Origin of the sequence: Streptomyces sp. NPDC007346, from assembly GCF_040703535.1 — a bacterium.
GTDB lineage: Bacteria > Actinomycetota > Actinomycetes > Streptomycetales > Streptomycetaceae > Streptomyces.
In genome coordinates, this window is sequence record NZ_JBEYKR010000060.1 from 1 (window position 1) to 40,968 (window position 40,968).

The following is a 40,968-nucleotide window of genomic DNA, read 5'->3' on the forward strand; positions in this document are numbered from 1 at the left end:
CGGCGAGTTCGGCCTGCTTCAGACCGGCGTCGGCGCCGTGCACGCAGAGCCCTCCGTGGCCGCCGCCCGGGTAGGGGTCGTGCATCCAGGCGGTCATGCGCGGAGCCCCCGTACCCCGGCGAGAAGAACGCTGGTGTAGCTTCCGGTAGGCCCCGCTCACCCGCAGAAAGGCCTTCCCGTGGTGCGAGTCTCCCGAGCGCGGAGAGCCGTCGTCGCGGTGGCGGCCTCCGCCCTGACTGCCGGTGTTCTGGTCTCGTGCGGGGCGGACTACCCCGGCGACGGCGTCACCTCCCCGCCGCACGCCGGGAACGCGGCCTGCAAGCAGATCGCCGACCGCTACCCGGACCGCCTCGGCGGCCAGGAGCTGACGTTCACCGACCGCCCCGGTGTCGCGGTCTGGGGCGACAACACGATCGTGCTGCGCTGCGGTGTCGAGCTGCCCGTGCCGACCATCGACCCGTGCGCGACCGTCGACGGCGTGGACTGGGTCTTCCGCGAGGACCGCTCGAAGGACGGCGGGAAGGTGGTCGCCACCTACGGCCGCGACCCGGCCGTGGAGGCCGTGGTCTCCGACGACGTCGCCGCCGTGGACGACGTACTGGTCGACCTGTCCGCACTGGTCAAGCCCGTGAAGACGTACACGCAGTGCATCAACATGGATGACGTGCCGCCGCCCCCGTCGCCCTCCGGGTGAGGCCCTGCCTCTCGACCGGGGCGATCTCTCCTCCGTACGTGCCCGCCGTCCCCGGACGCTGAGGCGGTACGACACAGACGGCAACCGCTACTCACCGTAGTCGCGGGAGTCCGTGACGGAAAAGCCCCGAGCCTGCCCACGGCTCATGCATCCGCACCGGAGAACACCAAGCTCCCCAGCAGAGGAAAATTCACGTCACCCGAAGCTGTAATAGGTGACCGCGACACAAATAACGAGCATGCCCGTCGCGTTGAGGAACAGGTTGCGGCCGAGGTCCCGTGCCCGGACGTGCATGAAGATCGCCACCAGGAAGTAAAGGATGAGCGCGCACGCGCTGAGCGCCCCCAGCCAAGGCACCCAGATTCCGGCGATCAGTCCCGCGGCGGCGGCGAACTTGACGATGGGCGTGACCCACCACCACTCCCGGGGGAAGTTCACATCCTCGAAGCACTTACGCACGAACTGAACGGGCCGGATACAGAGAATCCCGTCGCCGAACTGAATCAGAGCCAGGACGATCACGGGCCATACGGGGTCCGGGAGGGCTGTCATCGTCTGCCTTTCCTAGCCGGTCCACGCCGCAACCAGCGCCTGAACGTTCGCGTCGAACTCTGCTTCAGCCGCCTTCTAGGCCTCCCGGCCCGGGAGTTGCGCCGATCATCGTACACACCCACATGAGGACGCCACGGGCATATCCTCCAGCAAATCAAGAACCAATTACCGCTGACGAATCGCCGTCAAGCGATAAGCCCGGAGAAGGACGCCTCATTCATAAGGCTGTTGACACTCCACTGGACGGCAAGGGGCCATCCACAACCGTACAACTGCATGCATACGACCTTCACAGTTCATGGCACCTGAGCACCATTCCCCTGGTTCCCCAGATCCCCCAGGTTCCCCAGGTTCCCCAGTGAGCGGACCCCTCTCGGCGTCGCGCCGCGAAAGGTTCCATTACGTCAATCGCACCGGCATTCCGTGCGACCACCTGCCGCCCGACTTCCCGCCGTACAGGGCCGTCCACGCCCCCCTCCGGGCCGACGGCCGCTGCGGCCCCACAGCGGCCCGCAGCGGTGGCCGGACGCGGGGCCGTTGCCGGGCCCCTCCGGCAGAGGGCGGTCCCGGACCGCACCAACGGGAGGTGCCGGGGGCAGCCGGGGGAGGAGGAGGCCCGAGCAAACACCGGAGCCAGGAGCCTCCCCGCTCCCCGTAGACACCGCTACGCCCGCCGGTGAGCACGAAAACCCCCCTGAACCCGCGTTTCCGCAGGTCAGGGGGGTTTCTGAGAGTGGAGCCTAGGAGATTCGAACTCCTGACATCTGCCTTGCAAAGGCAGCGCTCTACCAACTGAGCTAAGGCCCCGAAGAAACAGCAAACGAGGGCAGCGCCGAACACGTCCGTGCCACGGCAACCGTCGCAGACCAGAGTACCGGGTGCTCCCCGGAATCTTGCAAAAGGATAGGGACTCCCGGTGGGCGACCACTCTCCGTAGGATGCTCGACGAGGTTCGCAGCAGCGAAGCCGCAGCGAAGGGGAGACGCAATGGACGCAGCGCAGCAAGAGGCGACGGCAAGAGCCAGAGAGCTTCAGCGCAGTTGGTACGGGGAGCCGCTGGGGGCGCTCTTCCGTCGGCTGATCGATGACCTCGGCCTGAACCAGGCACGACTCGCCGCGGTTCTCGGGCTGTCCGCTCCCATGCTCTCCCAGCTGATGAGCGGCCAGCGGGCCAAGATCGGGAACCCGGCGGTCGTCCAGCGCGTCCAGGCACTTCAGGAGCTGTCGAGCCAGGTCGCGGACGGCAGCGTCAGCGCGGGCGAGGCCACCGACCGGATGGAGGAGATCAAGAAGTCGCAGGGCGGGTCGGTCCTGACCGGCACCGGCCAGACCACCTCGACCGGCGGAGCCCCCACCGTCCGCCGTGTGGTGCGCGAGATCCAGTCCCTGCTGAGGTCGGTCTCGGCGGCCGGCGACATCATCGATGCCGCCGACGCCCTCGCCCCGACCCACCCGGAGCTGGCAGAGTTCCTCCGGGTGTACGGAGCGGGCCGCACCGCGGACGCGGTCGCGCACTACGAGGGACATCAGAGCTAGCGGCTCGGGATCACGACAGCACGACGACGGAACCAGGGCCTCGCACACAGCCGGGGTCCCTGGTCCCCGCAGGGGGCCGCGGCGACGAACAGGAACTGGGAGCGGGCACAGCGCAATGGGTGAGGTCTTCGCTGGTCGGTACGAGCTGATCGATCCGATCGGACGTGGTGGGGTCGGCGCCGTCTGGCGGGCCTGGGACCACCGGCGCCGCAGGTACGTGGCGGCCAAGGTCCTGCAGCAGAGCGACGCGCACACGCTGCTGCGCTTCGTGCGCGAGCAGGCGCTGCGGATCGAGCACCCGCATGTCCTGGCCCCGGCCAGCTGGGCCGCCGACGACGACAAGGTCCTGTTCACCATGGACCTGGTGAGCGGCGGTTCGCTCGCCCATGTCATAGGCGACTACGGGCCGTTGCCGCCCCGCTTCGTCTGCCTGCTCCTGGACCAGCTGCTCTCCGGCCTCTCCACGGTGCACGCCGAAGGGGTGGTGCACCGCGACATCAAGCCGGCCAACATCCTCATGGAGGCGACCGGTACGGGCCGCCCGCATCTGCGCCTCTCCGACTTCGGCATCTCGATGCGCAAGGGCGAGCCCCGGCTGACCGAGACCAACTACGTGGTCGGCACGCCCGGTTACTTCGCCCCCGAGCAGATGATGGGCGCCGAGCCCGACTTCCCCGCGGACCTCTTCGCGGTCGGCCTGGTCGCCCTCTACCTCCTCCAGGGCCAGAAGCCCGACTCCCAGGCGCTCGTGGAGCACTTCGCCGCCCACGGCACCCCCAGCGCCCCCAACGGCATCCCCGAGCCGCTCTGGCAGGTGCTCGCCGGGCTGCTCCAGCCGGACCCGCAGGCCCGGTTCCGTACGGCGACGGGTGCGCGCAAGGCCCTGACCGCGGCGGTCGAGATGCTGCCCGAGCCGGGTCCGGACGACGACCCGGTGGAGGTCTTCGACCAGATCGGGCCGCTGCCCGCGGGGTTCGGCCCCGACGGCCCCGTAAAGGCACCTCAGAGCCCCCACAGCCCTCAGAGCCCTCAGAGCCCTCAGAGCCCTCAAGCGTCCCAGGCGCCCCAGGATCCTCAGGGGCCCTCTGAGCCTCAGCTCTCCCAGGCCCCTCAGCCGCCCGTCCCGTCGCCGCCGCCCGTCTCCATGTCGGAGACCGGCAGCTTCCACCTGGCGCCCCCGCCCCAGCAGCCACACCCCCAGGCCCAGCACCAGCCCCCGCTCCACCAGCCCCAGCCCGCCGCCCCCTCCCCGTACGCCCTCGGCGCCCCGGACCTCTCCCAGGCGCCGACCTCCGGCGTACCCCACGAGGCATCGGCCACCCGGCCCTACACCGCCCAGCAGCAGCACCAGGCACCCCACCAGCCACACCAGCAGCAGCCCTTCGCGGCCCACGCCTCCCACGCTCCGGCGCACGCCTCCGCCTCCGCGCACGCCGCCTCCGTCCCCGCCGCCGCCTCCGCTCCCGTACGGCAGACGCGGCCGGGACCGCCCCCGAAGGTGGCGGTCCCGGTGCTGGTGGTGGCGCTGATCTGCTTCGCGGTCGGTATCTGGGCACTCACCCAGATGTGACGGCACCCAGAGGTGACGTCACCCAGATGTGACGGCACTCAGAGGTGACAGCACCCAGAGGTGACGGTCGGCCGGCTGGTCACCAGCCCTGCTGCGGCGGCCCCCCGTACGGCGGCTGCTGCTGGTGGTCCGGGGCAGGCCCGGCGGCGGCCGCGCGGCGGCGGGCCAGCAGCGTCCAGGCGCCGAGGCCGAGCACCAGCACGGCGCCCGCCCCGAGCGACCCGGCCGCGACGACCCGCATCGTCGCGCTCTTCGCGGCCTTCGGAGCGCTGTCCCCGCTCTTGGCCAGCTCCTTGTCCTTGCCGGTCACCGCGAAGATCCCGGGGTCGCCCTCGTACGGCGACTCACCGGCCTCGTTCTTCACCTGGACCGTCGTCGTCAGCGCGATCGGGCCCTCGCCGTAGGCCTCGGCGACCTTCGGGCTGAGGGTCACCGACAGGTAGTACCAGCCGGCGAAGCGCATGGAGCTGACCTGGGAGCTGAAGTCGTACCGGTTGCGGTACTCCACCGGCGGCAGCGGCCGCAGCGCCGTGCTCGCGGACTTGCCGGAGTACGACAGGGACGTCTCCGTGATGTGCCCCTGGGCCGGGTTCGACAGCGACAGGGTGAGCGCGTTGCCGATGAAGTCGTTCTCGTCACCCGTGGTGTTGCTGAGCACGGCGGAGGCGTAGATCTGCTGTCCCCAGTCCACCGGCACCCGGTAGAAGCGGGTCTGGCCCGGGGCGATGGCGTCGATCCACTCGCCGGTCTCCAGGCTGGTGGCGTCGTAGTAACCGCTGCCGCCCGTACGCTTCTTCGCCTCGACGGCCGGCGGGCCGGGCGTGGCGGAGGGCCAGTCCTTCGGCGCGGTGGTCCCGGCGGGCCCGCCGCTGCGCAGCGCGGGCTCCCGCACGAAGCGCAGCTCCAGCTCCCAGGCCTCGGGGCTGGAGGTGGGCTCGCTCTGGCGCTCGACCAGGACGTCGTACTTCCCGGCCCCCTGGCAGCTGGTGCCGATGCCCTTGCCGATGGTCCGGTGGGCGTACGCCGCGATCGGCCGGGGGGCCTCGCCCGAGCCGAAGTTCGTCCGGCTCGAGCTGCACCGGGAGTCGTTGAGGTCCCGGATGCTGATGGTGATCCCGTCCCCGTACGCCACCGAGCCGTCGAGCTTGGGCACCGCGACCGCCGAGACATAGGCATCGGTGGTGGTGTCGAGATCCACCCGGTAGTAGAGCTTCTCGCCCGGCTTGATGGAGCTGCGGTACACCGCCCCCGGCTCCAGGATCGACGCCTCGGCGTTGAGCTCGGCGCCCTGCACCTTCTTCGCGTCGGGATCGAAGGCGTACGCCGGCGGGCCGGCCGCGTGCGCCTGTCCCGGCAGCGCCGCCACCGCGCACATCGCGGCGAGTGCCGCCAGCACCGCCCGGCCTCTGTTGCGCTGCCTCTTCACGCGCTTCCCCTCGTCGTCCGCATGGCCGCCCTGCGACGGCTGCGTACGAAGAGGGCTCCCCCGGCCACGCTCACCAGGGCGCCCGCTCCGGCAGCGACCGCAATGCCGGTCCATCCTGCCCCGCCCGCACCACTGCTGTCTCCGGCCGCAGTCGAATTGCCCTTGTTGTCCACGTTCTCGCCCTCTCCGGCGGGGCCGCTGCCCGTGCCGCCACCCGACTTCGCGGCCCGTACGGGAGCGCCGTGCTCCGGCCCGGCCAGCTCGTCGCCGAGGACGGCGACCCGCAGCACCACCCCGATCCGCGGGTTCTCGGCGATCTCGGCGGCCCGTGCGCCCAGCGTCACCGTCAGGTAGAAGTCTCCGCCGGCGTGGACCGGGCGGACGGTGGGGCGGGTCTCGTACCGGTTGGTCCACGCGACGGGGACGGAGCCCATCCTGATCGCCGCGGGGCGCCCGCTGTACGTGACGTTCGGCGTGAACTCGCCGCCCGCGCCGCCGACCGGGAAGCGGGCGGGGGTGAACAGCTGCGTGGAGCCGTAGGAGTACGTCCTCGTGGCCCGCTCGATCGTGGGCTCGTTGGCGAACTCGACGTCGTAGCGCACCTGCTGGCCCCAGCCCGCCGGGACCTTGTACCAGAGGGTCTGCGAGGGCAGGACCGTGTCCCTCCACACGCCCTGGCCGATCCGGGTCGCGTCGTTGAACCCGGTGCCGCCCCGGACGGCCTTCGGGCTGTCGGCGGGCAGCGGCGCCGCCTTGCCGCCCGCGCCGTACTCCGGCGCCGACTGGGCGGGGGTGACACCCTCGGGGAGCGGCGCCTCGGCCCCGTACAGCAGCTCCAGCGGCCAGCGCGCTCCGTCCGAGCCCTTGCGGCTCTTCCGCTCCACCACCAGCAGGTAGTCCCCCGCCCGGTCGCACCGGCGCGTCCCCTCGACGGACGGGATACGGGCGACGGCCGAGGTCAGCGGGGTGGCCCCCTCCTTCTGCCGGAAGCGCTCGGTGCTCGCCTCGCAGCTCGGGCCGTCGGCGGCGACGATCCGGGTGCGCAGGGCGTCGGAGGTGTCGACGGCCGCGCCGGGCTGCGGGACGGCGGTGGCGGCGAAGTTCACCGTCGACACGGAGTCGAGGCCGACCGCGTAGTACCGCGTCTCGCCCGGACCGATGGCGTCCAGGTACTGGCCGGGGCGCAGGGCCGGGGCCTTCGCCGCGCTCTCCCCACCGGTCACCCGCTCGCCCGCGAACCGGTAGCCGTCGACCGAGAGTTGGGCGGCCCGCTGGAGCTGCCGGGCCAGCGCGGCGGCGTCGGGGGCGTCGTGGTAACGGCCGTTGCCGGCCGCCGCGATGCACTCCAACTGCTCGCGGGCGGCGCCCTTCACCTGAAAGCCGACCGTGTCGATACGGAGTCCGGCGCCGGCCTTCGTGAGCTCTTCGGCTACCTGACAGGGCGGTGGCGTACCGCAGTTGTCCTCGCCGTCCGAGATCAGCAGGACCGTCCGCGTACCGATCGCGTCGCCGGCGGGCTCGGGCAGATCCTGGGCGGCCTTCCGCAACGACAGGCCGATGGGCGTGTCCCCCATGGGCCGGACCCCGGCCACGGCCCGCTTCACGGCGTCCCGGTCGAGCGCCTCGACGGGCCGTACGAGCCGGGTGTCGGTGCAGCCGCCCGCCCGGTCGGCGCCGTAGACCCGGAGGCCGGTGGGGTAGCCGTCGGGCAGTGCGTCGACCACGGCCCCGACGGCACTGCGGGCGCTCTCCATACGGGTCCGCCCGGCCCCGTCGTCGTCGGCCATCGAGCCGGAGGAGTCGAGCACCATGACCAGGCTGCCGGCGCCGTTCCCCTGATCGGCGGGGGCGGCGGGTACGGCCGCCGCCTGCCCGGCGGGTGCGGCCGACGCGGGCAGCGCCCCGGCCACCAGGGCGAGGAACGCCCCGCCGATCCACGCCCCCGCTGTCGCGGTACGGCGGTGGTCCCGTCCCATCACCCGTTGCCCCATCACCCGTTGCCCCCTCGGCCATGAAGCCCCGGACCCCCTCAGCTTCTTTGCTTCAGCAAGCTACTGATTTGCTCAGGCGAACTCAAGGGCGGGGCGTCACGGTCCGGCAACATCGGGGGAACAGCACGGAACAGAGCCTGAAGGCACGAAGCATCCGGACTCAGGGCAGAGAGCCTGCGGGCAGAGAGCCTGCGGGCACGAAGCATCCGGGCGCAGGGCTCCGGATCTGAGCCCACGAGCTCTGGCTCCGGTCCCGGGCCCCGGTCCCGGGCCCCGGTCCCTGGTCGCTGAGCGGCCAAGGCCCCGGACAGCACGAAGCCCCGGCCGCTCAGCGACCGGGGCCCGTAACAGACTGTGCCGTCTCACACACCCGAACCTGCGGGCACGGAGTCGGTCGCCTCCGTCCACAGATCCTGCTCGGCGCGATCCGCCTGGATCTGGCGGTACACGAGGAGCCCGCCGATGGCGGCCAGTGCGACCAGGAGAAGCTTCTTCACCGCGCGACCTCGTCTTTCCTTGGAATAGGGGCCTTCTGCCGCCGACTATACACACCGGCCGATACCGATCGGTGACCTGCCTGGGACCCAAAAGCGGCCCGTCGCGGCACCCCGACGAGGCCCGCACCGACCCTCGTAACGCCTCCTGGGCGGCCTGTCAGGCCCGGTTGCACCATACGAGTGGTGTTCATCTGAAGATCGGCGCAGCGCGGGCGTCGCTCCCCGGAAAAGCGGCCGGGATCCACATGATCGGAGAAGTCAGCAACCGGACCACCCGAAAGCGAGGGGCCATGAGCACCTTCCAGCCCAAGAGCATCTGGACCGCCTTCATCACCGCCTTCTTCGCCCTGCTGGCGTCGCTGGGCCTCGCCACCGCCACGGCGAGCACCGCGAACGCCACGAACGCCGCCGCGCAGCCGAGCGCCACGCCCCAGAAGCACACGGCGACCACCGCGGCAACCCCGCTCGCTCCCTCGGTCCGATGGACCCTTCCGCGTGACCGGGCCCTGCCGCCCACGATGAAGCAGCGCATCCGGGCCGAGGCCCACGGCTCCTCCCCGGCCACCCGCCACCTGTCGGCCGACCCGACGGCCGCCACCCGCACCACCGACCCCCACCGCACAGCCCCGGAAGGCGACTCCCCGGTGCCACCCCCCTGATCCCGCCACCACCGCACTCCGGGGCCCCTGGTCCGGTTCACACCGGCCGGGGGCTTTTCCATGCGCCCAGGGCCTGCACCGTACGAACCTGAACCGGTCCCGTACGAGCCGCGCCCGATCCCGTACGAGAAGAGGCCAAGCCCGTACGAGAAGAGACCGGTCCCGTACGAGAAGAGCCACCGCCGTACACCGCCGCCGCCCCCACACAGCCACCCACATGCGCCGCCTCATCCGGCACCTACACCGCCGGCCCCAGGCTCCAGGCCCCCACAGGCTCAGCCCCGCCTCACCCCGCCCCCTCCAACGCGAAGACCCCCAGTCATTGCTGACTGGGGGTCTTCGTTCTGTGGGGCTAACAGGATTTGAACCTGTGGCCTCATCCTTATCAGGGATGCGCTCTAACCAACTGAGCTATAGCCCCGCCGCGCTCTCGCGCTGACTTCTGAAGATTAGCGCACGTCGGGGCCAGTCCCAAAATCGATACCCGGCGCGCTACTCGTCCTCGGCCAGCGTGAGCTCGACGCCGCCCACGAAGCCCGCCGACAGGTTGTAGATGAAGGCGCCCAGCGTCGCCAGCGCGGTGGCCAGAACCACGTCGATCACGGCGATGACCGAGGTGAAGATGAGCACCCGCGGCAGCGACAGGAACGACTGCAGATCGAAGCCGTTGCTCTCGTTCGAGCCGGTGGCCTCGCTGATCGTGCCGCCCACGGTGGTGAAGACACCCATGGCGTCCATCACCATCCACAGGATCGCCGCCGCCACCACCGTGCAGATGCCCAGCGCGATCGACAGCAGGAAGCTGACCTTCATCACCGACCACGGGTCGGCCTTGGCCACCCGCAGTCGGGCCTTGCGGGTACGCGGAGTGGTCCGCGCCCCCGTACGCGGCTTACGCGTCGCCTGGGCGCCGCCCACGCTCTGCGCGCCGCCCAGAGTGCCCCCGCCCTGCCCAGGGTGCTGCTGGCCGCCCTGGGTGCCGCCCGCAGGCGACGGGTACGCCTGGGGCGGGTGGTACGGCCCCGACGGCCCCGGTGCGGGCTCACGCTCGCCGGGCAGCGGCCCGGTCGCGTAACCCTCGTACTGGGGCTGAGGCCCTCGTGTGTCCGTCACAGTGCCCCCTTGGGAGTCCGTGGCAGGGCCACGGGCACCGTTCGCTCCTGCTCCGGAAGCGGCCGAACCGGCGCCCGTGGCTCCACTCACGCTCTACTCCTCGTGCTCCCCGGTCGAGGGCTCCGTGCCCTCGACAGTGCCCTCTACCACGCTCTCGGCGTGGGCCTCGGCCGTCTCGCCGTCGGCGTCATCGGTCCCATCGACCTCTTCCGCCTCACGACCGGCCTCGGCATTGCGCGCGATGCCGACGACGGCATCCCGCTTGCCCAGATTGATCAGTTGGACGCCCATGGTGTCACGGCCCGTCTCCCTGACTTCATTGACTCGCGTACGAATCACACCACCGCCGAGCGTGATGGCGAGGATCTCGTCCGTCTCCTCCACCACCAGCGCACCGACGAGCGAGCCCCGGTCCTCGACGATCTTGGCAGCCTTGATACCCAGACCGCCACGACCCTGGACGCGGTACTCGTCGACGGGGGTCCGCTTGGCGTACCCGCCGTCGGTGGCAGTGAACACGAACGTACCGGGCCGGACGACATTCATCGAGAGCAGTTCGTCTCCCTCACGGAAACTCATGCCCTTGACGCCCGAGGTGGCACGGCCCATCGGGCGCAGCGCGTCGTCCGTCGCGGTGAACCGGATCGACTGCGCCTTCTTGCTGATGAGCAGCAGATCGTCCTCGGCCGACACCAGCTCGGCGCCGATCAGCTCGTCGTCGCTCCCGTCCGGCATCTCGCGCAGGTTGATCGCGATGACACCGCCCGAGCGCGGCGAGTCGTAGTCCTTGAGCGCGGTCTTCTTCACGAGACCGCCCTTCGTCGCCAGGATCAGGTACGGCACGGCCTCGTAGTCGCGGATCGCGAGGATCTGGGCGATCTTCTCGTCCGGCTGGAAGGCCAGCAGGTTGGCGACGTGCTGACCGCGCGCGTCCCGGCCGGCGTCGGGGAGCTCGTACGCCTTCGCCCGGTAGACGCGGCCCTTGTTCGTGAAGAACAGCAGCCAGTGGTGGGTCGTCGACACGAAGAAGTGGTCGACGATGTCGTCTTCCCTCAGCTTCGTCCCGCGCACACCCTTGCCGCCGCGCTTCTGCGAGCGGTAGTCGTCCGTCTTCGTGCGCTTCACATAGCCGCTGCGGGAGATCGTGACGACGATGTCCTCCTCGGCGATCAGGTCCTCGATGGACATGTCACCGTCGAAGGGCACCAGCTTGGAGCGCCGGTCGTCGCCGAATTTCTCGACGATCGCCGCCAGCTCCTCGCTCACGATGGAGCGCTGCTTGGCGGGCGAGGCGAGGATCTCGTTGTACTCGTTGATCTTCGCCTGGAGCTCGTCGTGCTCGGCGGTGATCTTCTGGTGCTCCAGCGCGGCCAGCCGGCGCAGCTGCATCTCCAGGATCGCGTTCGCCTGGAGCTCGTCGATCTCCAGCAGGCCCATCAGGCCCTCACGCGCGATCTCCACCGTGTTGGAGCGCCGGATGAGGGCGATGACCTCGTCGATGGCGTTCAGGGCCTTCAGCAGGCCGCGCAGGATGTGCGCCCGCTCCTCGGCCTTGCGCAGCCGGAACTTCGTCCGCCGGACGATGACCTCGATCTGGTGCGTCACCCAGTGGCGGATGAACGCGTCGATCGACAGCGTGCGCGGCACCCCGTCGACGAGGGCCAGCATGTTGGCGCCGAAGTTCGACTGGAGGTCGGTGTGCTTGTACAGGTTGTTCAGGACGACCTTGGCGACCGCGTCGCGCTTGAGCACGACGACCAGGCGCTGCCCCGTACGCGAGGACGTCTCGTCCCGCACGTCCGCGATCCCGCCGACCTTGCCGTCCTTGACCAGGTCGGCGATCTTCTGGGCGAGGTTGTCGGGGTTGGTCTGGTACGGAAGCTCCGTGACGACCAGGCACTGGCGGCCCTGGATCTCCTCGACCGCGACGACCGCGCGCATCGTGATGGAGCCGCGCCCGGTGCGGTACGCCTCCTCGATGCCCTTACGGCCCACGACCAGCGCGCCGGTCGGGAAGTCGGGGCCCTTGATGCGCTCGATCAGCGCGTCGAGCAGCTCCTCGTGCGAGGCGTCGGGGTGCTCCAGGTACCACTGGGCACCGGCGGCGACCTCGCGCAGGTTGTGCGGCGGGATGTTGGTCGCCATGCCGACCGCGATCCCCGCGGAACCGTTGACCAGCAGGTTCGGGAAGCGCGCCGGCAGGACCGTCGGCTCCTGGTTGCGGCCGTCGTAGTTGTCCTGGAAGTCGACGGTCTCCTCGTCGATGTCCCGGACCATCTCCATGGACAGCGGCATCATCTTGCACTCGGTGTACCGCATGGCGGCGGCCGGGTCGTTGCCCGGGGAACCGAAGTTGCCGTTGGAGTCCACCAGCGGCATGCGCATCGACCAGTGCTGCGCGAGGCGCACCAGGGCGTCGTAGATGGAGGAGTCGCCGTGCGGGTGGTACGTACCCATGACGTCGCCGACGACGCGGGCGCACTTGTAGAACCCCTTCTCGGGGCGGTACCCGCCGTCGTACATCGCGTACAGCACCCGGCGGTGGACGGGCTTGAGGCCGTCCCGTACGTCGGGCAGCGCGCGCGAGACGATGACGGACATCGCGTAGTCGAGATAGGAGCGCTGCATCTCCGTCTCGAGCCCGACGGGCTCGACACGCATGCCCACACCGGGGACGGTGACTTCCTCGGGCGTCGCGGGTTCAGGTGTCACAGGGGTGTTCTCGTCGGCCATTGCTGGTCAAAGTCCTTTCGAGCTGCGGCGTCGCTGGTACGGCCGACTCAGATGTCGAGGAAGCGGACGTCCTTGGCGTTGCGCTGGATGAACGAGCGCCGTGCCTCGACGTCCTCACCCATGAGCACCGAGAACAGGTCGTCGGCCTGCGCCGCGTCGTCCAGCGTGACCTGGCCCAGGACCCGGTGGTCGACGTCCATGGTGGTGACGCGCAGCTCCTCGGCGTTCATCTCGCCGAGGCCCTTGAAGCGCTGGATCGAGTCTTCCCTGATCCGCTTGCCGTTCTGCTTGCCGAGCGCCACGAGCGCGTCGCGCTCCCGGTCCGAGTACGCGTACTCGAAGTCGTCCCGGCCCCACTTGATCTTGTAGAGCGGCGGGCGCGAGAGGTAGACGTGCCCGGACTCCACCAGCGGCCGCATGAAGCGGAAGAGGAAGGTCAGCAGCAGGGTGTTGATGTGCTGTCCGTCGACGTCGGCGTCCGCCATCAGGATGATCTTGTGATAGCGGAGCTTCTCGATGTCGAAGTCCTCGTGGACCCCGGTGCCGAACGCCGAGATCAGCGCCTGGACCTCGGTGTTCTGGAGGATCTTGTCGATCCGGGCCTTCTCGACGTTCAGGATCTTGCCGCGGATGGGCAGGATCGCCTGGTACATCGGGTTGCGGCCGGACTTCGCCGAACCACCGGCGGAGTCACCCTCGACGATGAAGATCTCGCACTTGGTGGGGTCGTTCGACTGGCAGTCGCTGAGCTTGCCCGGCAGCGAGGCGCTCTCCAGGAGCCCCTTGCGCCGCGTCAGGTCGCGCGCCTTACGGGCCGCCACCCGGGCGGTCGAGGCGGCGATGCCCTTGCGGATGATGTCGGCGGCCTCGTTGGGGTTGCGGTCGAACCAGTCCGTCAGCTGCTCGTGGACGACCTTCTGCACGAAGGTCTTGGCCTCCGTGTTGCCCAGCTTGGTCTTCGTCTGGCCCTCGAACTGCGGCTCGCCCAGCTTCACCGAGATGATCGCGGTGAGACCCTCGCGTACGTCCTCGCCGGTGAGGTTGTCGTCCTTCTCGCGCAGCAGCTTCTTGTCGCGCGCGTACCGGTTGACCAGGGAGGTCAGCGCCGCACGGAAGCCCTCCTCGTGCGTACCGCCCTCATGCGTGTGGATCGCGTTGGCGAAGGAGTAGACACCCTCCGTGTACTGCGTGTTCCACTGCATGGCGATCTCGGCCGACAGGAGGCGGTCCTTGTCCTCGGCCTCGATGTCGATCACCGACTGGTGAATGACGTCGCCCTTGCGGGAGTTGAGGTACTTCACGAAATCGACGATGCCGTTTTCGTAGTGGTACGTGACCGAGCGGGCGGTCTCCTCCTCGGCGGGCTCGGCCGCCTCCACGCTGTCCGCGCCCGCGGTCGCCTTCGCCGACTCGCGCTCGTCGGTGAGCTTGAGGGTGAGGCCCTTGTTGAGGAACGCCATCTCCTGGAAGCGGCGCGAGAGGGTCTCGAAGCTGTACTCGGTGGTCTCGAAGATGTCCCCGTCGGCCCAGAAGGTGACCGACGTACCGGACTCCTCGATGGCCTCGTGCTGGGCCAGCGGCGCGGTCGGGACACCGAGCTTGTACTCCTGGGTCCAGCGGTATCCGTCGGTCTTGACCTCGACGGCCACCCGCGTGGACAGGGCGTTGACCACGGAGACACCGACACCGTGCAGACCGCCGGAGACCGCGTAACCGCCGCCTCCGAACTTGCCGCCCGCGTGCAGGACGGTGAGCACGACCTCGACGGCCGGCTTGCCCTCGGACGGCACGATGCCGACCGGGATGCCCCGGCCGTTGTCGATCACGCGCACGCCGCCGTCGGCGAGGATCGTGACGTCGATCGTGTCCGCGTGGCCGGCCATGGCCTCGTCGACCGAGTTGTCGACGACTTCCTGCACGAGGTGGTGCAGGCCGCGCTCACCGGTCGAGCCGATGTACATACCGGGTCGCTTACGGACCGCGTCCAGCCCTTCCAGCACGGTGATCGCGCTGGCGTCGTACGAGGTGGTGACCTCGCCATGCTCACCGGCTGTGGACGGGATGTTCTCGTTGGGGTTGCCGGAATCGGCCACGAAGCGCCCTTTCTGGCACAGCACAGGCCGTCTTCCGGACAGGCGGGAGCGGCTGCGTCGTTCGGCTTGTATCGACGACTCCCGCCTCAAAGCGGGATTACTCACCAGTCTACCGGTAGCACTGACATGAATGGGGGTTTGCCGGTACCTGAGTACGCATGTGCCGCCCTGAATCAGCGGTTGACGACTCCCCATATTCAGGGAGGGGCCCCAAGAGGCCCTGACCGGCATTGCGCGCTTCGGCCTGTCAACCTCCGGCTACGGTGAGGGACGCTCCGGCCGCACCCCCCTCGCTCCGCCGGTACGAACCCCGGCGAACCGGGTGCTCCGAGCGCTCCGGCGCACCCCCCACTGCCAGCAGGGACACGACAAGTTCCAGCCAAAAGCGCAGCTCAGCGCCGGGAGGCAACGGTCCGATCAGGGGCCGGGGACGGCAGTTCCCTCACCCGTAGGTGTCTCCGGGCCCCTTGCTGCCGGGCGCCCGCAGCGGCCCGAACCGGCGCTCCGGGCCCCCCGGACCGACCACCTTGATCATCCGTACGGTGCCCTGTCCCAGATCCGCGTTGAGCCGGGCCACCAGCTGCGGGGCCAGCAGCCGCAGCTGGGTCGCCCAGGCCGTGGAGTCGCAGCTCACAGTGAGCACCCGCGCGGCGGGGTCCTCGTCGTAGCGCAGGGGTACGCAGTGGTTGGCCAGATCGTCGCCCACGATCTGCGCCCACCGCCCCATCACGCCGCCCACCGCCGCCGGGGTCTCCCAGCCGCGCTCGGTGATCAGCCGGTTGATCGCGGAGCCCAGCGGCTGCGGATCACGGCCGTCCGAACGGGCCCCCGAGCGCAGCCCGCCGCCCCGCCGGGCCTGCTTCTTCTGCTGGGCCGCCGCGCCCCGCGCCCGCGCCTGCTCCTTCGCCGCCCGCAGCGCGACCCGGGCGAGGTCGACCCCGGCCACCTCGGGCGGCTTGGGGCCGCCGGCCACCGGCGTACCACCCGGGCCCCCGTCACCACGGGCCACCGGCGCACCACCGGACGCCCCGTCCGCGCCGGCCCCTCCCGGGGCCCCCGGCTCCTCGTCACGGCCGGTCATACCCGCTCCACCTCGCCCGCCGACACCGCGTACCGCGTCCCCGCCAGCACACCCGGCACGTCCTCCGCCACCGCGGCCGTCACCAGCACCTGCTCGCCCTGGGCCACCAGCTCCGCCAGCCGCTCCCGGCGGCGGGCGTCCAGCTCGGCGAAGACGTCGTCCAGGACCAGCACCGGCTCGTTGCCCTCGGAGCGCAGCAGCTCGTAACTGGCCAGCCGCAGCGCCAGCGCGTAGCTCCAGGACTCCCCGTGGCTCGCGTACCCCTTCGCGGGCATGGACCGCAGGCTGAGCACCAGGTCGTCCCGGTGCGGCCCCACCAGCGTCACCCCGCGCTCGATCTCCTGCTTGCGCACCCCGACGAGCGCCGCGATCAGCTGCTCGTACAGCTCGTCGCGGGTGCGCGCCGGCGAGACGTCCTCACCCACCGAGCTGCGGTACTCCAGCGCCACGGGGCCACCGCCCGGCGCCACGTCCCCGTACGCCTTGTCGGCCAGCGGCTGGAGCGTGGCGATCAGGTCCAGGCGCTGCGCGAGCAGCTCGGCGCCGACCCGGCCCAGGTGCTGGTCCCAGACGTCGAGGGTGGACAGGTCCATGGACCGGCCGCCGTGCCGGCGCGCCATCGCGGCGGACTTCAGCAGGGTGTTGCGCTGCTTGAGGACCCGCTCGTAGTCGGAGCGGACCCCGGCCATACGGGGCGAGCGCGCGGTGATCAGCTCGTCCAGGAACCGCCGCCGCTCCCCGGGGTCGCCCTTGACCAGGGCCAGGTCCTCCGGCGCGAACAGCACCGTCCGTACGATCCCCAGCACGTCACGCGGTCTGACCTGCGAGGACCGGTTGATACGGGCCCGGTTGGCGCGGCCGGGGTTGAGCTCCAACTCGATCAGCTGCGAGCGCTCGCCCTGGGTCACCGCCGCCCGGATCACGGCCCGCTCGGCGCCCATCCGCACCAGGGGGGCGTCCGAGGAGACCCGGTGGCTGCCGAGGGTGGCGAGATAGCCGACGGCCTCGACGAGATTGGTCTTGCCCTGCCCGTTGGGGCCCACGAACGCGGTGACGCCCGGGTCGAGAGGGACCTCGACCCGGGCGTACGAGCGGAAGTCGGCCAGCGAGAGATGGGTGACGTGCATGGTTGGCCGACCTCTCCCGACAGTGCTTCCGTTGTCGCGGCGCCGGCGTGCGGCCGGCGCCGCGGTCAGTTCTCGTTCTTGGACTCGACCGCGTGGCCGCCGAACTGGTTGCGCAGCGCGGCGATCATCTTCATCTGCGGCGAGTCGTCCTGGCGCGAGGCGAACCGGGCGAACAGGGACGCCGTGATCGCGGGGAGCGGCACCGCGTTGTCGATCGCGGCCTCCACCGTCCAGCGGCCCTCGCCCGAGTCGGCGGCGAAGCCCCGGAGCTTCTCCAGGTGCTCGTCGTCGTCCAGGGCGTTGACCGCGAGGTCCAGCAGCCAGGAACGGATGACCGTGCCCTCCTGCCAGGAGCGGAAGACCTCGCGCACGTCGGTGACGGAGTCGACCTTCTCCAGGAGCTCCCAGCCCTCAGCGTAGGCCTGCATCATGGCGTACTCGATGCCGTTGTGAACCATCTTCGCGAAGTGGCCGGCGCCGACCTTGCCCGCGTGAACGGAGCCGAAGTCGCCCTCGGGCTTGAGCGCGTCGAAGATCGGCTGGACCTTCGCCACGTTCTCCTCGGTGCCGCCGTACATCAGGGCGTAGCCGTTCTCCAGGCCCCAGACGCCGCCGGACACGCCGCAGTCGACGAAGCCGATGTCCTTGAGGCCCAGCTCGACGGCGTGCTTCTCGTCGTCGGTCCAGCGCGAGTTCCCGCCGTCGACGACGACGTCGCCGGGCGAGAGCAGTTCGGCCAGCTCGTCGATCGTGGACTGGGTGGCGGCACCGGCCGGGACCATGACCCAGACGACCCGCGGGCCCTTCAGCTTGCCCACAAGCTCTTCGAGACTGTGGACATCGGCGACATCCGGGTTGCGGTCGTAACCGATGACGGTGTGACCTGCGCGGCGGATGCGCTCGCGCATGTTGCCGCCCATCTTGCCGAGGCCGACGAGACCGAGCTCCATCAGAGATTCCTTAAGCGTCGTGGCGATAGCGTCGTGGCGTTTTCCGCCCAGGACCGAGCCTACGCCCGGCCGACGACAGCGCGGTGGGCCCGCTCCGCGCCGAACGGGCCCACCGGAACCGCTGTGAAGGCGTCATCCGCTGTGGTGGCACACCCCCCGGCCCGTGGGGACCGGCGGGCGAAAGGGCCGGATCAGCCGGAGAGGCGGACCGGCATGATCAGGTACTTGTACGCGTCGTCCGCCTCGGCGTCCACCGCCGGGCGCCCGCTGAGCAGGGCGGGCTTGGTGGACGTGGTGAACGAGAGCTGGGCGACCGGGGAGTCGATCGCGCTCAGCCCGTCCAGCAGGAACGTCGGGTTGAAGGCGATCGAGATGTCGTCGCCCTCCAGCACCGCGTCGACGCGCTCCACAGCCTGTGCGTCGTCGCTGGAACCGGCCTCCAGGATGAGCACCCCCTGCTCGAAGCTGAGCCGCACGGGGGTGTTGCGCTCGGCGACCAGGGCCACACGCTTGACGGCCTCGACGAAGGGGGCCGTCTCGATGACCGCGACCGAGTTGAACTCGGTGGGGAAGAGCGTGCGGTACTTCGGCAGGTCGCCTTCGAGCAGCCGCGTGGTCGTCGTGCGGCCCGCGCCCTCGAAACCGATCAGCCCCTCACCGGCACCGGAGCCGGAGAGCGCCAGAGTGACCGTGTCACCGCTGGTGAGCGCCTTGGCGGTGTCCAGGAGCGTCTTGGCGGGCACCAGGGCGACCGCGGAGGCCTCCGGGTCCTCCGGCTTCCAGAGGAACTCACGGACCGCGAAGCGGTAGCGGTCGGTGGAGGCGAGGGTGACGGTGTCGCCCTCGATCTCGATACGGACACCGGTCAGGACGGGCAGCGTGTCGTCGCGGCCGGCGGCGATGGCCACCTGGGCGGCGGCGGAGGCGAAGACCTCACCGGGGACGGTGCCCGTGGCCGTCGGCATCTGCGGCAGCGCGGGGTACTCCTCCACCGGCAGTGTGTGGAGGGTGAAGCGCGAGGAGCCGCAGACCACCGTGGCCCGTACACCGTCGGTGGAGATCTCCACCGGGCGGTTCGGCAGGGCGCGGCAGATGTCGGCGAGCAGCCGGCCGGAGACGAGCACCGTGCCGTCCTCGTCGACCTCCGCGTCCACGGAGACCTTGGCCGAGACCTCGTAGTCGAAGCTGGAGAAGGAGAGGGCTCCGTCCTCGGCCTTCAGCAGAAGGCCCGCGAGAACGGGCGCCGGCGGACGGGCCGGGAGGCTGCGGGCCACCCAGGCCACCGCCTCCGCGAGTACATCGCGCTCCACCCGGATCTTCACCGGAACCGCCTCCTGCTGTTGCTCGCTCGCCCTGCTGGCCTTCGTCGTCTGGACCGGAGCTCCCTGCCGACGGCCGGGGTGGCTCCGGGGTCCAGTCTGACGCACGGCACCGACAGTCGTTGCTGCTCGGGGTCAAGTCGAGCAAAACGCTGCGAGGCGGTCGCCGGTCGAGTTGTACACAGGCCCCACTTCGAAGCGGATTCCTGGCTAACTCTGAGTGGTAGTAGTAGTAGGCCCTGTGGAAACCGTGGATAACGTTGTTTGCGCAGGTCAGCACCGGTTTTTTGTCCACCGCGCCTGTGGGCGGAACCCGTGGACAACCGGGGTCTTCTGTGGACGGGCGGAAGTTCTGCACACCCGATGCACAGGAGGGGGCCACTTCTCCCCAAGCCTGTCCCCAGCTTTACCCACGTTCCCCACAGCCCAATCAGGCAGCTTCGTGTGACGCCTTTCACCCCGGGCGGTGAGAGCGGGTGTTGCGTTGCCGAACAGTGGACAGAGGTGTGGAGAAGCCGGGAGTGGCTGGGGACAACAGGGCCCAGCCTGTGGGCTGCCGGTGGACAACTGCGCGTGCCCCCTGTGGACGAAAATTCTGTCCACAGGCTGTGGATCACGGTTGGCCACAAATCCCCAACCATGTGACCTGGCCTGATGGAGTATCGGCAGCTCGCCCTGTGGACGCAATATGGACAACTTCGCGGTCCCCAGGCTGTGGACGGAAGAAACCCCGCACATCTGTGGAGAAGGGGCTCTGAGCAGCCCGTATTCGAACAGTGCCGGTCGGCGGAGACCGCGGAGCCGGTCCGGCGGAGAGCGCCGTGAGGGGTCGCGGGGGCTCCTGGGGGCTCTCGGGCGCCCCCAGGAACGGGCTCTCAGGAGCCCCAGGAACGACGAAAGGCGCCTCGCGGGGACCGTGGGAGGTCGTTGCGAGGCGCCCTTCGAGCGCGCTGTGAGGCCGTACGACGTCCTGGGAGGACGCCGCGAGAGGGCCAGGGCGTGGCCGGCGGCTCAGGACATGCCCTCGGAGAGCGGCGTCAGCCGTTCTTGATGCGGTTGGTGAGCTCGGTGACCTGGTTGTAGATGGAGCGGCGCTCCGCCATCAGGGCCCGGATCTTCCGGTCCGCGTGCATCACCGTCGTATGGTCGCGGCCGCCGAACTGCGCGCCGATCTTCGGCAGCGAGAGGTCGGTGAGCTCCCGGCACAGATACATGGCGATCTGGCGCGCCGTCACCAGGACCCGGCTGCGCGAGGATCCGCAGAGATCCTCCACCGTGAGGCCGAAGTAGTCGGCGGTGGCCGCCATGATGGCCGGCGCGGTGATCTCCGGCGCCGACTCCTCACCGCCCGGGATCAGGTCCTTGAGCACGATCTCGGTCAGCCCGAGATCCACCGGCTGCCGGTTGAGGGAGGCGAAGGCCGTCACCCGGATCAGGGCGCCCTCCAGCTCACGGATGTTGCGCGAGATCCGCGAGGCGATGAACTCCAGGACCTCCGGAGGCGCGTTGAGCTGCTCCTGGACCGCCTTCTTGCGGAGGATGGCGATCCGGGTCTCCAGCTCGGGCGGCTGGACGTCGGTGGTCAGACCCCACTCGAAGCGGTTGCGCAGCCGGTCCTCCAGCGTGACCAGCTGCTTGGGCGGCCGGTCCGAGGAGAGCACGATCTGCTTGTTGGCGTTGTGCAGCGTGTTGAAGGTGTGGAAGAACTCCTCCTGCGTCGACTCCTTGCTCGCCAGGAACTGGATGTCGTCGACCAGGAGGATGTCGACATCGCGGTACCGCTTGCGGAAGGTGTCGCCCTTGCCGTCGCGGATCGAGTTGATGAACTCGTTGGTGAACTCCTCCGAGCTCACGTACCGCACCCGGGTGCCCGGGTAGAGGCTGCGCGCGTAGTGCCCGATGGCGTGCAGCAGGTGGGTCTTGCCGAGCCCTGACTCCCCGTAGATGAAGAGGGGGTTGTACGCCTTGGCGGGAGCCTCGGCCACGGCGACGGCCGCGGCGTGCGCGAACCGGTTGGAGGCGCCGATGACGAAGGTGTCGAAGAGGTACTTCGGGTTCAGCCGGGCGTGGGGCTCGCCCGGTCCCGGCGCGGGCGCCGGCTGGGCGCCCATCGGGCCGGGGACCGAGCCGCCGGTGCGCCCCGGGCCGCTGGGACGGTGCTGCTGGTCGTGCCGGTCGCGCTGCTGGTCGTATCCCTGGCGCTCGGGCGGCGGCGACCGGTAGTCGTGCTGCGGCTGCTGGGGCCGCCCGGTGCCGTAGGGCTCACGCCACTGCTCGGAGGGCTGCTCGCGGTACGGCTCGCTCTCGCGGTAGGTGTCGGAGGCGGGCTGCTCGCGGTCCTGGTAGCCCCCGTGCCGCGGCTGCTGCCAGGACAGGTCCTCCTGGGTGCGGGGCCAGGCGCCCGGCTCGGGGCGCTGCTGCTGGTAGTCGGGGTAGGCCGGGCGGGCCGTCGGCATGCCGTCGTCGGAGGGGCGGTGCCCGTATCCGTCGTACCCGTCGTTGTGCGCGTCGTCGCGCGGCTGCCCCTGGTAGCGGTGGCCCTGCTGGCTCTGGTGGGACTGGTGCATCGGGGGCGCCGGCGGGGAGGGCGGTTCACCAGCGGAGTCGTCGACGGTGATCGCGATCCGGATGGGGCGGCCGCACTCGCGGGTCAGCGTCTCGCTGATGAGCGGAGCGAGCCGGCCCTCCAGCACGCGCTTGCCCCATTCGTTGGGGACGGCCAGGAGTGCGGTGTCGGCGACGAGTGCCAGCGGCTGGCAGCGCTCGATCCACTGCTTGTCCTTCGGCTCGATGCCCTGCTGGCCCTCCCCGAGGAGTTGTTCCAGCACTCGTGGCCACACTGCGGCAAGATCGGCAGGTACGTCAGCCACAAGGCACGCTCTCTCGCATGTCCCACGAATGTGTGGTTCTCGGGACGGGATGGGTCGGGATGGGTGAGGCCCGGCAGTCGGGAAGGAAAAGAACCGGAGTTCAGCCACGGTAGTCAGGCCGGGCCGCGCGGTTCAAGTTGTTGTCCACAGGCTGTGCACAATGGTGGGTCATGCGGAGCCGGTTTGACCGGATGACGTAGCCGCGCGTACCGTGACCAGGTCGAGTTGTCGATGGCTGCTGCCGCCTGCCTCCGATGGGCAAAGATCACGATCTGTGATCGTGAAGCGGTGCACTAAGGCGTTTACGCGAGTTCCTCGTGGGCGCACGGTGACAGCCAGGCGATGTCCCGCCAAGACACGAATCATTTCTGGAGCCCCCGAGTGAGCAAGCGCACCTTCCAGCCGAACAACCGCCGTCGTGCCAAGACCCACGGCTTCCGTCTGCGCATGCGTACCCGTGCCGGCCGTGCGATCCTCGCGAACCGCCGCGGCAAGGGCCGCAGCAGCCTGTCCGCCTGATCGTTTACAGGTCCATGACGTGCTGCCTACCGAGAATCGGCTGAGGCGGCGCGAGGACTTCGCGACCGCGGTACGACGAGGACGTCGAGCCGGACGTCCACTGCTCGTCGTCCATCTACGCAGCGGTGAAACGGACCCGCACGTGACTGGGGAGACTGTTCCCCCGCCGCGTGCGGGTTTCGTTGTCAGCAAAGCGGTGGGCGGCGCGGTCGTCCGCACCGCGGTGAAGCGGAAGCTTCGCCATCTGGTCCGGGACCGACTGGCGCAGTTGCCCCCCGGTAGCCTTGTTGTCGTACGAGCGCTGCCCGGTGCGGGCGACGCCGACCATGCACAGCTGGCCCGAGACCTGGACGCCGCCCTTCAGCGGCTGCTGGGAGGGGGCACGAGATGAAGTACCCACTGCTTGCCCTCATCAAGCTGTACCAGTGGACGATCAGCCCACTCCTCGGGCCTGTCTGCCGTTACTACCCGTCGTGTTCCCACTATGGATATACGGCTATCGACCGGCACGGTGCGATCAAGGGAACAGCGCTGACCGCCTGGCGCATCCTGCGATGCAATCCGTGGTCACCCGGCGGTGTGGACCATGTCCCGCCACGCAAGCGTCCGCGGTGGCACGAGCTGCTGCGCAACGGCCTGCGCGGTGGCAAGGGCGGGGAGCCCGCCGCTGATGTGCCGTCCAGGGGGTCGGTCTCCGAACCTCCGAGCCCGGCCACAGAGACCTCGCCCAATGCTCAAGGAGCCTGATTAGTGGACACGATTGCCAGTCTGTTCAGCTTTATCACCACGCCCGTCTCGTGGGTCATCGTCCAGTTCCACAAGGTCTACGGAGCGCTCTTCGGCGATGACTCCGGGTGGGCCTGGGGTCTGTCCATCGTGTCCCTGGTGGTGCTGATCCGGATCTGCCTGATCCCGCTCTTCGTGAAGCAGATCAAGTCGACCCGCAACATGCAGGTGCTCCAGCCGAAGATGAAGGCGATCCAGGAGCGCTACAAGAACGACAAGCAGCGTCAGTCCGAAGAGATGATGAAGCTGTACAAGGAGACGGGCACCAACCCGCTCTCCTCGTGCCTTCCCATCCTGGCGCAGTCCCCGTTCTTCTTCGCCTTGTACCACGTGCTGTCGTCCATCGCCTCGGGCAAGAAGATCGGCGCGATCAACCAGGACCTGCTCGACAGCGCCCGGCAGGCCCACATCTTCGGCGCACCGCTGGCCGCGAAGTTCACGGACAGCGTCGACAAGCTCACCTCGCTCGACGCCTCCCTGACCGACGTCCGCATCGTCACCGCGCTGATGATCGTGCTGATGTCCGCGTCGCAGTTCTTCACCCAGCGCCAGCTGATGACGAAGAACGTCGACCTGACGGTGAAGACCCCGTACATGCAGCAGCAGAAGATGCTGATGTACATCTTCCCGGTCATCTTCGCCGTGATGGGTGTCAACTTCCCCGTCGGTGTCCTCGTCTACTGGCTGACCACCAACGTCTGGACCATGGGTCAGCAGATGTACGTGATCAACCAGAACCCGACGCCGGGCAGCAAGGCGCAGGACGCCTACCTCCAGCGAGTCCTCAAGCGTGTGGACTCCAGCGGCCAGGTCCGCGGCCGGACGCAGCGCAGGACCGTCAAGGCGATCGTCGCCAAGGGCCCCGACCGCAACGACATCGAGCGCAAGTTCATCACCGGACTGAGCAAGATGGGTCTCGTGGCTCAGGAGGACGGCACCGTCAAGAAGGGCGAGGTCCTTCCCGAGGGTGAGGGCGCGGCGGCCAAGCGCCAGCAGCCCAAGCGCCAGACCAAGGCGAAGCGCCAGACGGCCACCACCACCGCGGGCGCGCCCAAGGACGAGCCCGCGGCCGGCTCCAAGACCTCGCTCCAGAAGAAGGACGCACCGCAGGACGACAAGCCGACGTCGGCGGGCAAGTCAGCCTCCGGCTCCTCACGCCAAGCCAAGTCCGGACAGCGCAAGGGCCCGCAGCGGCCCAAGCATCCGTCCAAGAAGTAAGAAGGAGTCCACCCGTGACGGAAGGCACCACCTCCACGGCCGCCGCTGAGGGCAGCGACACTCTGACCCGCCTGGAGCAGGAGGGGGAGATCGCAGCCGACTACCTCGAAGGCCTGCTCGACATCGCCGACCTCGACGGCGACATCGACATGGACGTCGAGGCGGACCGGGCCGCGGTATCGATCATCAGCGACTCGGCGCGTGAACTCCAGAAGCTCGTGGGCCGCGACGGTGAGGTGCTGGAGGCGCTCCAGGAGCTGACCCGGCTGGCGGTTCACCGGGAGACCGGCGACCGCAGCCGTCTGATGCTGGACATCGGCGGCTTCCGGGCCAAGAAGCGGGAGATCCTCGCCGAGCTGGGTGCCAAGGCCGCCGACGACGTCAAGAGCTCGGGCCAGCCGGTCAAGCTGGACCCGATGACGCCGTTCGAGCGCAAGGTCGTGCACGACGCGATCGCCGCAGCCGGCCTCCGGAGCGAGTCGGAGGGCGAGGAGCCGCAGCGCTTCGTCGTCGTTCTCCCGGCCTGACCGGATCCTTGTACTGTCGGCCCCGTCTGTTCGCAGGCGGGGCCGATCTTTGTCAGCCTGATAGTCAGCGACCCACAGTGCGCTAGTGCGGTATGGAAGGACGGTCCCCGTGACGGACGCTGCAGAGCTCCCCCAGGCACCTGAAGAGGCGCAGGCGGTATTCGGAGAGCTCTTCCCGGAGGCTGTCCGGTACGCGGAGCTTCTCGCCGATGCCGGGGTGAAGCGCGGCTTGATCGGACCGCGTGAGGTGCCTCGGCTGTGGGAGCGGCACCTGTTGAACTGCGCGGTGCTCTCCGAGGTGGTGCCGGAAGGTGTCACGGTCTGTGATGTGGGCTCGGGTGCCGGCCTGCCCGGTATCCCACTGGCCCTGGTGCGCCCCGACCTCAAGATCACTCTGCTGGAGCCGCTGCTCCGCCGGACGAACTTCCTCCAGGAGGTCGTCGAGCTGCTCGGCCTGGACCATGTGACGGTGGTGCGCGGGAGGGCCGAGGAGGTGCTCGGTACGCTCCAGCCCGTTCAAGTGGTGACCGCCCGTGCCGTGGCGCCGCTGGACCGGCTGGCCGGCTGGGGCGTGCCCCTGCTGAAGCCGTACGGCGAGATGCTGGCGCTGAAGGGCGACACGGCCGAGGAGGAGCTCAACGGTGCCAGGGCGGCTCTGAGTAAGCTCGGCGTGCTGGAGACCGAGGTGCTCCATGTCGGTGAGGGCGTGGTCGATCCGCTGTCCACGGTGGTGCGCGTGGTGGTGGGCGAGAGCCCGGGTGGTGTGAGGTTCGCCGCAAAGAGGGCCAAGGCCGCGCGGGTGGGGCGGGCCCGGCGGCGCCGCTGAGGGCTGTCGGTCGGGTCAGGACAGGGCCGACGGAGAGCGGCCCCGACAGGGGCCCTTCCCGGCGATCTCCGCTGTCTAGCAGTGAAATGCCGGGAAAGCGGCCATCCGTACCCCCTGCGGAGTGTCGTGGCCTGGTAGTTGCGATGCGGGGGCATCGTGTTTCACGTGAAACGTCGCTCTCTGCTGCAGGGAATCATCGGCCGCGGTCGTGCGGCTGCCACACCGCGGGACCGCAAGCCCGTACGGGCTACCGAGTTGTCCACAAGCGCGGATTCATCCACAGATCAGCGGGCCTCGCTGGTTCACGACCCCGAAAGCATGGCAGGCTCTGCTCATTGCGAGCCTGAAGTCGAGGAGAGTGAACCGTTGCGGTCCGACGCCAACATCGCGGGACCGATGACCGATCCGGTCCCCGGTCCCCGAGCCGAGTCCGCGGGGGAGGGTGTTTCACGTGAAACACCGCCGCCGATGGACGACACACCCATCGGTCGTGCCGCCCAGCTGGCGGTCGAGGCTCTCGGCCGTGCCGGCGAGGGGCTGCCGCGCCCTGACCGGACGCGCGTCATGGTGGTGGCCAACCAGAAGGGCGGGGTCGGTAAGACGACCACGACGGTCAACCTCGCTGCCTCGCTGGCCCTGCACGGTGCCCGTGTCCTGGTGGTCGACCTCGACCCCCAGGGCAATGCCTCCACGGCCCTGGGGATCGATCACCACTCCGATGTCCCCTCGATCTATGACGTCCTGGTGGAGAGCCGTCCGCTCTCCGAAGTGGTCCAGCCGGTCCCGGACGTCGAGGGTCTCTTCTGCGCCCCCGCCACGATCGATCTCGCCGGTGCGGAGATCGAGCTCGTGTCGCTGGTGGCGCGGGAGAGCCGGCTTCAGCGGGCCATCCAGGCGTACGAGCAGCCGCTGGACTACATTCTCATCGACTGCCCTCCCTCCCTCGGCCTTCTCACGGTGAACGCGATGGTGGCCGGGGCGGAGGTGCTGATCCCCATCCAGTGCGAGTACTACGCGCTGGAAGGCCTGGGCCAGCTGCTGCGGAACGTCGACCTGGTGCGCGGCCACTTGAACCCCGAGCTGCATGTCTCGACGATCCTGTTGACCATGTACGACGGCAGGACCAGGCTCGCCTCCCAGGTCGCAGAGGAGGTCCGTACGCACTTCGGTAAGGAAGTGCTGCGGACGAGCATCCCGCGGTCCGTACGGATCTCCGAGGCGCCGAGCTACGGCCAGACGGTGCTGACCTACGATCCGGGATCCAGCGGCTCGCTCTCCTACCTCGAGGCCGCCCGGGAAATCGCTCTGCGGGGTGTCGGGGTGCACTACGAGGCCCAGCATGCCCACACGAGCATTCAGAACAGCCAGCAGAACGTTTCGGAGGGCATTCAGTGAGTGAGCGACGTAGAGGGCTGGGGCGTGGGCTCGGTGCGCTGATCCCCGCCGCTCCCCAGGAGAAGCAGGTGCCGGCGCCCGGAGGCGGTTCGGCCTCCGGAGGAGGACCGGTTCTGACGGCGGAGCGGGGAGTGGCCGCCGCGAAGGTGACCGCGCTCCCGTCGTCCCCGGTGGTGCCGGAGCCGGCGTCCGCGCCGGATCAGGAGGCGGGGGCGTCCGGTGCGTACTTCGCCGAACTGCTCATCGGATCGATCACGCCGAACCCCCGCCAGCCCCGTGAGGTCTTCGACGAGGACGCCTTGGCCGAGCTGGTCACCTCCGTCAAGGAGGTGGGTCTTCTCCAGCCGGTCGTCGTGCGCAAGGTGGGGACGGACCGCTACGAGCTCATCATGGGTGAGCGCCGTCTGCGGGCCTGCCGCGAAGCGGGGCTGGAGCGGATTCCGACCATCGTCCGGGACACGGACGACGAGAAGCTTCTCCTGGACGCGCTGCTGGAGAACCTCCACCGGGCTCAGCTGAACCCGCTGGAAGAGGCTGCCGCGTACGACCAGCTGCTCAAGGACTTCAAGTGCACCCATGACCAGCTGGCGGACCGGATCGGACGCTCCCGGCCCCAGGTGTCCAACACTCTGCGGCTCCTGCGGCTCTCCCCGTCGGTGCAGCGGCGGGTGGCCGCAGGCGTTCTCTCGGCCGGTCACGCCCGCGCCCTGCTGTCGGTGGATGACTCGGAGGAGCAGGACCGCCTGGCCCACCGCATCGTGGCGGAGGGGCTCTCGGTCCGCGCGGTCGAGGAGATCGTGACGCTCATGGGCTCGCGTCCCACGAGCTCGTCCAAGCCGAAGGGCCCCCGGGCCGGTGCGCGGCTTTCTCCCGCACTGACCGACCTGGCGACCCGGCTCTCCGACCGTTTCGAGACCCGGGTGAAGGTCGACCTGGGCCAGAAGAAGGGAAAGATCACCGTCGAGTTCGCCTCGATGGATGATCTGGAACGGATTCTCGGCTCTCTCGCCCCGGGTGAGGGGAAGGTGCTGGAGCGCCGCCTCTCCGAGACGTCCGACGAGGAGGACGAGAGCTGAGCTCCCCGGGCTCCGTCTGGTCGTAGCAGGCAGTGAAGGGCAGGCCGTGTTCCGGTACTCATCGGAACACGGCCCGCCCTTTGCCCTCTCTCGGTATCCGCATCACCTCTGGGTGGATACGATGCGATCTGGGATGGCGCATCCACGGTGATCGACCTCGGAGGAGGGCGGGGACCTTGCGAACAGTGAGCCGCAGCCGGCTGGTGACGGTCGCGCTGGGCCTGGGAGCCGTCGGGGGATTCGTCGGCAGTCTGTTCCACGAACGGAACGCGCTGGCGGCCGCACGTGGTGCGGCGGGCGAGGGAAGTGAGGAATCGCCGCCATGGGGCGTCGGCTTGTACCGCTCACCTTGGACAACCTTCAGGATCTCCCCGAGCGTTGCCGCGCGTGCGTCTTCTGGGAGCTTGACCCGGTCAGCGGGGAAGCCGCGGTAAAGGCGGGCAAGCCGGAGCTGGAGAAGGAGGCCTGGATCTCCGCAGTGCTCCTGGAGTGGGGTTCCTGCGGCCGGGTGGTCTATGTGGACGACGTCCCGGCGGGGTTCGTTCTCTACGCACCCCCTGCCTATGTCCCGCGCTCGACGGCCTTTCCCACCAGTCCGGTCTCCCCCGACGCCGTTCAGCTCATCACCGGTCTGATCGTTCCGGGGTATCAGAGCCAGGGGCTCGGCCGCGTGATGGTGCAGACGGTGGCCAAGGACGTACTGCGCCGGGGCTTCAAGGCGATCGAGGCATTCGGGGATGTCCGGGCGGAGGAGTTCGGCTGCGTGCTCCCGGCGGATCACCTGCTGGCGGTCGGCTTCAAGACCGTGCGGCCCCACCCTCGGTACCCGAGGATGAGGCTGGAACTGCGGACCACGCTCTCCTGGAAGGAGGACGTCGAGATGGCTCTCGACCGGCTCCTGGGAGCGGTGCAGAAGGAACCGGCGCTGCGCCCGCTCTGATCGAACCCGGCGATACGTGAAACGGGCCCGCCCCCCGGTGCGGGGGTGGGCCCGTTTCACGTGAAACATCGCGCCGGAACGCGGTTACTTGGCGATGAAGCCTTCGAGGTCGCGGAGGATCGCGGCCTTCGGCTTGGCGCCGACGATCGTCTTGGCGACCGCGCCGCCCTGGTAGACGTTCAGAGTCGGGATGGACATCACGCCGTACTTGGCGGCGGTGGCCGGGTTCTCGTCGATGTTGAGCTTGACGATCTCGATCTGGTCGCCGTGCTCCGCCGCGATTGCTTCCAGCGAGGGAGCGATCTGACGGCACGGGCCGCACCAGGCAGCCCAGAAGTCCACCAGAACGGGCTTCTCGCTCTTGAGGACGACCTCGTCGAACGTGTCGTCGGTTACGTGCTTCAGGTCGCCGGCCACGGCGGCCTCCTTAGTCTCTCGGGTGGGCGTGCGGTGGGGAAGTTCAGACTGCCGGGGTCTTCTCCGGCTCGGCGGGCTCCGCGTCGGCCAGTGCGGCGAGGAAGCGCTCGGCGTCCAGCGCCGCGGCGCAGCCGGTGCCCGCGGCGGTGATGGCCTGCCGGTAGGTGTGGTCGACCACGTCCCCCGCGCCGAAGACACCGGTCAGGTTGGTGCGGGTGGAGGGCGCCTCGACCTTCAGGTACCCCTCGTCGTCGAGCTCCAGCTGGCCCTTGAAGAGCTCGGTGCGCGGGTCGTGTCCGACGGCGATGAAGAGGCCGGTCACGGGCAGCTCGGAGGTCACGCCGGTCTTGGTGTTCCGCAGAGTCAGACCCGAGAGCTTCTGCTCGCCCTTGACCTCCGCGACCTCGCTGTCCCAGGCGAACTTGATTTTCGGATCGGCGAAGGCCCGGTCCTGCATCGCCTTGGAGGCGCGCAGGGTGTCGCGGCGGTGGACGATCGTGACGGACTTGGCGAAGCGGGAGAGGAAGGTCGCCTCCTCCATGGCCGTGTCGCCGCCGCCGATCACGGCGATGTCGTGGTCCTTGAAGAAGAAGCCGTCACAGGTGGCGCACCAGGAGACACCACGGCCGGAGAGGGCGTCCTCGTTGGGCAGGCCGAGCTTGCGGTGCTGGGAGCCGGTGGTGACGATGACGGCCTTGGCACGGTGCACGGTGCCCGCCGTGTCGGTGACGGTCTTGATGTCACCGGTGAGATCGACCGCGACGACATCGTCGGGAACCAGCTCGGCGCCGAAGCGCTCGGCCTGGGCCCGCATGTTGTCCATGAGCTCGGGGCCCATGATGCCGTCCTGGAAGCCGGGGAAGTTCTCCACGTCGGTGGTGTTCATCAGCGCACCGCCGGCCGTGACCGCGCCCTCGAAGACCAGCGGGTTCAGTGAGGCACGAGCGGTGTAGAGCGCGGCGGTGTACCCGGCCGGTCCGGAGCCGATGATGATCACATTGCGGACGTCGCTCACGGGTTTCTTCCTCGTCTCTGCAGACTGCCTACTGCCTACGGGGGTCAGGTCCAACGACTCTCACCCCACCCAACGGATCCTACGGGTGTTGCATTCCCGTGTGGCAATCCTGTGTTGCAACCTCGGGATGTGCCGTGGTGGTCCTCAGGGGCGGTTGTAGGCCTCTGTGAGCAGCAGTCGACCGGTCGACCCGGGAGCGGTGTCCACGCAGGAGGAGGCGACGACATAGGCCTGCACGCGGGTGGGGTCGCTCGGGTGCGGCAGGACGACGAGGAAGGCGTCCGTCCCCTGGTAGGTCCCCTCGTCGAGGGCGAGGGCCGGTGTGGTGCGGCCGGTCGCCTGCTGTACGCACGGGGGTATGGCGACGGCAGGGGCGCTGAGCGGGTTCTTGGAGGCGGTGGCGTCGGGCGTCTTCCCTTCGGGTACCGCCCGCTCGTCCGCGCTCGGCGGCTGTTTCTGCCCTTCGTACTGCTCAGCGCTGGCTCCGCCGGCCAGGAGGTTCTGGACCGTGGTTTCGAGCGTCTCCGGGGAGTAGCTGTGCGCTCCGCTCTCGGAGGCGCTGACCGCCCGGTCGGACGCCGCACCTGACGAGTCCTGGGGCGAGGACAGGTTCTGAAGGAAGAGGACGCTCATGCCGATGAGCGCGGCCCCGCACGCGGTGCCCAGGATCACTGCACGGCGGCGGCGCCGGGCGGGGCGGCGACCGGGCCCCGTGGCGGCCTGGGAGCGGCCTGCCGGGCGGTCCGGGGAGGAGCCCGTACGAGGCGTCACGGCGGGAGCGTCACCGGTCTCCGCGGTCGATGTTTCACGTGAAACATCGGCAACGCGTGAAACAGCGACGGTTCGGGAGTCATCGGCTGCTTCATCGGCAGGGGCGTCCGTACGAGCCGCCTCGGCGGCGAGCGCCGCGTCGATGCGGGCGGAGACGTCCTCGGGCATCGGCTCAGGGTCCGGCAGGGCGCCGAGCAGCCCCCGGATCTCCTCCAGAGAGTTCCGTACCTCCGTGCAGGGCTCGCACTGCGCGAGGTGGTCGCGGATCTCGTCCGCGCGGGAGGGGGTGAGCAGCCCCTCGGTGAGGTCGGAGATCTCGGAGACCTCCGGGTGCTGAGCCGTGTCGGTCGTGGATGTCACGGGCGTCCACCTCCTCCCTTCGCAGCGGCCGGGTCGTTCGCTTCCGCGTCCTTCGGTCCTGACGCGGATGGGACGGATACCCCGGGCGTCCGGTTCCTTCCAGTGGTGCGGGTCTCCTCGTCGGAGCTTTCGCCTCTTGTCCCGCCGCGCAGGTGCCGGACCAGGGGGGCCAGTCTCGCCCGCCCCCGGGCGCACCGGCTCTTCACGGTCCCGGTCGGAACGTCCAGGATGCTGGCGGCCTCGGCCACGGGGTAGCCCTGCATGTCGACCAGGACGAGGGCCGCGCGCTGTTCGGCGGGGAGGGTGGCCAGGGCGGCGAAGAGCTGGCGGTGCAGATCCTGCCGTTCGGCGGGGGCCTCGGCCGACTCGTGGGGTTCCAGGAGCTGGTCGAGCCGCTCCGGGTCGTCCACCGGTGACGTCTTGCGGGAGGCGGCCTTGCGGACCCGGTCGAGGCAGGCGTTGACGGTGATGCGGTGCAGCCAGGTCGTGACGGCTGACTGGCCACGGAAGGTGTGAGCGGCCCGGAACGCGGAGACCAGGGCGTCCTGGACGGCGTCGGCCGCCTCTTCCCTGTCCCCGAGGGTGCGCAGCGCCACGGCCCACAGCCGGTCGCGGTGGCGGCGTACGAGCTCACCGAAGGCGTCGGGGTCGCCCGCCACATGGAGGGCGAGCAGGTCCGAGTCGCTCGGTGCCTCTGGTGGAACGGAATCCACCGTGCTCCCCCTCCGAACCGGATCCGATGTCATGGGCCACATTAACGGGCCGCGCGCCCGTTGATCAGGGGCCGGTGCAGGGTCTCCACACCGGCTCCCGATCAGCCGAGGACGGAGATGTCGGTGATCCCGCCGCGATAGCCGCCGGTGCCGTCCGCGGGCAGCTCCGTGATGTGGATCAGGATGTAGCGCGTCCGGACGGGCTTCTCCAGCTCTTCCTTGAGCGTCTTGCCCGCGATCTGCTTCTCGGCGATCCGCTGGGGGAAGTCCGCCGACGAGGACGGGGAGGAGGCATCGGGTCCCGCGGCGAACACCGCGGTCGTCTGGCCGCTGCGGTACATGTCCACACTGATGGACCGGACGTCCCGGACCTTGCCCAGGTCGACGATGATCCCGCTGCCCTGCCTGCGTTGGGGGAGGTTTCCGAAGTTGGGGAAGCCCCGGTAGCGGTGGGTGACCCACGCCGTGTCGGCGTCGTCGTCGATGGTGTTGGGCACGTCCCCCGGCTGGATCCCCGAACCGTCGGGCATGAACTCGGTGGCCCCCGCGATGGTCAGCGGCTTGGGCGGGGCGGGGGCCGGTGCCTTCTCGTCGTCGGTCGTCTCGGTGACGCCGGTGCCGTCGGAGCTCTTGCGCTGGTCGAGCAGGATCTCCGCGAGCTGCCAGCTGCCGAGGCCGAGGGCGGCGATGAGCAGCGCCGAGACACTCCACTTGAGCACCCGCCCGGTACGGCTCTGGAGGGGTGCCGGAGGGGCTGCCAGCACCGGCTGGGGCACGGACGACGGATGGGCGGACGGCCGTCCGTAGGTGCCCTGCTGATAGGTCGTCCGCTGGTAGACGGGCTGCTGGTAGACGGGCTGGGCGGCGAAGGTGGGCTCCGGCGGCAGGACGCGCGGCATGGCCGCGACGGCCTTGGCGAGTTCGTCCGGAGTGGTGCAGGGCGGTTCCTGCCGGGAGGCGGTGGCCCCGTCGTTGGCGAGGGCGCGCATGGCGAGTTCGGAGAGGCCGCGGTGGACGCCGGCGCGGACCTGGTCGGGGGAGATGAGCCCCATGCCCTTGGGCAGCCCGGAGAGGCCGTACGCGTCGCTCTCGTACGGCCAGCGCTTGGTCAGCGCCGCGTACAGGAGTGCGCCGATCGCCTCGGTGTCCTGGCGCAGGGGGCGGTCGGAGGTGATGCCGCGCAGGGCGGCGTTCACCGCGAGGCCGCGGATCCGGTACTGGCCGGTGGAACTGCGCAGTACCGCGCCGGGGGTGAGGCGAAGGTGCGTCAGGCCCTCACGGTGGGCCGCGGCCATCGCCTGGGAGAGCTGGCTGACGAGTTGGTAGGCGTCGTGGGCGTCCATCGGCCCGGCGGCCAGCAGAGCGGTGAGCTCGGTGGCGTCCGGCAGCCATTCGTGGACGACGTAGACGAGGTCGTCCTCCTCGACGGCGTCCAGGACCTGGACGAAGCGGGGGTCGCCGAGCAGGGCGGAGGACCGGGCCGCGGCCAGCACGGAGCGGGCCCGGGGGTGGTTCGCGGGCAGCAGGTGAACGCCGACCGCACGGCGCAGTTTCTCGTCGACCGCCCGCCAACTGCTGAAGCCGTCCAGCCGGGTGACGCACTCCTCCAGGCGGTAGCGCTCGGCCAGTTTGTGACCGCTGTGTACATCGGGGGTCGCCGGAACGGCCTCGGAACGGGCCCGCCCGCCGTCTTTGCCCTTGGAGTTGTCGGGCTTCTCGGGGCTCGCGCCCTCGGTCTCGTCGGCCTGCGCCGTTCCGTCGCTCGTGGCCTCGTCCGCCTTGGCGGCCAGCGGCTCGTCGCCGCCGTTGTCGGCCACGTCGACGGCAGCCGTGCTACGTTCCGCCACCGTCGTTCCTGCCTCCCCATCCGTTGCGCGAAGCCGGCCAGCTCGCCACAGTCACGCCAATTGTGCCCACACTCCGGCGCTATCCACGACACGCGGAGTCCGCAGATGGTTGTGCGGCGGTGCGCTCATTCAGCGACCGAGCCGTCCACGGACCATGCCGACCAGGGCGTTGACCTCTTCGATGCGCATCTTCTTCGCCGCGACGAAGAAGACGCCCATGAGGAGGGCGCCGCCGCAGACCAGCGCGGCCAGCGAGCCGAGGGCGCCCGCGCCGAGGAATTCGAGGATCGCGAATCCGACGCCGCCGCCGATGATGGCCGCGGGCACCGCGGCCATGCACAGCCGGGCGTAGGTCCGCACGACGTGCGCCCCGTCCAGGTCGCCGCCGAGCCGGGTACGCAGCCGGCGCCAGGCGACGCCGACGCCGACCGCGTAGGCCAGCCCGTAGGAGAAGGCCATGCCGACGACGGCCCACCGGGCGGGCAGGACGACGTAGCAGAGGGCGGAGGCGGCGGCGTTGACGGCGGCCACGATGACCGTGTTGTAGAAGGGGGTCCGGGTGTCCTCGTACGCGTAGAAGCCACGGAGCACGACGTACTGCACGGAGTACGGGATCAGGCCGAGGGCGAACGCCATCAGGATGAAACCCATGGACCGGGCGGCCTCGGCGCCGCTGGAGGCGTACAGCAGGGTGCACATCGGCAGGCCGAGCGCGAGGAAGGTGAAGGCGACCGGGACGATCGCGACGGCGGAGTTGCGCAGGCCCTGCGAGATGTCGTCGCGGACCGCGCCGGGGTCGTTGTCGTGGGCGGCCCGGGAGATGCGGGGCAGCAACGCGGCCATGACGGAGACGGTGATGATGGCCTGCGGCATGCCCCAGATCAGCTGCGCGTTGGAGTAGGCCAGGAACCCGGTGCCGTCCTTGCCGGCCAGCTTGCCCGCCGACGTGGCGAGCTGGGTGACGACCAGGACACCCGCCTGGTTGGCCAGGACGAACAGCACGGTCCACTTGGCCAGCTTGACCGTCTTGCCGAGCCCGTGGCCCTTCCAGTCGAAGCGGGGGCGGAAGCGGAAGCCCGCCTCGCGCAGGTACGGGATCATCGCCAGCGCCTGGACGATCAGCCCGAGAAGGGTGCCGATGCCCAGCAGCCGGACGCCCTCCGGCGGGATGGTGTCCACGCCCATCCGGGACTCGGCGGAGGTGCCGTAGACCCAGATGAAGAGGCCGAACGTGATGATCATGACGATGTTGTTGAGGACCGGGGTCCACATCATCGCGCCGAACTTGCCCCGGGCGTTCAGGATCTGACCCATCACCACGTGCACACCCATGAAGAAGATGGTGGGCAGGCAGTACCGGGCGAAGGTGACGGCCACGCTGTTGGCGGCCACGTCGTCGGCGATGGTGTTCGACATCAGCTGGATCAGCACCGGCGCGACGAGAACCGCGATGGCCACGATCAGGCCGAGTGCGACCATCACCAGAGTCAGCAGCCGGTTGGCGAAGGCCTCACCGCCGTCCTCGTCGTCCTTCATGGCGCGGACGAGCTGCGGGACGAAGACCGAGTTGAGGCCGCCGCCGACGGTGAGGATGTAGATCATGGTCGGCAGGGTGTACGCGATGGTGAAGCTGTCACCGAGCAGCGCGGCGCCGAGAGCCGCGGTGATCACCAGGGAGCGGATGAAGCCGGTGAGCCGGGAGACGAGGGTGCCGGCCGCCATCAGCGCGCTGGACTTCAGCACTCCGGAGACCCGGCCGCCGCCGGACTTCTGCGGTACGGGAGCGGGGGCGGGTTCCGGATCGGGGGGGCCCGGGGGCTTCCCCGACCCCTCCTGGTCCCGGAAGAGGTGGGCGAAGGCGTCCGGCTCGCGCCGGTCGTCCGACGCCTGCGTGACCAGGTCGTCGACGCCGACGAACTGCGTGGTCGCCGGACGGTCGCCGTACGGGAGGTGGCGTGAGGGCCCCGAGGGCTCGGGAGGCGGCGTCTGGGCCCAGATGCGGGGGTCGGGGGCGTGCGGGGCCATGGGCGGCTGCTGGTACAGCGCCTGCGGCTCCTGGTAGGTCCCGGGGGGTGGCGGCGGGTGGGACGCCCGGTCGTAGAGCGCCTCGCCCACCGGGTCCTGGGCCGCGAGGTCCTGTGCCCGGTAGGGATCGTCCTCGTAGGCGTGCTGGAGGTACGGGTCGGGCGGCACCTGCCGGCCGTCCTGGCCCGCGCCCGGAGGGACCGGGGGACCGGACGGAGACCCTGCTCCGCCGGCGCCCTGGCCGCGGTCACCGTCGTACGGCGCGTTCATCGAAAACCCCTACCTCATCGTCCCCGGCCGACCGGCCACGACAGACATCGCTCAACGGTCCACTTTCTCACCCGTTCCCGACGGGTCCCCGCTTTCCGGTCCGGTGTCCGGGGTCGGGTCACTCGGCTGCTCGGGTTCGCCGCCGTCGCCGTTCGCCGTGTCGCTTGCCATGGTGCGCTTGCGGTGGCTGTACATCCTGACCCCCGCCAGCACCAGGAGGAGCAGTCCGCCGGCGATGACGAGCAGCACGGTGGGCGTGACCTCGGAGACCTTCACGGTGAAGGTCATCTCCTCGCCGTACGGTGTGCCGTCCTCGGTGAAGAGCCGTGCGGTGACCTGGGCCCGCCCGTTGGCGCTGGTCGCCGTGTCGAACTTCACCGACTGGCTGTGCCCGCCCGCGATCCGGACCGGCAGTTGGGCCCTCGCCCCGTCGTCGTTGAACTTCAGGCGGATGTTGTCCGAGGTCAGCCTCAGGACGAGCCGGTCGACGCCCTGCACCAGCTTGTTCTGCACCGTCACCGGGATCGTCGCGCTGCGGCCGGAGAGGGTGACGTCCGACTTGTCGATCAGCTGGACCTCGCCGGTGAGGTCCTTGAGGTACTTCAGAACGGCGTCCCGGTAGTCCTGTGCCTCCTGGGAGCGGCCTCGCCAGGACGTCGACATCGAGCGGTTGACCGCGTTGCCGAAGGGCGTCACCACACGCTCGGGCTGCGTGAGGATGGTCTCGAAGCTGTCGATGGAGCCCTGGGTGGTCCGGATGTCCTGGAACGCCTGGGTGGGCAGTTCCTGGCTGCGGAGCTTCTTCGGGTACGCGGAGGCGCGCGGCACCTTGGTGGTCGCCAGCGGGTCCGGCTTCACCTCGGAGGCGGCGACCAGGTCCTGCGGCTGCGTCCAGCGGTCACCCGAGAGGGCCTGAAGGGCGCGGGCCATCGACTGGGCCTGGGCGGCCGTGGGCATCCGCTGCGGTGCCACGACGATGGAGCGCTCGTTGTCCGGTGCCTGCTCGGTCAGCGCGAGGGTCTGCGCGAGGAACTTCTGGACCGCGAGGGTCGAGGCGCCCGCCCGGAGCATGTTGCCGTTGAACGCGGTCGACAGCCGGGCGTCGGCGACGACCGCGGTGGTTCCCCCGCCGATCGGCCGGGCCGCCGTCGGGGTGTACGGCAGGCTGCCGGTCTCCTGGAAGCTGTCGCTGCGGGCGATCACGTGGTGGGCTCCCGCGGAGGTCGCCACATCCACGATCGCCGGGTCGACCGCGCCGTTCACGGGCCAGGCGAAGTCGGTGGACGGCTTCACGTGGAGGATGGTCTCCACCGTGGTGGCACCCACCGCGGAGGCGTCCTGCAGATGGCTGAGGGTGCCGGAGACGCCCTTGCCCCGGTGGGCGATGGAGGCCAGGTCCGGGTCGGCGAACGGCAGCGCGATTACCTTGCCGTCCTCGACCACCTTCTCCAGGGCGGTGAGCCACTGCCTGGCCACGTCCTGGTTCTTGCCCGGGACGGTCGTCTCACCGGACTTGACCTCGTAACCCCCCGCCATCGCGGCGACGCTCGCCAGCAGGTCCGGGTCGATGACCCAGGTGACGGGGAGGCGGCTGCCGAGGGCGACCATCTGCTCCAGCCGTCCGCCCGGCGCCACCTCCTGGGCCAGGGAGTCGTCGGTGAACACCGGTGTCTGCTGTTCGTCCGAGCGCGTCTCGGCGGTGACGTGCGGGGAGGCGATCAGCGGCCACAGAAAGGTGAGCTTCGTCCGCTTGTCGCTCTTCTCGGGCTGCCAGGGGAGGTACGAGCGCTGGATGCCCAGCACCTGCTCGTAGGGGGTGGCCGCCGTGCGGCCGGAGACCGAGACGCCCAGCTGGTAGACGCCCGACGCGTCGAGGTCCAGCTTGTCCACGGGAACGGCGAGCGTGAAGTTCTGGGTGATTCCCCTGGGGAGCTTCGGAATCTTCACCGTGTATTTGTCACCGACCGGGGCCGGGTCGGCGCCGGGGAGGTAGTCCCTGCGCTTGGCGGCGTCGTCGACCTCTCCCCGGCCGGAGAGCCGGGGGCCCACCCGCAGGTCGACCTCGGCGTCGCTGATCGTCTCCTTGCCCTTGTTGGTGAGCGTCCCGGAGACGGTCAGGGTGTCCCCCTCCACGGGGGCGGCTGGGGAGAGCGTGTCCAGGGACACATCGACCGTGCGGGACCCCGTGGGGGCCTTCACCGGTTGGGCGGCCCCCGCGCTTCCGGCGGCCGGAACGGCCAGCAGACCGGCCAGCAGAGGCACCCCGAGGACCACGGAGGCTGTTCGCCGCAGCCACCGGCGGGCAGGAGAGGGACGCATCCCCTGGATGTCTGCCGCCTCGGCCACGCGCCTACCCGTCCCTCGTCGTCATCGGAGTTCGTCGACCGTTGCCGGTCCTGCGTCCCCGCATGGTAACGAGGTGCGGAGGGCCGAAGTGCTGCGGTCCGGCTCACATGATCGCGGAAGGCCCGCAGGGCCCGGATAAACGATGACGCCGCGGCCGGTCCGTGCACGTACCCTTTTCTGTTGTGCCGAACGCCAACGAAGAGAACGCCAGTGCACTGAACCAGGTGCAGCATCGCGCGGTGAGTGAGCTGCTGCGAGTGTCCCCGGTCGCCGACGACCTCGCCCGCCGCTTCCGGGAGGCCGGATTCGGTCTCGCGCTGGTCGGCGGCTCGGTCCGCGATGCGCTGCTCGGGAGGCTCGGGAACGACCTGGACTTCACCACCGACGCCCGCCCCGAGGACGTACTGACCATCGTCCGCCCGTGGGCCGACGCGGTGTGGGAGGTCGGAATCGCCTTCGGCACCGTCGGCTCCCAGAAGGACGGCTACCAGATCGAGGTCACGACCTACCGGTCGGAGGCGTACGACAGGACCTCGCGCAAGCCGGAGGTCTCCTACGGCGACTCCATCGAGGAAGACCTCGTGCGCCGGGACTTCACGGTCAACGCGATGGCCGTCGCGCTGCCGGAGAAGGAGTTCATCGATCCGCACGGCGGCCTTAAGGACCTGGCCGAGCGCGTGCTGCGTACCCCCGGGACGCCCGAGGCGTCCTTCTCGGACGATCCGCTGCGCATGCTGCGCGCCGCCCGGTTCGCGGCGCAGCTGGACTTCGAGGTCGCCCCCGATGTCGTCACCGCGATGACGGAGATGGCCGGCCGGATCGAGATCGTCTCCGCCGAGCGGATCCGCGAGGAGCTCAACAAGCTCCTCCTCTCCAGCCACCCGCGCAAGGGCCTCGGGCTCCTCGTCGACACCGGGCTGGCCGACCAGGTGCTGCCCGAGCTTCCCGCGCTGCGGCTGGAGAGTGACGAGCATCACCGCCACAAGGACGTCTACGAGCACTCGCTGACGGTCCTGGAGCAGGCCATCGACCTGGAGGAGGACGGCCCCGACCTCGTCCTTCGGCTGGCGGCGCTGCTCCACGACATCGGCAAGCCGAGGACGCGGCGCTTCGAGAAGGACGGCCGGGTCTCCTTCCACCATCACGAGGTGGTGGGAGCCAAGATGACCAAGAAGCGCATGACCGCGCTGAAGTACTCCAACGACCTGGTCAAGGACGTGTCGAAGCTGGTCGAGCTCCACCTGCGCTTCCACGGGTACGGCGACGGCGAGTGGACCGACTCCGCCGTCCGCCGGTACGTGCGCGACGCCGGGCCGCTCCTCGAACGCCTCCACAAGCTGACCCGGTCGGACTGCACGACCCGGAACAAGCGCAAGGCGAACGCCCTCTCCCGGACCTACGACGGGCTGGAGGAGCGGATCGCCCTCCTCCAGGAGCAGGAGGAGCTGAACTCCATCCGCCCGGACCTGGACGGCAACGAGATCATGGAGATCCTCGGGGTGGGCCCCGGCCCGGTGATCGGCAAGGCCTATGCGTTCCTGCTGGAACTGCGGCTGGAGAACGGCCCGATGGAGCGCGACGCGGCGGTGGCGGCCCTCAAGGAGTGGTGGGCGGCGCAGAGCTGAGTCGGTGGGGGTGATGTTTCACGTGAAACATAAACCCCACCCCAATTGGATATGGGGGGGGGTTGAGGGGTATCATCGCGC

Annotated in this window: 33 protein-coding genes and 2 tRNA genes; 14 read left to right on the plus strand and 21 right to left on the minus strand. The window is 69.8% G+C overall.

Going from position 1 to position 40,968, the window contains the following annotated elements; all coding sequences use genetic code 11:
• The first annotated feature begins 178 nt into the window (after nt 1-178).
• Complete coding sequence (locus AB0917_RS17615) at nt 179-694, plus strand: DUF3515 family protein (RefSeq protein WP_366820448.1); 516 nt, start codon at nt 179-181, stop codon at nt 692-694.
• A gap of 195 nt (nt 695-889) precedes the next feature.
• Here AB0917_RS17615 and AB0917_RS17620 read toward each other — a convergent pair whose 3' ends face one another.
• Together AB0917_RS17620 and AB0917_RS17625 are read right to left on the minus strand one after the other, a co-directional pair.
• On the minus strand, nt 890-1,216 hold the full coding sequence (locus AB0917_RS17620) for a DoxX family protein (RefSeq protein ID WP_366820449.1): 327 nt from the start codon (nt 1,214-1,216) through the stop codon (nt 890-892).
• Between the two features lie 764 nt (nt 1,217-1,980).
• Nucleotides 1,981-2,053 (minus strand) — tRNA-Ala (locus AB0917_RS17625).
• A gap of 180 nt (nt 2,054-2,233) precedes the next feature.
• Between AB0917_RS17625 and AB0917_RS17630 the strand changes: the two genes are divergently transcribed.
• Nucleotides 2,234-2,782, plus strand: coding sequence for a DNA-binding protein (locus tag AB0917_RS17630; RefSeq protein WP_073875146.1), 549 nt, complete (start codon nt 2,234-2,236; stop codon nt 2,780-2,782).
• A gap of 115 nt (nt 2,783-2,897) precedes the next feature.
• Nucleotides 2,898-4,352: a serine/threonine-protein kinase gene (locus AB0917_RS17635; protein ID WP_366820450.1), complete on the plus strand. Its 1,455-nt coding sequence runs from the start codon at nt 2,898-2,900 to the stop codon at nt 4,350-4,352.
• Nucleotides 4,353-4,431: 79 nt separating this feature from the next.
• On the opposite strand, the gene AB0917_RS17640 is transcribed toward AB0917_RS17635, so the two are convergent.
• The 3 genes from AB0917_RS17640 to AB0917_RS17650 form a co-directional block, all read right to left on the minus strand.
• Complete coding sequence (locus tag AB0917_RS17640; RefSeq protein ID WP_366820451.1) at nt 4,432-5,778, minus strand: hypothetical protein; 1,347 nt, start codon at nt 5,776-5,778, stop codon at nt 4,432-4,434.
• Nucleotides 5,775-7,754, minus strand: a complete 1,980-nt coding sequence (locus tag AB0917_RS17645; protein WP_366820452.1) for a VWA domain-containing protein — start codon at nt 7,752-7,754, stop codon at nt 5,775-5,777. Before AB0917_RS17645 ends, AB0917_RS17640 begins: the two co-directional genes overlap by 4 nt.
• A 377-nt stretch (nt 7,755-8,131) precedes the next feature.
• Nucleotides 8,132-8,266, minus strand: a complete 135-nt coding sequence (locus AB0917_RS17650; protein ID WP_003958712.1) for a DLW-39 family protein — start codon at nt 8,264-8,266, stop codon at nt 8,132-8,134.
• A 290-nt stretch (nt 8,267-8,556) separates the two neighbouring features.
• Here AB0917_RS17650 and AB0917_RS17655 point away from each other — a divergent pair, with 290 nt between their 5' ends.
• Nucleotides 8,557-8,925: a DUF6344 domain-containing protein gene (locus AB0917_RS17655; protein ID WP_366820453.1), complete on the plus strand. Its 369-nt coding sequence runs from the start codon at nt 8,557-8,559 to the stop codon at nt 8,923-8,925.
• 347 nt (nt 8,926-9,272) lie between these two features.
• On the opposite strand, the gene AB0917_RS17660 is transcribed toward AB0917_RS17655, so the two are convergent.
• From AB0917_RS17660 to dnaA, 9 genes are all read right to left on the minus strand, one after another.
• Nucleotides 9,273-9,346: transfer RNA gene (locus tag AB0917_RS17660), tRNA-Ile, on the minus strand.
• A 71-nt stretch (nt 9,347-9,417) separates the two neighbouring features.
• On the minus strand, nt 9,418-10,038 hold the full coding sequence (locus AB0917_RS17665; RefSeq protein WP_366820454.1) for a DUF3566 domain-containing protein: 621 nt from the start codon (nt 10,036-10,038) through the stop codon (nt 9,418-9,420).
• A 93-nt stretch (nt 10,039-10,131) separates the two neighbouring features.
• Nucleotides 10,132-12,771 carry a DNA gyrase subunit A gene (gene gyrA / locus AB0917_RS17670; protein ID WP_366820455.1) on the minus strand — a complete coding sequence of 880 codons (2,640 nt, stop codon included), beginning with the start codon at nt 12,769-12,771 and terminating at the stop codon, nt 10,132-10,134.
• Between the two features lie 47 nt (nt 12,772-12,818).
• Complete coding sequence (gene gyrB, locus AB0917_RS17675; RefSeq protein ID WP_366820456.1) at nt 12,819-14,888, minus strand: DNA topoisomerase (ATP-hydrolyzing) subunit B; 2,070 nt, start codon at nt 14,886-14,888, stop codon at nt 12,819-12,821.
• Nucleotides 14,889-15,306: 418 nt separating this feature from the next.
• On the minus strand, nt 15,307-15,945 hold the full coding sequence (locus AB0917_RS17680; protein ID WP_366820457.1) for a DciA family protein: 639 nt from the start codon (nt 15,943-15,945) through the stop codon (nt 15,307-15,309).
• The gene (gene recF / locus AB0917_RS17685; protein ID WP_366820458.1) at nt 15,942-17,072 is read right to left on the minus strand and encodes a DNA replication/repair protein RecF; all 1,131 of its coding nucleotides are present in this window, start codon (nt 17,070-17,072) and stop codon (nt 15,942-15,944) included. The genes AB0917_RS17680 and recF overlap by 4 nt, the downstream gene beginning before the upstream one ends.
• Nucleotides 17,073-17,137: 65 nt before the next feature.
• The gene (gene gnd / locus AB0917_RS17690) at nt 17,138-18,022 is read right to left on the minus strand and encodes a phosphogluconate dehydrogenase (NAD(+)-dependent, decarboxylating) (protein ID WP_366820459.1); all 885 of its coding nucleotides are present in this window, start codon (nt 18,020-18,022) and stop codon (nt 17,138-17,140) included.
• A gap of 191 nt (nt 18,023-18,213) precedes the next feature.
• Nucleotides 18,214-19,344, minus strand: coding sequence for a DNA polymerase III subunit beta (gene dnaN, locus AB0917_RS17695; RefSeq protein ID WP_015609839.1), 1,131 nt, complete (start codon nt 19,342-19,344; stop codon nt 18,214-18,216).
• A 1,034-nt stretch (nt 19,345-20,378) separates the two neighbouring features.
• Nucleotides 20,379-22,211, minus strand: coding sequence for a chromosomal replication initiator protein DnaA (gene dnaA, locus AB0917_RS17700; RefSeq protein ID WP_366820460.1), 1,833 nt, complete (start codon nt 22,209-22,211; stop codon nt 20,379-20,381).
• Nucleotides 22,212-22,592: 381 nt separating this feature from the next.
• On the opposite strand from dnaA, the gene rpmH reads away from it, so the two are divergent.
• From rpmH to AB0917_RS17745, 9 genes are all read left to right on the plus strand, one after another.
• Nucleotides 22,593-22,730, plus strand: a complete 138-nt coding sequence (gene rpmH / locus AB0917_RS17705) for a 50S ribosomal protein L34 (RefSeq protein WP_003967884.1) — start codon at nt 22,593-22,595, stop codon at nt 22,728-22,730.
• A gap of 19 nt (nt 22,731-22,749) precedes the next feature.
• Nucleotides 22,750-23,121, plus strand: coding sequence for a ribonuclease P protein component (rnpA, locus tag AB0917_RS17710; protein ID WP_366820461.1), 372 nt, complete (start codon nt 22,750-22,752; stop codon nt 23,119-23,121).
• Complete coding sequence (yidD, locus tag AB0917_RS17715) at nt 23,118-23,477, plus strand: membrane protein insertion efficiency factor YidD (RefSeq protein WP_366820462.1); 360 nt, start codon at nt 23,118-23,120, stop codon at nt 23,475-23,477. The genes rnpA and yidD overlap by 4 nt, the downstream gene beginning before the upstream one ends.
• A gap of 3 nt (nt 23,478-23,480) precedes the next feature.
• Nucleotides 23,481-24,734 (plus strand): membrane protein insertase YidC, encoded by a 1,254-nt coding sequence (yidC, locus tag AB0917_RS17720; protein WP_366820463.1) that lies wholly within the window; start codon nt 23,481-23,483, stop codon nt 24,732-24,734.
• A 14-nt stretch (nt 24,735-24,748) separates the two neighbouring features.
• Nucleotides 24,749-25,261 (plus strand): R3H domain-containing nucleic acid-binding protein, encoded by a 513-nt coding sequence (locus AB0917_RS17725; RefSeq protein ID WP_366820464.1) that lies wholly within the window; start codon nt 24,749-24,751, stop codon nt 25,259-25,261.
• Between the two features lie 109 nt (nt 25,262-25,370).
• Complete coding sequence (rsmG, locus tag AB0917_RS17730) at nt 25,371-26,087, plus strand: 16S rRNA (guanine(527)-N(7))-methyltransferase RsmG (protein WP_366820465.1); 717 nt, start codon at nt 25,371-25,373, stop codon at nt 26,085-26,087.
• Nucleotides 26,088-26,405: 318 nt separating this feature from the next.
• Nucleotides 26,406-27,482, plus strand: a complete 1,077-nt coding sequence (locus AB0917_RS17735; protein WP_366820466.1) for a ParA family protein — start codon at nt 26,406-26,408, stop codon at nt 27,480-27,482.
• Nucleotides 27,479-28,558: a ParB/RepB/Spo0J family partition protein gene (locus tag AB0917_RS17740; protein ID WP_366820467.1), complete on the plus strand. Its 1,080-nt coding sequence runs from the start codon at nt 27,479-27,481 to the stop codon at nt 28,556-28,558. The genes AB0917_RS17735 and AB0917_RS17740 overlap by 4 nt, the downstream gene beginning before the upstream one ends.
• Before the next feature lie 322 nt (nt 28,559-28,880).
• Nucleotides 28,881-29,498, plus strand: coding sequence for a GNAT family N-acetyltransferase (locus AB0917_RS17745; RefSeq protein ID WP_366820468.1), 618 nt, complete (start codon nt 28,881-28,883; stop codon nt 29,496-29,498).
• A gap of 84 nt (nt 29,499-29,582) precedes the next feature.
• Here AB0917_RS17745 and trxA read toward each other — a convergent pair whose 3' ends face one another.
• From trxA to AB0917_RS17780, 7 genes are all read right to left on the minus strand, one after another.
• On the minus strand, nt 29,583-29,915 hold the full coding sequence (trxA, locus tag AB0917_RS17750; protein ID WP_366820469.1) for a thioredoxin: 333 nt from the start codon (nt 29,913-29,915) through the stop codon (nt 29,583-29,585).
• Between the two features lie 43 nt (nt 29,916-29,958).
• A complete protein-coding gene (gene trxB / locus AB0917_RS17755) occupies nt 29,959-30,930 on the minus strand; it encodes a thioredoxin-disulfide reductase (RefSeq protein ID WP_366820470.1) in 972 nt (323 codons plus the stop codon).
• Between the two features lie 144 nt (nt 30,931-31,074).
• Entirely contained in the window at nt 31,075-32,061 is a 987-nt protein-coding gene (locus AB0917_RS17760; RefSeq protein ID WP_366820471.1) for a zf-HC2 domain-containing protein, read from the minus strand.
• Nucleotides 32,058-32,774, minus strand: a complete 717-nt coding sequence (sigM, locus tag AB0917_RS17765; protein ID WP_366820472.1) for an RNA polymerase sigma factor SigM — start codon at nt 32,772-32,774, stop codon at nt 32,058-32,060. Before sigM ends, AB0917_RS17760 begins: the two co-directional genes overlap by 4 nt.
• Nucleotides 32,775-32,875: 101 nt before the next feature.
• Entirely contained in the window at nt 32,876-34,621 is a 1,746-nt protein-coding gene (locus AB0917_RS17770; protein ID WP_366820473.1) for a protein kinase family protein, read from the minus strand.
• Nucleotides 34,622-34,750: 129 nt separating this feature from the next.
• Nucleotides 34,751-36,916, minus strand: a complete 2,166-nt coding sequence (murJ, locus tag AB0917_RS17775) for a murein biosynthesis integral membrane protein MurJ (protein ID WP_366820474.1) — start codon at nt 36,914-36,916, stop codon at nt 34,751-34,753.
• A 51-nt stretch (nt 36,917-36,967) separates the two neighbouring features.
• The gene (locus AB0917_RS17780; RefSeq protein WP_366820475.1) at nt 36,968-39,262 is read right to left on the minus strand and encodes a DUF6049 family protein; all 2,295 of its coding nucleotides are present in this window, start codon (nt 39,260-39,262) and stop codon (nt 36,968-36,970) included.
• Nucleotides 39,263-39,444: 182 nt separating this feature from the next.
• Here AB0917_RS17780 and AB0917_RS17785 point away from each other — a divergent pair, with 182 nt between their 5' ends.
• Nucleotides 39,445-40,887: a CCA tRNA nucleotidyltransferase gene (locus tag AB0917_RS17785; RefSeq protein WP_366820476.1), complete on the plus strand. Its 1,443-nt coding sequence runs from the start codon at nt 39,445-39,447 to the stop codon at nt 40,885-40,887.
• The last annotated feature ends 81 nt before the right edge of the window (nt 40,888-40,968 follow it).

What these genes read in the sequence shown, in the direction of transcription:
- AB0917_RS17680 (WP_366820457.1), bottom strand. Translation starts at nt 15,945, where the DNA reads ATGACCGGCCGTGACGAGGAGCCGGGGGCCCCGGGAGGGGCCGGCGCG.
- AB0917_RS17745 (WP_366820468.1), top strand. Translation starts at nt 28,881, where the DNA reads ATGGGGCGTCGGCTTGTACCGCTCACCTTGGACAACCTTCAGGATCTC.
- yidD (WP_366820462.1), top strand. Translation starts at nt 23,118, where the DNA reads ATGAAGTACCCACTGCTTGCCCTCATCAAGCTGTACCAGTGGACGATC.
- AB0917_RS17630 (WP_073875146.1), top strand. Translation starts at nt 2,234, where the DNA reads ATGGACGCAGCGCAGCAAGAGGCGACGGCAAGAGCCAGAGAGCTTCAG.
- recF (WP_366820458.1), bottom strand. Translation starts at nt 17,072, where the DNA reads ATGCACGTCACCCATCTCTCGCTGGCCGACTTCCGCTCGTACGCCCGG.
- murJ (WP_366820474.1), bottom strand. Translation starts at nt 36,916, where the DNA reads ATGAACGCGCCGTACGACGGTGACCGCGGCCAGGGCGCCGGCGGAGCA.
- AB0917_RS17655 (WP_366820453.1), top strand. Translation starts at nt 8,557, where the DNA reads ATGAGCACCTTCCAGCCCAAGAGCATCTGGACCGCCTTCATCACCGCC.
- gyrA (WP_366820455.1), bottom strand. Translation starts at nt 12,771, where the DNA reads ATGGCCGACGAGAACACCCCTGTGACACCTGAACCCGCGACGCCCGAG.
- AB0917_RS17645 (WP_366820452.1), bottom strand. Translation starts at nt 7,754, where the DNA reads ATGGGACGGGACCACCGCCGTACCGCGACAGCGGGGGCGTGGATCGGC.
- AB0917_RS17735 (WP_366820466.1), top strand. Translation starts at nt 26,406, where the DNA reads ATGGCAGGCTCTGCTCATTGCGAGCCTGAAGTCGAGGAGAGTGAACCG.
- gnd (WP_366820459.1), bottom strand. Translation starts at nt 18,022, where the DNA reads ATGGAGCTCGGTCTCGTCGGCCTCGGCAAGATGGGCGGCAACATGCGC.
- AB0917_RS17635 (WP_366820450.1), top strand. Translation starts at nt 2,898, where the DNA reads ATGGGTGAGGTCTTCGCTGGTCGGTACGAGCTGATCGATCCGATCGGA.